Origin of the sequence: Pseudomonas sp. YH-1, from assembly GCF_051990045.1 — a bacterium.
Classification (GTDB): Bacteria; Pseudomonadota; Gammaproteobacteria; order Pseudomonadales; family Pseudomonadaceae; genus Pseudomonas; species Pseudomonas nicosulfuronedens.
On the sequence record NZ_CP178184.1, the window covers coordinates 4,882,907 to 4,938,671 of the forward strand.

The 55,765-nt window shown below is 66.5% G+C and carries 51 protein-coding genes (1 of these 51 only partly in view); 22 read left to right on the plus strand and 29 right to left on the minus strand.

The annotated features are described in order from the left end of the window. Nucleotides 1-111 precede the first annotated feature (111 nt). The 3 genes from ACKI1H_RS22265 to ACKI1H_RS22275 form a co-directional block, all read right to left on the minus strand. Nucleotides 112-2,511, minus strand: a complete 2,400-nt coding sequence (locus tag ACKI1H_RS22265; protein ID WP_440466351.1) for a TonB-dependent siderophore receptor — start codon at nucleotides 2,509-2,511, stop codon at nucleotides 112-114. Nucleotides 2,512-2,604: 93 nt separating this feature from the next. Then, a complete protein-coding gene (locus ACKI1H_RS22270; protein ID WP_440466352.1) occupies nucleotides 2,605-3,447 on the minus strand; it encodes a FecR family protein in 843 nt (280 codons plus the stop codon). Continuing rightward, nucleotides 3,444-3,977: a sigma-70 family RNA polymerase sigma factor gene (locus ACKI1H_RS22275; RefSeq protein WP_171049461.1), complete on the minus strand. Its 534-nt coding sequence runs from the start codon at nucleotides 3,975-3,977 to the stop codon at nucleotides 3,444-3,446. The genes ACKI1H_RS22270 and ACKI1H_RS22275 overlap by 4 nt, the downstream gene beginning before the upstream one ends. A gap of 209 nt (nucleotides 3,978-4,186) precedes the next feature. On the opposite strand from ACKI1H_RS22275, the gene ACKI1H_RS22280 reads away from it, so the two are divergent. From ACKI1H_RS22280 to arsH, 4 genes are read left to right on the plus strand one after another with little or no spacing between them, the layout of a single operon-like run. Continuing rightward, nucleotides 4,187-4,534, plus strand: coding sequence for a metalloregulator ArsR/SmtB family transcription factor (locus tag ACKI1H_RS22280; protein ID WP_440466353.1), 348 nt, complete (start codon nucleotides 4,187-4,189; stop codon nucleotides 4,532-4,534). Nucleotides 4,535-4,555: 21 nt separating this feature from the next. Continuing rightward, nucleotides 4,556-5,839: an arsenic transporter gene (locus tag ACKI1H_RS22285; protein ID WP_440466354.1), complete on the plus strand. Its 1,284-nt coding sequence runs from the start codon at nucleotides 4,556-4,558 to the stop codon at nucleotides 5,837-5,839. 27 nt (nucleotides 5,840-5,866) lie between these two features. Beyond that, nucleotides 5,867-6,337 (plus strand): arsenate reductase ArsC, encoded by a 471-nt coding sequence (locus tag ACKI1H_RS22290; RefSeq protein ID WP_138521012.1) that lies wholly within the window; start codon nucleotides 5,867-5,869, stop codon nucleotides 6,335-6,337. 12 nt (nucleotides 6,338-6,349) lie between these two features. Continuing rightward, a complete protein-coding gene (gene arsH, locus ACKI1H_RS22295) occupies nucleotides 6,350-7,051 on the plus strand; it encodes an arsenical resistance protein ArsH (protein WP_440466355.1) in 702 nt (233 codons plus the stop codon). A gap of 71 nt (nucleotides 7,052-7,122) precedes the next feature. Here arsH and ACKI1H_RS22300 read toward each other — a convergent pair whose 3' ends face one another. From ACKI1H_RS22300 to ACKI1H_RS22320, 5 genes are all read right to left on the minus strand, one after another. After that, nucleotides 7,123-7,896: an alpha/beta fold hydrolase gene (locus ACKI1H_RS22300; RefSeq protein ID WP_440466356.1), complete on the minus strand. Its 774-nt coding sequence runs from the start codon at nucleotides 7,894-7,896 to the stop codon at nucleotides 7,123-7,125. An 89-nt stretch (nucleotides 7,897-7,985) separates the two neighbouring features. Then, complete coding sequence (locus ACKI1H_RS22305) at nucleotides 7,986-8,822, minus strand: oxidoreductase (RefSeq protein ID WP_440466357.1); 837 nt, start codon at nucleotides 8,820-8,822, stop codon at nucleotides 7,986-7,988. Between the two features lie 45 nt (nucleotides 8,823-8,867). Next, nucleotides 8,868-9,368 (minus strand): cytochrome P460 family protein, encoded by a 501-nt coding sequence (locus tag ACKI1H_RS22310; protein ID WP_138521016.1) that lies wholly within the window; start codon nucleotides 9,366-9,368, stop codon nucleotides 8,868-8,870. Nucleotides 9,369-9,382: 14 nt separating this feature from the next. Next, nucleotides 9,383-10,390: an alpha/beta fold hydrolase gene (locus ACKI1H_RS22315; protein WP_440466358.1), complete on the minus strand. Its 1,008-nt coding sequence runs from the start codon at nucleotides 10,388-10,390 to the stop codon at nucleotides 9,383-9,385. Between the two features lie 79 nt (nucleotides 10,391-10,469). Next, nucleotides 10,470-11,819 carry an epoxide hydrolase family protein gene (locus ACKI1H_RS22320; RefSeq protein WP_440466359.1) on the minus strand — a complete coding sequence of 450 codons (1,350 nt, stop codon included), beginning with the start codon at nucleotides 11,817-11,819 and terminating at the stop codon, nucleotides 10,470-10,472. Nucleotides 11,820-12,040: 221 nt separating this feature from the next. On the opposite strand from ACKI1H_RS22320, the gene ACKI1H_RS22325 reads away from it, so the two are divergent. The 3 genes from ACKI1H_RS22325 to ACKI1H_RS22335 are packed head-to-tail and all read left to right on the plus strand — an operon-like array spanning nucleotide 12,041 to nucleotide 15,914. Further along, nucleotides 12,041-14,839: a PAS domain-containing protein gene (locus ACKI1H_RS22325; protein ID WP_440466360.1), complete on the plus strand. Its 2,799-nt coding sequence runs from the start codon at nucleotides 12,041-12,043 to the stop codon at nucleotides 14,837-14,839. Further along, complete coding sequence (locus tag ACKI1H_RS22330) at nucleotides 14,839-15,210, plus strand: response regulator transcription factor (RefSeq protein WP_138521019.1); 372 nt, start codon at nucleotides 14,839-14,841, stop codon at nucleotides 15,208-15,210. The genes ACKI1H_RS22325 and ACKI1H_RS22330 overlap by 1 nt, the downstream gene beginning before the upstream one ends. Before the next feature lie 32 nt (nucleotides 15,211-15,242). Then, nucleotides 15,243-15,914 carry a response regulator transcription factor gene (locus ACKI1H_RS22335; RefSeq protein ID WP_440466361.1) on the plus strand — a complete coding sequence of 224 codons (672 nt, stop codon included), beginning with the start codon at nucleotides 15,243-15,245 and terminating at the stop codon, nucleotides 15,912-15,914. A gap of 7 nt (nucleotides 15,915-15,921) precedes the next feature. On the opposite strand, the gene ACKI1H_RS22340 is transcribed toward ACKI1H_RS22335, so the two are convergent. From ACKI1H_RS22340 to ACKI1H_RS22360, 5 genes are all read right to left on the minus strand, one after another. Next, a complete protein-coding gene (locus tag ACKI1H_RS22340) occupies nucleotides 15,922-18,795 on the minus strand; it encodes an ATP-binding protein (RefSeq protein WP_440466362.1) in 2,874 nt (957 codons plus the stop codon). Nucleotides 18,796-18,936: 141 nt separating this feature from the next. Continuing rightward, nucleotides 18,937-19,353, minus strand: a complete 417-nt coding sequence (locus ACKI1H_RS22345) for an organic hydroperoxide resistance protein (RefSeq protein ID WP_440466363.1) — start codon at nucleotides 19,351-19,353, stop codon at nucleotides 18,937-18,939. Nucleotides 19,354-19,376: 23 nt separating this feature from the next. Beyond that, entirely contained in the window at nucleotides 19,377-19,766 is a 390-nt protein-coding gene (locus ACKI1H_RS22350; protein WP_138521022.1) for a hypothetical protein, read from the minus strand. 174 nt (nucleotides 19,767-19,940) lie between these two features. Continuing rightward, entirely contained in the window at nucleotides 19,941-20,690 is a 750-nt protein-coding gene (locus ACKI1H_RS22355; RefSeq protein WP_440466364.1) for a creatininase family protein, read from the minus strand. 421 nt (nucleotides 20,691-21,111) lie between these two features. Beyond that, nucleotides 21,112-21,999 carry a DMT family transporter gene (locus ACKI1H_RS22360; protein ID WP_440466365.1) on the minus strand — a complete coding sequence of 296 codons (888 nt, stop codon included), beginning with the start codon at nucleotides 21,997-21,999 and terminating at the stop codon, nucleotides 21,112-21,114. 191 nt (nucleotides 22,000-22,190) lie between these two features. Here ACKI1H_RS22360 and ACKI1H_RS22365 point away from each other — a divergent pair, with 191 nt between their 5' ends. From ACKI1H_RS22365 to ACKI1H_RS22385, 5 genes are all read left to right on the plus strand, one after another. Further along, on the plus strand, nucleotides 22,191-23,102 hold the full coding sequence (locus ACKI1H_RS22365) for a LysR family transcriptional regulator (protein WP_440466366.1): 912 nt from the start codon (nucleotides 22,191-22,193) through the stop codon (nucleotides 23,100-23,102). Continuing rightward, a complete protein-coding gene (locus ACKI1H_RS22370; protein ID WP_177421676.1) occupies nucleotides 23,099-24,001 on the plus strand; it encodes a LysR family transcriptional regulator in 903 nt (300 codons plus the stop codon). The genes ACKI1H_RS22365 and ACKI1H_RS22370 overlap by 4 nt, the downstream gene beginning before the upstream one ends. Before the next feature lie 319 nt (nucleotides 24,002-24,320). After that, complete coding sequence (locus ACKI1H_RS22375; protein ID WP_138521026.1) at nucleotides 24,321-24,935, plus strand: glutathione S-transferase family protein; 615 nt, start codon at nucleotides 24,321-24,323, stop codon at nucleotides 24,933-24,935. Between the two features lie 54 nt (nucleotides 24,936-24,989). Then, nucleotides 24,990-27,026, plus strand: a complete 2,037-nt coding sequence (locus ACKI1H_RS22380) for a pyridoxamine 5'-phosphate oxidase family protein (RefSeq protein ID WP_440466367.1) — start codon at nucleotides 24,990-24,992, stop codon at nucleotides 27,024-27,026. Between the two features lie 15 nt (nucleotides 27,027-27,041). Further along, nucleotides 27,042-27,257: a hypothetical protein gene (locus ACKI1H_RS22385; protein ID WP_440466368.1), complete on the plus strand. Its 216-nt coding sequence runs from the start codon at nucleotides 27,042-27,044 to the stop codon at nucleotides 27,255-27,257. 158 nt (nucleotides 27,258-27,415) lie between these two features. Here the strand turns inward: ACKI1H_RS22385 and ACKI1H_RS22390 are convergent, their stop codons facing one another. Continuing rightward, entirely contained in the window at nucleotides 27,416-28,999 is a 1,584-nt protein-coding gene (locus ACKI1H_RS22390) for an amidohydrolase (RefSeq protein WP_440466369.1), read from the minus strand. Nucleotides 29,000-29,129: 130 nt separating this feature from the next. Here ACKI1H_RS22390 and ACKI1H_RS22395 point away from each other — a divergent pair, with 130 nt between their 5' ends. After that, nucleotides 29,130-30,068 (plus strand): LysR substrate-binding domain-containing protein, encoded by a 939-nt coding sequence (locus tag ACKI1H_RS22395; RefSeq protein ID WP_440466370.1) that lies wholly within the window; start codon nucleotides 29,130-29,132, stop codon nucleotides 30,066-30,068. 3 nt (nucleotides 30,069-30,071) lie between these two features. Here the strand turns inward: ACKI1H_RS22395 and ACKI1H_RS22400 are convergent, their stop codons facing one another. From ACKI1H_RS22400 to ACKI1H_RS22435, 8 genes are all read right to left on the minus strand, one after another. Then, nucleotides 30,072-31,133, minus strand: a complete 1,062-nt coding sequence (locus ACKI1H_RS22400; RefSeq protein ID WP_440466371.1) for an ornithine cyclodeaminase — start codon at nucleotides 31,131-31,133, stop codon at nucleotides 30,072-30,074. Between the two features lie 309 nt (nucleotides 31,134-31,442). Then, entirely contained in the window at nucleotides 31,443-31,931 is a 489-nt protein-coding gene (locus ACKI1H_RS22405; protein ID WP_440466372.1) for an Lrp/AsnC family transcriptional regulator, read from the minus strand. Nucleotides 31,932-32,087: 156 nt separating this feature from the next. Beyond that, the gene (locus tag ACKI1H_RS22410; RefSeq protein WP_440466373.1) at nucleotides 32,088-33,431 is read right to left on the minus strand and encodes an APC family permease; all 1,344 of its coding nucleotides are present in this window, start codon (nucleotides 33,429-33,431) and stop codon (nucleotides 32,088-32,090) included. A gap of 113 nt (nucleotides 33,432-33,544) precedes the next feature. Beyond that, on the minus strand, nucleotides 33,545-34,288 hold the full coding sequence (locus tag ACKI1H_RS22415) for an N-formylglutamate amidohydrolase (protein ID WP_440466374.1): 744 nt from the start codon (nucleotides 34,286-34,288) through the stop codon (nucleotides 33,545-33,547). Beyond that, the gene (locus ACKI1H_RS22420; RefSeq protein ID WP_440466375.1) at nucleotides 34,272-35,612 is read right to left on the minus strand and encodes a glutamine synthetase family protein; all 1,341 of its coding nucleotides are present in this window, start codon (nucleotides 35,610-35,612) and stop codon (nucleotides 34,272-34,274) included. Before ACKI1H_RS22420 ends, ACKI1H_RS22415 begins: the two co-directional genes overlap by 17 nt. Before the next feature lie 15 nt (nucleotides 35,613-35,627). Next, nucleotides 35,628-36,269: an isochorismatase family cysteine hydrolase gene (locus ACKI1H_RS22425; RefSeq protein ID WP_440466376.1), complete on the minus strand. Its 642-nt coding sequence runs from the start codon at nucleotides 36,267-36,269 to the stop codon at nucleotides 35,628-35,630. A 2-nt stretch (nucleotides 36,270-36,271) separates the two neighbouring features. Then, complete coding sequence (locus ACKI1H_RS22430; protein WP_138521037.1) at nucleotides 36,272-37,129, minus strand: MurR/RpiR family transcriptional regulator; 858 nt, start codon at nucleotides 37,127-37,129, stop codon at nucleotides 36,272-36,274. 168 nt (nucleotides 37,130-37,297) lie between these two features. Further along, a complete protein-coding gene (locus ACKI1H_RS22435; RefSeq protein WP_440466377.1) occupies nucleotides 37,298-38,845 on the minus strand; it encodes an MFS transporter in 1,548 nt (515 codons plus the stop codon). Between the two features lie 141 nt (nucleotides 38,846-38,986). Between ACKI1H_RS22435 and ACKI1H_RS22440 the strand changes: the two genes are divergently transcribed. Continuing rightward, the gene (locus ACKI1H_RS22440; protein ID WP_440466378.1) at nucleotides 38,987-39,874 is read left to right on the plus strand and encodes a LysR family transcriptional regulator; all 888 of its coding nucleotides are present in this window, start codon (nucleotides 38,987-38,989) and stop codon (nucleotides 39,872-39,874) included. A 100-nt stretch (nucleotides 39,875-39,974) separates the two neighbouring features. Here the strand turns inward: ACKI1H_RS22440 and fabF are convergent, their stop codons facing one another. Continuing rightward, the gene (gene fabF / locus ACKI1H_RS22445) at nucleotides 39,975-41,249 is read right to left on the minus strand and encodes a beta-ketoacyl-ACP synthase II (protein ID WP_440466379.1); all 1,275 of its coding nucleotides are present in this window, start codon (nucleotides 41,247-41,249) and stop codon (nucleotides 39,975-39,977) included. 107 nt (nucleotides 41,250-41,356) lie between these two features. On the opposite strand from fabF, the gene ACKI1H_RS22450 reads away from it, so the two are divergent. Next, nucleotides 41,357-41,851 (plus strand): winged helix-turn-helix transcriptional regulator, encoded by a 495-nt coding sequence (locus tag ACKI1H_RS22450; RefSeq protein WP_045214378.1) that lies wholly within the window; start codon nucleotides 41,357-41,359, stop codon nucleotides 41,849-41,851. A 34-nt stretch (nucleotides 41,852-41,885) separates the two neighbouring features. On the opposite strand, the gene ACKI1H_RS22455 is transcribed toward ACKI1H_RS22450, so the two are convergent. Continuing rightward, nucleotides 41,886-42,239, minus strand: a complete 354-nt coding sequence (locus ACKI1H_RS22455; RefSeq protein ID WP_440466380.1) for a VOC family protein — start codon at nucleotides 42,237-42,239, stop codon at nucleotides 41,886-41,888. Between the two features lie 144 nt (nucleotides 42,240-42,383). Here ACKI1H_RS22455 and ACKI1H_RS22460 point away from each other — a divergent pair, with 144 nt between their 5' ends. After that, entirely contained in the window at nucleotides 42,384-43,160 is a 777-nt protein-coding gene (locus tag ACKI1H_RS22460) for an AraC family transcriptional regulator (protein WP_138521042.1), read from the plus strand. Between the two features lie 177 nt (nucleotides 43,161-43,337). After that, complete coding sequence (locus tag ACKI1H_RS22465; protein WP_440466381.1) at nucleotides 43,338-43,838, plus strand: ATP-dependent zinc protease family protein; 501 nt, start codon at nucleotides 43,338-43,340, stop codon at nucleotides 43,836-43,838. Here ACKI1H_RS22465 and ptrR read toward each other — a convergent pair. Beyond that, on the minus strand, nucleotides 43,835-44,734 hold the full coding sequence (gene ptrR, locus ACKI1H_RS22470; RefSeq protein WP_138521044.1) for a putrescine utilization regulator PtrR: 900 nt from the start codon (nucleotides 44,732-44,734) through the stop codon (nucleotides 43,835-43,837). The genes ACKI1H_RS22465 and ptrR overlap by 4 nt on opposite strands. A gap of 109 nt (nucleotides 44,735-44,843) precedes the next feature. On the opposite strand from ptrR, the gene ACKI1H_RS22475 reads away from it, so the two are divergent. Then, nucleotides 44,844-46,232 carry an aldehyde dehydrogenase family protein gene (locus ACKI1H_RS22475; protein WP_440466382.1) on the plus strand — a complete coding sequence of 463 codons (1,389 nt, stop codon included), beginning with the start codon at nucleotides 44,844-44,846 and terminating at the stop codon, nucleotides 46,230-46,232. 58 nt (nucleotides 46,233-46,290) lie between these two features. On the opposite strand, the gene hemN is transcribed toward ACKI1H_RS22475, so the two are convergent. After that, nucleotides 46,291-47,688: an oxygen-independent coproporphyrinogen III oxidase gene (gene hemN / locus ACKI1H_RS22480; RefSeq protein WP_440466383.1), complete on the minus strand. Its 1,398-nt coding sequence runs from the start codon at nucleotides 47,686-47,688 to the stop codon at nucleotides 46,291-46,293. A gap of 155 nt (nucleotides 47,689-47,843) precedes the next feature. Continuing rightward, the gene (locus tag ACKI1H_RS22485) at nucleotides 47,844-48,107 is read right to left on the minus strand and encodes a hypothetical protein (RefSeq protein ID WP_138521047.1); all 264 of its coding nucleotides are present in this window, start codon (nucleotides 48,105-48,107) and stop codon (nucleotides 47,844-47,846) included. 217 nt (nucleotides 48,108-48,324) lie between these two features. On the opposite strand from ACKI1H_RS22485, the gene ACKI1H_RS22490 reads away from it, so the two are divergent. Beyond that, on the plus strand, nucleotides 48,325-49,506 hold the full coding sequence (locus ACKI1H_RS22490) for a GGDEF domain-containing protein (RefSeq protein WP_440466384.1): 1,182 nt from the start codon (nucleotides 48,325-48,327) through the stop codon (nucleotides 49,504-49,506). Between the two features lie 51 nt (nucleotides 49,507-49,557). On the opposite strand, the gene aguA is transcribed toward ACKI1H_RS22490, so the two are convergent. Together aguA and ACKI1H_RS22500 are read right to left on the minus strand one after the other, a co-directional pair. Next, nucleotides 49,558-50,673, minus strand: a complete 1,116-nt coding sequence (gene aguA / locus ACKI1H_RS22495; RefSeq protein ID WP_440466385.1) for an agmatine deiminase — start codon at nucleotides 50,671-50,673, stop codon at nucleotides 49,558-49,560. A 223-nt stretch (nucleotides 50,674-50,896) separates the two neighbouring features. Beyond that, nucleotides 50,897-51,784 (minus strand): LysR substrate-binding domain-containing protein, encoded by an 888-nt coding sequence (locus ACKI1H_RS22500; protein ID WP_440466386.1) that lies wholly within the window; start codon nucleotides 51,782-51,784, stop codon nucleotides 50,897-50,899. 432 nt (nucleotides 51,785-52,216) lie between these two features. On the opposite strand from ACKI1H_RS22500, the gene ACKI1H_RS22505 reads away from it, so the two are divergent. The 3 genes from ACKI1H_RS22505 to ACKI1H_RS22515 all read left to right on the plus strand — a co-directional run. Beyond that, a complete protein-coding gene (locus ACKI1H_RS22505; RefSeq protein ID WP_440466387.1) occupies nucleotides 52,217-53,518 on the plus strand; it encodes an OmpP1/FadL family transporter in 1,302 nt (433 codons plus the stop codon). Between the two features lie 72 nt (nucleotides 53,519-53,590). Beyond that, nucleotides 53,591-54,262 carry a DUF3313 domain-containing protein gene (locus ACKI1H_RS22510; protein WP_138521052.1) on the plus strand — a complete coding sequence of 224 codons (672 nt, stop codon included), beginning with the start codon at nucleotides 53,591-53,593 and terminating at the stop codon, nucleotides 54,260-54,262. Between the two features lie 143 nt (nucleotides 54,263-54,405). Next, nucleotides 54,406-55,765, plus strand: the 5' portion of a protein-coding gene (locus ACKI1H_RS22515; protein WP_440466388.1) for an alkyl/aryl-sulfatase. It continues 662 nt past the right edge of the window; 1,360 of the gene's 2,022 nt are visible here — the first part of the coding sequence; the start codon lies at nucleotides 54,406-54,408; the stop codon falls past the right edge of the window.

Consider the following 55,765-nt stretch of genomic DNA (forward strand, 5'->3'; position numbering starts at 1 on the left):
CCTTCGACCGACCAGCCGGGCACGCCCCACAGCTCCCGAAACAAGACCTTGAGTAAAACCCGGCAGGGGCGCAAAGGCTCCGGCCGGGCACTTGTCACCGCGTCACCGCCTTCAGAAGCCCGGACTGTAGCGCACGGTCAACATCAGGTTGCGCGGGTCGCCAAAACTGTTGGCCCCCCAACTGTTGCTGATGTTCTCGTAGTAGCGCTTGTCGAAGACGTTGTTCAGATTGGCCTGCAGCTGCCACTCCGTGGCCGGCTGGTACGCCAGCATGAGGTCGCTGACACTGTAGCCACCCTGCTTCACGCCGAAACTGGTGTAGGCGCTGCTCTGGGTGCGGAAGCCGCCGCCGACCGTCCAGCGCTCCAGTTCGCCGGGCAGTCGATAAGTGGTGAAGACCTTGAACAGGTTGTAGGGCGTGTCGCTGTCAAAGCGCTCGCCCTTCTCTGCCGAGTCGCTGGACTTGGTGTACTCGGCTCCGACGTAGGTGTAGCCGGCGGACATCTGCCAGCCCGGCGCCAGTTCACCGCCCACTTCCAGCTCGACGCCCCGGGTACGTACTTCGCCGCTGGCCTCGTAGCAGGCGTTGACTCCCGGCGCGCATTGCGCGGACGGCAGCGACTTGGCGAGGTTCTCCTGCACCAGCTGGAACAGTGCTGCGCTGGCATTGAGCGCCCCGCCGAAATACTCGCCCTTGATACCGGTTTCATAGTTGGTGCCGGTCACCGGCTCCAGCAGGCTGCCGCTCGCGCTCTGGGCGGCCTGGGGTTTGAAGATGCGGGTCCAGCTGGCGTAGACCGAATAGGTGTCGTCCAGGTCGTAGATGACCCCGGCATAGGGGGTGTACTCGCGAGTCGCCTTGTAGTCATCACCGAAGCTGTATTCGCCCGAATGGGTGAGCTGTTCGTACTCGTACCAGTCCAGGCGCGAGCCGAGGATCAGGTGCAGGTCATCGCGCAGGTTGAAGCGAGCCGTGGCGTAGGTGCTCGACTGCTGCTCGTGGCCATCGCGCGACCAGTTGTTGTCGATGGCCGGCTTGGGATAGGCCTTGGGGTCGAAGTGCTGCGGATCGACGATCACGTCCGAGTCAATGCCCGGGCCACCAGGACCATCATCGGTCTCGTCACGTCGCCAACTGGCGCCGACCACCAGTTCGTGGGTCGCGCCGAACAGGCTGAAGGGACCGCTGGCGTAGGTATCGACACTCTTCTGGGTGTGCTGGTAGGTGTAGCGGCCGATGTTCAGGTGGTAGGCGTCGTTCTCGTCGGTGTAGAGGCTGCCGCCGAGCATGTCCATGTCGCCGCGCAGCCAGGTCGCGTTGAGGCGCAGCTTCCAGTCATTGTCGAAACGATGCTCGACTTCGGCGAAAGCACTGCGGTTTTCCTTGTCCCAGTAGGTCCAGTCCGGCGCCGTGCGCGCGGAGCGGGAGAAGTCGAAGAAGCTGCCATCGGGTCGCGTGGGCAGACCATTCCAGTCGGCACCGGGATTGTCCTCGCGGTTGTACCAGGCCCCCAGCGTGAGGGTCGTGGCCTCGTTCAGGTCGTATTCGCCAATCCCGTAGAACAACTGGCGCTGGTTGCCATAGGCGTCGACGAAGCTGTTGCGATCCTGGTAGGCGCCGACGAACCGACCGCGCAAGTCGCCGCTGTCACTCAGCTTGCCGCTGACATCGACCTCGCCCCGGTAATCGTCCCAGCGTCCGACGCTGCCGGTGAGGGTCAGTTGCGGCGCCAAGGTCGGGCGCTTGCGCACCAGGTTGAGGGTGCCCGACGGGTTGCCCGCACCGACCATCAGGCCGGATGCGCCGCGCACCACTTCCACGTGGTCATACATGGCCAGCGTCGAAGTGCCGAGGGTGTCGCTGTCATACGCCACCGGCAGGCCGTCGATCATGATGCTGTCGATGGCCGCGCCACGGGAATAGAACTCCGGACGCTCGCCCCCGGTCTTGCGCAGGGTCAGGCCCGGCGTATAGGTGGCGATGTCTTCCAGCTTCTGCAGGTTCTGGTCGTCCATGCGTTGGCGACTGACCACGGTGACCGACTGCGGTGTTTCCCGCAACGAAGTGGCCAGCTTGGTGCCCACGCTCATGTTTCCGGTGGTGTAGGAGCCGCTGTGCTCGGTGACTTCGCCCAACGCCCTCCCCAGCACCTGGGTCGAATCCATCTCCAGCACCGCATCCGACTGAGGCGCGGCCACCAGGAAGCTGCCATCGGCGGTCTGTTCCAGTCGCAGCCGGGTTCCCCGCAGCAATTGCCGCAGGGCCTGCTGCACACTCAGCTCGCCATCGAGCGCCGGTGCCTGCAGCCCGGCGGCGGCATCGGTGGCAAACAGGATGCGAGTGCCGGTCTGCCGCGCCAGCTCGTTGAGCGCCCTGTCCAGTGGTTGCGCCGGCAGCGAAAGCGCGTGGCGCACTTCCTGCGCGTGCAGGGTGGAGGCCAGCAACAGGCCGCCGGCCAGTAGCGAAAGGCGCGCGAAACCGCAGCGGCGCGAGGGTACTTTAGTGTCCATTCAACTCCCCAGTGACACGATCAAATGACGTTCACAGGGATAGGCGGATGGCGAACCTGAATAGGTGACGTCGCGTCGCAACTTTTTTTCCGATCAGCGCGCACTGACCTCGACGCTGCCGTCCGGCTGTCGACTCACCCTCACTGGCAGGATCGACGGCAGCAGATCGATCAGCGATTCCACCGCCCGGCTGTCGAACTCGCCCGACACACGCAGGCCGGCCACCCGTGGATCGCCCAGGCGGATCGGTGCCGCGCGGTAACGCTGGATATCCGCCAGCACATCCTGCAAGGGCGTGCCGTCGAAACTGAGCTTGCCGTGCTGCCAGGCGATGGCACGCGCCGCGTCTGCCGTCTGCACCTGCCCCAGGCTCGAACGGGTGGCATTGATCTGCTGCCCCACCTCCAGACGCTGCTCCGGTGAACTCGAGCTGGATACTGCGACGGTGCCTTCGAGTACCGTCACCGAGACACCGCGCCGGTCGCTGCGCACGTTGAAGGCCGTACCGATATCCCGGACGGAAACGCCCTGGCTGCGCACGGTGAATGGCTTCGGCCCATGTGCCACGGTGAAGGTCGCCTCCCCTTCCACCAGCTCGATCTGCCGGCTACGCAAGCGACTCTCGACGTGCAGGGTGGTGGCGCTGTTGAGCACGACCCGGCTGCCGTCTGCCAACCGCAGGCTCTCGCTCTGCCCGACCGACGTGCGCAACTCTTCGCTGCGCCAGGCCGGGTCGGCGAACCACAGCCCCACACCCAGCGCCAGCACGGAAAGACTCCCCGACACAGCCTGCTTGCGCCGACGCTGCTGCGCACTGAAGGCCTTGGCTTCGGCGAGTAGCTCACTGCGCGAAGGCACGCGCGCCTTGAGCGCCTGCTCGAAGGGCTCCAGCGGATCGCTGGCCTGGGGATTGTGCGGCGGCTCCTTGCGCATCATCGACCCGCCAGCGCTCGCCGCGCCGGCTCCCAATCGCGGGCGATCGCAGCCATGGCGCGGGAAAGATGCTTGCCGACCATGTTCAGGGTGATGCCCAGTTCGCGGGCAATGTCCTGGCGGGGCATGTCATGGATGCGATGCAGCAGGAAGATCTGGCGCGCTCGCGCGGGCAGCGCCTCGATGATCGCGACCAACGCTTCCAACTGCTGCTCGAAGTCCAGCGCGCAGGCGCCATCCACCTCATGCACGTGCCAATCGGGCACCTCGGCGGACAACTCGAAATACGCGTTGCGGGTATGGTCCGCCCGGCTGCGATCGATGGCCTTGTTGAAAGAGGCGCGGCGCAGGAACGCCAGCGGCAACTTGATGGGCTCCTTTGGCGGTTTCTCCATCACCTGGACGCAGACGTCATGCACCACGTCGCGCGCGAACTGGCTGCCCTGAAAACGGCGGCGAATGTACTCGACGAGATCGTCGTAGTGCAGCGCCAGCGCGCCAATCAGCTCCGCGCCTGGAGGTACCCGGGTCATTGCATCCATTGCCACTAAATGAGATTGCGTCGCATTATATACAGCTCATCTCAAATGGCTAGCAGTGGCTGGCTGGAGCGCATGGGGCCAAATCCCCACGCTCGGACGCGACCTCAAGAGACAGCGTTTAGCGGACGCTCCAGCCCAGTGAGCTTGTCAGAATATATGGAAATACGTATATTCGATTTTCCATATGCAATGGTCACCCCATGATTACTCCACCCGAAGTCTTCAAGAGCCTGGCCGACGAGACTCGCGCTCGCGCCACCCTGCTCATCGCAAGCCTCGGCGAGCTCTGTGTCTGCGAGCTGATGTGCGCCCTGGACGACAGCCAACCGAAGATCAGCCGCCACCTGGCACAACTGCGCGGTAGCGGCCTGCTGCTCGATCGCCGCCAGGGCCAGTGGGTGTATTACCGCCTCAATCCCGAACTGCCTGCCTGGGTACACGAGATGCTGCAGGTTACCCTGCTGGCCAACGCGCAATGGTTGGCCGACAACACCCTCCGCCTGCAGAACATGGACGGCCGCCCCGTCCGTGACGCCGCCTGCTGCTGATCCTTTCCTAGCGAGTATCCAATGCTGGTCGCCGTTGCTGTCTTCGTCTTCACCCTCGCTCTGGTCATCTGGCAACCCAAGGGCCTTGGCGTCGGCTGGAGCGCGGCCCTGGGGGCAATCATCGCCCTGGCTGCCGGGGCGGTTTTCCTGCACGACATCCCGACCGTGTGGGCCATCGTCTGGAATGCCACCGCCACCTTCATCGCCGTCATCATCATCAGCCTGCTGCTGGATGAGGCCGGCTTCTTCGAGTGGGCGGCGCTGCATGTGGCGCGCTGGGCAAACGGCAGCGGTTATCGCCTGTTCGCCTTCTGCGTGCTGCTCGGGGCGGCCGTCTCGGCGCTCTTCGCCAACGATGGGGCTGCACTGATCCTTACCCCCATCGTCATGTCGATGCTCCTCGCCCTGCGCTTTTCACCCGCGGCGACCCTGGCCTTCGTCATGGCCGCCGGCTTCATCGCCGACACCGCCAGCCTGCCACTGGTGGTCTCCAACCTGGTGAACATCGTCTCGGCCGACTACTTCGACCTGGGCTTCGCCGAATACGCCTCGGTGATGGTGCCAGTGAACCTCGCCAGCGTTGCCGCGACGCTGCTGGTTCTGTTCCTGTTCTTCCGCCGCGATATTCCGAAGCAGTACGCGCTCGATGCACTGAAGGAGCCGAAGGCCGCCATTCACGATCGCGCCACCTTCGTGGTCGGCTGGTGGACGCTGCTGGTGCTGTTGATCGGGCTGTTCGCCGTGGAGCCGCTGGGCGTACCGGTCAGCGCCGTGGCTGCTGCCTGCGCGGCGATCCTGTTTACCGTCGCCGCGCGCGGGCACCGCATCTCCACCCGCCGAGTGCTGCGCGAAGCACCCTGGCAGGTGGTGATCTTCTCCCTCGGCATGTACCTGGTGGTGTACGGACTGAAGAATGCCGGCCTCACGGACTTCCTCACCCACCTGCTCGACCGTCTTGCCGGGCAGGGCCTGTGGAGCGCCGCCATCGGCACCGGCCTGCTCTCGGCGCTGCTGTCCTCGGTGATGAACAACATGCCCAGCGTGCTGGTGGGCGCCCTGTCGATCCAGGCCAGCGGCGCGGAAGGTCTGGTGCGCGAGGCGATGATCTACGCCAACGTGATCGGCTGTGACCTCGGCCCGAAGATCACTCCCATCGGCAGCCTTGCCACCTTGCTCTGGCTCCATGTGCTGGAGCGCAAGGGCTTGCGCATCACCTGGGGTTACTACTTCAAGGTCGGCATCCTCCTGACCCTGCCCGTCCTGCTGATCACCCTTTCGGCCCTGGCCCTGCGCCTGAGCCTCTGACATCCGCCTTGAGCGGAGGAGCTCTCCATGCGAGTCCTGTTCATGTGCACGGCCAACAGTTGCCGCAGCATCCTGTCCGAAGCGCTGTTCAACCACCTGGCGCCGGAAGGCTTCGAGGCGATCAGCTCCGGGAGCTTCCCCAGGGGCCAGGTACTGCCCCGCAGCCTCACCACCCTGGAGCAAGCCGGTATCTCCACTGCGGGCCTGAGCAGCAAAGGCAACGACGCCTTCGAAGGCAGCCCGCCGGACATCGTCATCACCGTCTGCGACAAGGCCGCCGGCGAAGCCTGCCCGGTGTACTTCGGTCCCGCGCTGAAATCCCACTGGGGACTGGAAGACCCTTCCGAAGCGATGGGCGACGAGGCTGCCGTCAACGCCGCCTTCCGCGCCACGCTGGCCCGCATCGAGCAGCGCTGCAAAGCCTTCCTCGCCCTCTCCTTCGACACCCTCACCCGCGACGAGCTCAAGCGCGAGCTGGATCGCATCGGCTCGCTCTGAGCAGGAGGAAACATGTCCGATCAACTGCCCAACCTCGACCTTTCGCTGTTCGACCAGCCGCCAGCCGCAACTCGTACCAGCGACCACAAACCACGCATCCTGCTGATGTACGGATCGACCCGTGAGCGCTCCTTCAGCCGCCTGCTGGTGGAGGAAGCCGCGCGCCTGCTGGAACACTTCGGCGCCGAGACGCGCCTCTTCAATCCTTCGGGCCTGCCGCTACCTGACGACGTGCCGGTGGAGCATCCCAAGGTGCAGGAACTGCGCGATCTGGTGCTGTGGTCGGAAGGCCAGGTGTGGTGCTCGCCGGAACGCCACGGAGCACTATCGGCCGTGTTCAAGGCGCAGATCGACTGGATTCCCCTGGCACTCGGCGCTGTCCGCCCAACGCAGGGCAAGACGCTGGCAGTAATGCAGGTTTGCGGCGGCTCGCAGTCGTTCAACGTGGTCAACCAGCTGCGCGTGCTCGGACGCTGGATGCGCATGTTCACCATCCCCAACCAGTCCTCGGTCCCCAAGGCCTACCTGGAGTTCGACGACGCCGGTCGCATGAAGCCTTCGGCGTACTACGATCGTGTGGTCGACGTCATGGAGGAACTGGTGAAGTTCACCCGGCTACTGCGGGATCGCCAGGACTTCCTGGTGGACCGTTATTCCGAGCGCAAGGAAAGCGCCGAGCAGCTCTCCGCCCGCGTGAACCAGCGCTCGATCTGAAGGCTACCTGCTCGATACCCGTCTGCCGGCCAGCAGCGCGGGCACCGGCAGGTAGCAGACGCCCCCGGCGCTCAATACCCGGTAGCCGCCTTCTCGATGGAGCGCGCCACTACCTCCGGGTGCGAGACCATGACCACATGGGACGCCCCGCTGACCACCTCGACGCCTTTCGCATGGGCGCGCTCTGCCATGAAGGCCATCGCCTGTGGCGGGATGTTGCGGTCCTGGTCGCCATAGACGAACCACGACGGAATCGCCGTCCAGGCAGCCGCGCCGGCCTTCTCGTTCAGCGCCGCTTCGGTGACCGGCCGCTGCGCCGCTGCCATCAGCGCCGCTTCTCCGGCGGGGACATCGGCGGCGAACTGATCGTGAAACTTGTCCTGCTGGATGTACAGGTCCTTGCCACCATCGACCAACGGCACTGGGGCGGCCAGGGTCGGGCCGAGGGTGCTGCCAGGGAACTTGCCGGCCAGCTCGGCGGCGCTCTCCCCCTTCTGCGGGGCGAACGCGGCGACATAGATCAATGCCTTGACGTTGGGCCGGTCACTGGCAGCCGCGCTGATCACGTTGCCGCCGTAGGAATGGCCCACCAGCACCACCGGTCCCTTGACGCTGCCGACGATGTTGCCGATGTAGGCGCCATCGCTGGCCACCCCGCGCAAGGGGTTGGCGGCGGCGATCACGCTGTAGCCGTCTTTTTCCAGGATACGGGTCACGCCATTCCAGCTGGAGGCATCGGCAAAGGCGCCGTGCACCAGCACCACCGTCGGTTTCATCGGCGCAGCGAAAGCGCTGCCGGCCAGCAGGCCGCTGGCGAGCGCCAGGGCGGTGAGGGTCTTCTTCATCGTGGATCTCCTTGCTGAGGGATAAATGACTTGCGAATAAAAAGCCCCGCACGGTGGCTCGGGGGAATCTCAGACCGTGCAGGGAACGCTCATGCCGAGCGGGGAAAATCACTGGACTCGCTCAGCTCGCGCCACAGGCGCAGCTCGGCCAGTCGGGCCTTGTCAGCGTTTTCGATGGCCAGTACGGCGTCGCTGCCCAGGGCCAGGCGCAACGGCGGACGATCCATCCAGGCCACGGCGAGGATCGCCTGCGCGGCACGCTGTGGGTCGCCCGGCTGGTTGCCGTCGTAGGCCCGCTGCCGGCGCGCCACGGCGCCTACCACGGCGTCGTACTCGAGACGTCCTTCTGAAAGCCTCGTAGAGGCGCCGGCAAAGTCGGTACGCAGGCCGCCGGGTTCGATGATCGTCACCCGCACGCCGACCTGCGCCATCTCGCGCGCCAGCACTTCGGAAAATCCCTCGACGCCCCATTTCGCCGCCGAATAGGGCGCACGTCCCGGCGCACCGATGCGCCCGCCCACCGACGACAGCTGGATGATGTGGCCGCTGCGCTGCCGGCGCAGCACCGGAATTGCCGCCTTGGTGACGATGATGGTGCCGAACAGGTTGGTTTCGATCTCCCGGCGGAACTCCTCCAGCGAGGTGTCTTCCACCGAGTTGATGTTGCCGAAGCCGGCGTTGTTGACCAGCACGTCGAGTCCGCCGAACTGCTCGACCATCTGCGCCATGGCGTCCTGCGCGGCACTTGGGTCGGTAACGTCCAAGGGCGCCAGGCGCAATGTCTGCGGGTAGAGCCGGGCGAGGTCCGCCAGCGCGTCCGGGTCGCGGGCGGTAGCCAGCAGGCGGTGCCCGGCCTGCAGCACCGCCTCGGCCAGCGCCCGGCCCAGTCCGCGGGAACAACCGGTGATCAGCCATCGTTGGTTCATGGGAACCTCCCCTTCTCTCAAGGTGTAACGCTCAAGGTGCAGCTCTCAGGGTGCGTAGCGGGTAAAGACCAGGTCGTGGTCCTTCACCCGCGCCTGGTGGCAGGCCAAGCAGGTCTGGTGCTGCGCCTCGTCGGCGGGCTTGCCGTCGATGAAACGGGCGAAGCCCCACCCGCCGGTGGCCGCGTACTTCTTCGAGTCCTTGACCATGAACTGCACGGTAGTCGCGGCGCCGGGAATCGACGCCGGCTCGAATTCCGGCGACTGCACGTGCTTCCAGGCGAGCTTGGCCAGCACGCTGCCGTCGGGGAACGGCAAGGTGCCGGCTCGGTAGGCCTTCATCGCGATGTCGTTACCCAGCACGGCGCGCAACTCGTTCAGTGGCGCCGCCTCCTGGGCCGGCGCGATCAGTTGCCAGTTGCGGTAGCCCTCAGGCATGCGCACCCCGTAGATCGGCGACGCGTCGCCGTCGGCCCTGACGCCCGTCGTCACGAGGAGGACGAATCCGGCCAGGACGATGCGACGCAGCGTGGTTCCGTTGCTATTCATGGCGGATCTCCGGCTCACAGATGATCGGCGTCGACCACCGCCTTGACGAAGGCGTCCGGTGCCTCCTGCGGCAGGTTGTGGCCAACGCCTCCGGTGATAAGGCGGTACTCGTACTTGCCGCTGAAGCGCTTGGCGTAGGCCTCGGCCGGCGGATGCGGGGCGCCGTTGGCGTCCCCTTCGAGGGTGATGGTCGGCACCTTGATGGCCGGGAATGCCGCCAGCTTCTTCTCCAGCTCCGCGTAACGCGGCTCGCCCTGGGCGAGGTTCAGGCGCCAGCGGTAGTTGTGGATGGAGATCGCGCCGTGGTCGGGGTTGTCCAGGGCCTGGGCGCTGCGCTCGAAGGTGGCATCGTCGAACTTCCACTGCGGCGAAGCCAGTTGCCAGATCAGCCTGGCGAACTCGTGGCGGTACTTGTCGTAGCCGGCCTTGCCGCGCTCGGTGGAGAAATAGAACTGGTACCACCACTGCAGCTCGGCAGCCGGTGGCAGCGGCGCCTTGCCCGCTTCCTGGCTGCCGATCAGGTAGCCGCTGACCGACACCAGCGCCTTCACCCGCTCCGGCCAGAGCGCCGCGACGATGTCCGCCGAGCGTGCGCCCCAGTCGTAGCCGGCCAGCACGGCACTCTTGATCTTCAGCGCGTCCATGAAGTCGATGACGTCCACCGCCAGCGCGGCCGGCTCACCATTGCGCTGGGTCGAGGCGGAGAGGAAGCGCGTTTCGCCATAGCCACGGGCATAGGGAATCAGCACGTGGTAGCCCTTGGCGGCCAGTTGCGGCGCTACTTCGGTGTAGCTGTGGATGTCGTACGGCCAGCCGTGCAGCAGGATCACCACCGGGCCATCGGCCGGGCCGGCTTCGGCGTAGGCGACATTGAGCAGGCCGGCGTCGACATGCTTGAGCGGGCCGAAAGTCGGATCTGCCGACGGCGCGTTAGCGGCCTGCGCCACCGAGCAGGAAGTGAATTGCGCGAGAGCGATAGCCAGCGCCGAGGCGCCGAGGAGCGGTTGCTTGAAGGGGTTCATCACGGGTCTCCAGGGCAGGTGTCTGGCCTGCCCGGTGGTTGCCGGCAAGCGGCGGTCGGTTGGCGGGTGACTGGTGGGCCTAGTGGCTGGTCAGGCTGCTTCGCAGCGGGCGGAACGCCTCGCGCAGCTCCTCGCTGAACAGCTGTGGCTGCTCCCAGGCGGCGAAATGGCCGCCCTTGTCCACCGCGTGGAAGTAATCCAGCGAGGGATAGGCGCGCTGCGCCCAGCTTTTCGGCGCGCGGTAGATCTCGCCGGGGAACACGGTGATGGCCACCGGCACCTTGATCCGGTCGGTCTTCTGCGCGGCGGCGCTGAAGTTGTTGTTGTTGTTTTCCCAGTAGAAGCGCGAAGAGGAAGCGCCGGTGTTGGTCAGCCAGTAGAGCGAGATGTCGTCGAGCATCTCGTCGCGGCTCAGTACCCGCTCGGGCTCGCCGCCGCTGTCGGTCCAGGCGGCGAACTTCTCGTACATCCAGGCGGCCATGCCGGCGGGCGAGTCGGCCAGGGAGTAGCCGATGGTCTGCGGGCGAGTCACCATCATCGCGCCGTAGGCAGCATTGCGGCCGAAGAAGGTGCTCAGCGCGTCGAAGGCGCGGCGCTCGTCGGCGCCCAGCCCGGCCGGCGCCGGGGCGCCTGAGTTGATCAGCCCGACCAGCTCCGGCGGCACCGTCGCCGGCATGTTCAGGTGGATGCCCAGCAGGCCGGCTGGGGACAGGCGGCCAAGGGCATCGGAAATCACCGAGCCATGGTCGCCGCCCTGGGACACATAGTGGCTGTAGCCCAGGCGCTTCATCAGCACGTCCCAGGCGCGGGCCACCCGATCCGGGCCCCAGCCGGTGGCGGTCGGCTTGCCGGAAAAGCCATGGCCGGGGATCGCCGGGATCACCACGTCGAAGGCGTCTTCCGCGCGCCCGCCATAGGCCACCGGGTCGGTCAGCGGGCCGATGGTCTTGAGGAACTCCAGCGGCGAGCCGGGCCAGCCGTGGGTGAGGATCAGCGGCATGGCGTGCGGCTCTTTCGAGCGCACGTGGATGAACTGGATGTCCACACCATCGATGCTGGTGATGAACTGCGGCAGCGCATTGAGCCTGGCTTCGGCGCGGCGCCAGTCGTAGTCCTCGCCCCAGTAGTTCACCAGCGCGCGGACCTTCTCCAGCTGGATGCCCTGCGAGGCGTCGTTGACCGTCTCGCGGTCCGGCCAGCGCGTCGCGGCGATACGCCGGCGCAGGTCGTCCAGTTGCTCCTGGGGCACCTGGATGCGAAACGGCCGCACACGCTCATCGGCCGGCGCGGTACCGCTGGCAGTGGCAGCGTACGTTTGCTGCAGCAGATGGTGCTGACCGTCGCCGAGCAGGAACAGACCCACGGCGGTGGCCATGAGCGTGCGGCTGAAGCGACGGCGAAGTTGAGGCGATAACGGGGCGGCTGGCATGGTCGATCTCCCTGGTTCACTGGCCGACGGATCGGCGACCTGCAGCGATATCACCAAAGCCCACCAGGCGCCGCGATTGCACCATGGTGTCGGTCGATACCTTGGTATCGGGCCCGGCGCGTGACGCACTTGCGGTGCCGCGGCCGACACCTAGGTATCATTGGCAGCCCCGCCAACAAGGCGCATGCTCGCCCCACGGCTAGCGCCGGGAGAGGACCGGTATGCACAACGAAGTCGTCGACAAGCTGCCCGACATGGCGTGGACCGCCAGCGCCGAAGGCCGCCTGGACAGCGTCAACCAGGCCTGGCGCCTGTATGCCGGGCGCGGCCTCGATTCCCTCGGCGAGCATGCCTGGCAGGCGCTGGTGCACCCCGAAGACCTAGCGGCGCTGCAGCGCGGTTGGTACGCCATCCGCCAGACCGGCGTCCCGCGCGATCTGCAGGCACGCCTGCGCCGCCACGATGGGGTGTACCGCCGCTTCCTTCTGCGCGCCCGACCGCTCGCCGACGACCTTGGCCAGCCTGCCGGCTGGTGCGGCCAGAACATCGATATCGAGGACCTGCTGCCCGCAGCGCCCGTGACCGTGACGCGCGAGACGCAGGACCTGATCGACAGCATTCCTGCACTGATCTCGCTGATGACGCCCGCGGGCGAGCTGGAGTGCGTCAACCGGCACAACAGCGACTACCTGGGCGCCAGCTTCGAGGAGCTGCGCCACTGGACCAGCTCCGACACCATCCACCCCGACGACCTGCCCCACGCGCTGGCCGCCTGGAAGCACTCGGTGGCCAGCGGCGATCCATACAACTTCCAGCAGCGGGTGCGCGGCGCGGACGGCATCTACCGCTGGTTCCACGTGCGCGCCCTGCCCCACCGCGACACCGAGGGGAACATCCAGCGCTGGTTCGTGCTGAAGGTGGACATCGACGAGCAGCGGCGCGACCAGGCATTGATCGCTCAGGCGCAGAAGTCGCTGGCCAGCGCGCTGGAAGAAGTGAGCGCTTCCGAAGACCGCCTGCGCACCCTGATCGACGCCGTGCCGGGCTTCGTCTGGCGCACCGATCCCGACGGCAGCGTCGAGTTCCTCAACCAGCGCTGGTTCGACTACACCGGCATGACCCCGGAAAACGCCGCCGGCGTCGGCTGGATGACCGCCCTGCACCCCGAAGACGCGCCGGCACTGGGCGTCTACTGGCAAGGCCTGCTGGAAGCCGGCAGCGCCGGCGAGTTCGAAGCGCGCCTGCGGCGCTTCGATGGCAGCTACCGCTGGTTCCTCATCCGCGCAGTGCCCCAGTTGGACGCGGCTGGCCGCGTACTGAAATGGTACGGCGGCAACACCGACATCCACGTACGCAAACAGGCCGAACTACTGCTGGCCGGCGAGAAGCGCCTGCTCGGACTGATGGCCGGTGGCTGCGCCCTGCCGCAGGTGCTGGACACCCTTTGCGAACTGGTGGAAACCAACCTCGAGGGCAGCCGCTGCGCCATCACCCTGGTAGCGCCCCGCCATGGCCGCTTGCCGGAAGCGACGCCGCGCCTGCAGGCCGGCGCCGCACCGCATCTGCCGGCTTCGATGTACGGCGGGGCGGACGGCCAGCCCGTGGAGGCTCATGGCAGTCCGCAAGCGCAAGTCGCGCTCGACAACGCCAGCGTGCAGGTCGACGACCTGCACGGTGAAACCCGCTGGCCCGACTGGCGCCAACAGGCTCGGGCTTGCGGGCTGCGAGCGCTGGCGGCAGTACCGGTGGTGTCCAACCACGGCGAGGTGAGCGGCATCCTCTCGGTGTATTTCCTCCAACCGCAGAGGGTGAGCGAAAGCCAGTGCGCGCTGATCTCGCAGTTCACCCACCTCGCCAGCATCGCCATCGACCGCGCCCGCAGCGAAGCCGCCCTGCGCCAGAGCGAAGCCTTCCTGGCCAAGGCCCAGCGCATCAGCCTCACCGGTACCTTCTCCTGGCGCGTGGACAACGACGAGATCGCCTGGTCGGAAGAAATCTACCGGCTCCTCGACCTGGAGCCGGGCCTGACGCCGAGCTTCGAGCTGATCTTCTCGCGCATCCACCCGGACGATCGCGCCACCGTGGAAGAAATGCTCAAGTGTCAGCGCCTCGACGGCTGCGACTTCGAACACGAACACCGGCTGTTGCTTCCCAGCGGGGCCGTGCGCCACGTCCACCTGGTTGCCCAGGCCACCCGCGAGAGCGACGGCGCGCTGCTGTACATCGCTACGGCGCAGGACGTCACCCAGCGCCGCCTGGCCGAGGAAACCCTGCACCGGACCCGCGCCGAACTGGCGCACGTGGCTCGTGTGGCCAGCCTGGGCGCACTGACCGCGTCCATCGCCCACGAGGTCAACCAGCCGCTGTCGGGCATCATCACCAACGCCAGCACCTGCCTGCGCATGCTGGGTGCGCAGACTCCCAACCTGGAAGGCGCTCGGGAAACCGCGCGGCGCACCATCCGCGACGGTAACCGTGCGGCGGACGTGATCAAGCGCCTGCGCGGCCTGTTCGCCCGCCACGAAGCGGTGAGCGAGCAGGTGGATCTCAACGAAGCCGCACGGGAAGTGATCGCCATGTTGCACAACGAGCTGCAGCGCCACGGCGTGACCATACTGCCCACGCTGGCAGAGGAACTGCCCGCCGTGAGCGGCGACCGTGTGCAGCTGCAGCAGGTGATCCTCAACCTCATCCTCAATGCCATCGATGCGTTGGGCGAAGTGCATGACCGCCCCCGCCAGCTGCGCATCAGCACCGGCCATGATCTGGATACGAGCATCTTCCTGGCAGTACGCGACAACGGCGCGGGCTTCGCGCCGGAGGATGCCGGCCGCCTGTTCGATGCCTTCTTCAGCACCAAGCAGTCGGGCATGGGCATCGGCCTGTGGGTCAGCCGCTCCATCATCGAGCACCATGCCGGTCGGGTCTGGGCAACCACTCACGACGGGCCGGGCTCCACCTTCATCTTCGCGCTGCCCCCGGCACTACCCAGCCACGACCAACCGACGGAGATCCGCTGATGGCTACGCCCCTGCTCGTGTCGGTGGTCGATGACGACGAATCGGTGCGCGAATCCCTGCCGGACCTGCTGCGCGAGTTCGGTTTCGAGGTGAACGCCTTCTCCTCGGCGGAAGCGTTTCTCGCCTCGGAAGCCCTGCAGACCACCCGCTGCCTGATCCTCGACGTGTCGATGCCGGGCATGAGCGGGCCACAGTTGCAGAAGGAACTGGCCCTGCGCGCCATCCACGTGCCGATCATCTTCATCACCGCCTATAGCGACGCGACCACCTGCCCGCGCCTCATCGCCCAGGGCGCGGTGGCCTGCCTGCTCAAGCCGTTCAGCGAAGCGGAACTGCTCAAGGCGCTCAGCGCCGCCCTGCCGGTCGGCTGACAGCCCGGTCGACGCCCCTCGGAGGACATGGCATGTTCAACCCCATCCCAGCCCAGCGAACGGAAGCCCTGTCGATGATCGAAGCGACACCCATCGTCTACGTGGTCGACGACGACATCTCGGTGCGCGAGTCACTGGAGTTGCTGATCCGCTCGGCCGGCTGGCGACCCAGGCTGTTCGACGCCGCCAGCGCCTTCCTCGACGAGTCGCCGAGCCTCGCGCCCAGCTGCCTGGTGCTGGACGTGAACCTGCCGGACCTCAACGGGCTCGACCTGCAGCGCAGCGTCGCCGGCGAGCGCCCGGCGATGCCGATCATCTTCATCACCGGTTATGGCGACGTACCGCTCACCGTGCGCGCGATGAAAGCCGGTGCCGTGGAGTTCCTCACCAAGCCGTTCGACAGCGACACACTGCTGAACGCCATCGCCGACGCCCTGGAACACAGCCGCGCCGCGCTCGGCCAGCAATCACGCCTGGAGGCCCTGCGCCAAGCCTACGCCCTGCTCACCGGTCGCGAGCGGGAAGTGCTGGAGATGGTGGTGGCTGGCCGCCTGAACAAGCAGGTTGCCGCCGACCTGGGCATCAGCGAGATCACCGTGAAGGCGCACCGTGGCCGGGTCATGCGCAAGATGCGGGCGCGCACGCTGCCGGACCTGGTGAACATGGCGGCATTGCTCGCCATCACGCCGCCCGAGAGCCGCTGAGTTCGACTCAGGCGCTCTCGCTCAAGGCTCGGCGCAACGCTTTCAGCTGGCGGACATCCAGCGTATCGGAACCCTCATCCAGTTGGCAGGCCTCCAGCAGCGCCAGCGCCTCGCTCTGTTGCCCCTGCTTCGCCCGCAGCCGCGCCAGGTCCAGGCTCGAACGCAACACCCAGGCACGCGCACCCTGTTCACGCGCCATCGCCAGCGATTCCTGCAGAACGCGCTCCACCATCTGGTCCCCCTCCTCGCCCAGCGCACCGATGACCTGCGCTTCGATACGCATCAACTCCGGCAACGCATAGGCATCGCCACTGCTGCGGCAATGCGCGATGCAACGCTGTGCCACATGCAGCGCGCGGCGATAGTCGCCGGCGAGGACAAGGCCCTCGGCCAGGGCGATCTCGAACGACGTGGTCAGCAATTCGTAACGCATGCCGTGCAGGCGCGTGAGGCTTTCTTCCAGCTGCCGCACGGCATCGCCGGGCTGCTCGCGGCGAATCGCGATGGCCGCACGCAACCCTGGCGTCGCGGCCTGATAAGGCGCAAAGGCGTTGGCCTCGGCGATGCGGCTGAAGGTCGCCAGGCTGCGCTCGGCCTTGTCCAGTTCGCCGGTCCAGATATGGATGCACAGCGTCCACACCAGGGCGATGCAATGGGTAGCCGGATGATTGAGCTCCGCTGCCTCGGCCTCCACCTGGTCCGCCCAGCGCCGCGACTGGTCGGCGCAACCGAGCAGCCAGAGCGTGCGCGCCAGGGCCAGCCCGGTGCGGTTGTGGTGGTCGAAGCCGTAGTGCAGCGTGCGGCTGCGCTCCGAGGGCAGGCTGTTGCGCAGGGACTTCTCCAGCTCCTCGCGCGCCCGCTCCTGGTCGCCCAGCAGGTGATGGGAAATGCCGGCGAGCGAGGCAGCCACCGCCACCGCTTCCGGTTCGCCCAGGGTGTCGCCGACCAGCACCGCGCGTTCCGCCCAGGCCAATGACGAGGCGAAGTCGCCGATGCGTTCGTAGAAGATCTGCAGGCGCCCCAGCACCCGCAACTCGGCCCAGTGGTCGCCCAGCGCCACGGCTATTTCCAGCGCACGCAGCAGGGCCTTGCCAGCTGCCTCGCTGTTGCCGCGGGTGAACATCAGCACCAGCCCGAGGGCCGCTTGCAGTTCCATTTCCGTGGGCGTGCCGAAGTAGCCCAGCTCCAGCAGTTCGGTGGCCCGCGCGCACCAGGTGCGGCACTCCACCTGCAGCGAATAGTGAAGGAACAGCGGCGCACTGGCTGCCGCCAGCGGTAGCGCCAGACCGGGGTCGCCCTGCGGGCCGAAGCTCCACTCCAGTGCGCTGCGCACGTTGCCCAGCTGGCTGGCCAGCCGGGTGCAGCCCTCGTAGATCACTTCGGGCTGGCTACCCAGCTGCTCCAGCAGCCACAGGTAATAGGCGGCGTGACGGAAGGCCAGGGCATGCGCCTCCTCATGGCCGTGGGAAGCCGCTTTTTCGCGGGCAAAGGCGCGGGTCATCTCCAGCAAACGGTAGGCCGTGGCGGCCTCGCTGCGGTCCACCGCCACGAGCCCCTTGGCCGTCAGTTCATCGAGGATGGCGGCTGCTTCCAGCGCGTCGATCCGCGCGTCGGCAACAACCTGCGCGGCCGCCTCCTGGGAGAAGGGCCCGACGAAGACCGAAAGACGGTCGAACACCAGCCGCTCGTTCCCGGACAACAGCCCGTAGCTCCAGTCCAGCATCGCGCGCAATGTCTGGTGACGCGGCTGTGCCGTGCGCCGACCGGCCCAGCCCAGGGAAAACCGCTCCCCCAGCAGCGCATGGGTCGCCTTCACCCCATGGACCGCCACCCGTACCGCTGCCAGTTCGATGGGCAAGGCCATACCACCCAGGCGCCGGCACATGTCGGCAATCAGGCCCGGGTCGCCGTCCTGCAGGTGCAGCGAGGCATTGGCGGCTTCGGCGCGCTCGACGAACAGCCGTACGGCCGGGAACTCCAGCAAGATTTCGACCGGCAAGCCCTGCGGGTCTTCGGGAAAGTCCAGCGGGCCCAGCCAATGCGCCTCTTCGTCCCGCGCGCGCAGCGGCTCGCGGCTGGTCGCAAGCAGGCCGACGCCGGGAGCGGCGTCGCGAATGCGCTCGGCCAGTGCCGACACCACGTCCACCACGTGTTCGCAGTTGTCGACGATCAGCAGCAGCTCCTGCCCTTTGAGGTGCGCCAGCAGGACCGCCAGCGGATCTTCGGCCTGCACCGGCACGCCCACCGAAGCGGCCAGCGCCGAAGCCACCAGATGCCCATCCTCGACCTGCGCCAGGTCGATGAAGCGCACGACCTGCCGGCGTTCGGCGGCCAGGCGGTGCCCCACCTCGTTGGCCAGGCTGGTCTTGCCGACACCGCCGGTGCCGACAATGGTGAACAAGCGGGGCTCGCTCAGGCGTTGCAGGATCATCTGCACATCGGCCTCGCGGCCGATCAGCTTGACCCGCGGCGGCAAGCTGCCGACGCCTTCGCCCATGCTCGCCACCGGCAGCACTGCCGGCGAGGCTTCGCTTCCATGGCTTACCGGTGCGACGAAGGCATAGCCGACACCCACCTGGGTGGCGATGTAGCGCGCGCCGTCTTCGCCGTCGCCCAAGGCGCGGCGCAGGCCGGTCATGTGGAAGCGCAGGCTGCCCTCTTCCACCACCATATCGGGCCACACGCGCTTGAGCAGCTCACGCTTGGAGAGCACACGGCCGGGCTTTTCCAGCAAGGCAAGCAGCAGGTCGAAGGCACGCCCGCCGATGTCCATCGGCTGTGCATCTCGGGTAAGCAGGCGCTTGCCGGGCACGACCCGGAACGGACCGAATTCGACCGGCGTTTTCAATGAGGAGGACGGATCGTCCGCTGCGGACTCCACGGGGCGTCTCTTCCGGCAAGGGGAGTGGGCGCGAGACTGGCCCGCAAGTCCTAGCAGGATAGGAGTTTCGAGCACGCGATCAAGCCTTTGCGTGACCTTTTATGCGGGCTGTCACGCCCAGTGGCCAGCGGCACTGGCTGATCAGCACAGGCTCAGGGTGACGGCGACATTGCCGCGCAGCGCTTTCGAGTAGGGGCAGCTCTGCTGCGCGGCGTCCACCAGCCGCTGCGCCAGCTCGGGGTCCAGGCCCGGCAAGTGGATCGCCAGGTGCGCGCGCAGGAAGAAACCGTTTTCACCGTGCATCAGCTCCACCTCGGCGTCCACCGCCGTGTCCGCCGGGAACTCCTGCTTGCGCGCATTGGCGGCGTGGCGCAGCGCGCCGATGAAACAGGCCGACCAGCCGGCGGCGAACAACTGCTCGGGGTTGCTGCCCTCCCCCGGTGCGCCGGGTGGCGTCAGCCGAACCTGCAACCGACCATCATCACTGCATGCTTCACCGTCACGACCGCCACGGGTATGGACACGGGCGGTGTAGAGAACCTTCTCGATCGACTGCATCGGTACTTCCTGGAAAACTGGATTCAGTGGGCAGCGGCGGTACGCCTGCGCCGCGCCGGTTTCTGCGCTTCACGCATCACGGGTACTTCGGCCGGTGCCTCTCGGCGGCAGGCACTCAGCTCATGCCGCGCCAGCTCCAGCAACCAGGCGCGAAAGGGAAAGGCCGGGTCGTAGCTGCAGCGCTGTCGGTCCACCTGCCGCAGGGTGGCGCGAAGCAGCTCGCCCATGTCCTGCTGACCGATACGGCCGGCCTGCGCCTGGCCCTCGAAGAAGGCGATGAGCAGCGGCAACACGGCCATGTAGAGCTGACGCAATGCTGCCTCGTCGGGCTCGCCGGAGCCGAGGATCAACGCGCCGAATTCCGCATTGCTGCGCCGCCCCGCCAGATTCATGCAGCCATCATGCTGGGTCATGGAGGCCTCCCTGATTAGCCAATGACACCCGGTTGCCAGAGTGGCAAGGCCGGTGCAATCGGGCGAGTTATCTGCTGTTAGCTCTTGTTAGCTGCTCTTCCGGCGGGGCCCGCGAAAAGCAGAAACCCGAGCGAGGCTCGGGTTTCCGGTGAATCAGATGACGGCCGATGATGCTCAGTAAGGAGAGGGCTCGGCGCTGAAGGCCTCGGCCGCCTGCACCAGCCCCTGGGCGGCCAGCATCACCAGCTCGCGACCCTTCTCCGGCGTGGCGAGGCCAGGGTCGGAGCCCATGCGGCCATCCGGATGGCGCGCGCGGAAGTCCGCTGCCTCTCGGATCGGGCCCCAGTTGGCGATGGCCGGCGAGTACTCGGCCGACTTGACGTGCTGCGGATAGGCCCACTGGGTGACGGCGATCTCCGAAGGCGTCGCATGGATGCCATGGCCTTTCGGGAACTGCCGGTTGGCCAGCTCGCCGACGCCTTCCAGGTCCCACCAGTTGCACAGTTTCAGGGCGAACCCGGCCGGGCGTCGGGCGAAGCTGGCCTGGGCGTAGAGCTCGGAGAAGGCAGCCTCGATGGAAGCGACGTTGCCGCCGTGGCCATTGAGGAAGAGGATCTTTTCGAAACCGTGGGCGGCCAGGGAATTCACCCAGTCGCAGATAGCCGCGATAAAGGTCGAGGGTCGTAGCGTGATGGTGCCGGGGAAGCCCAGGTGATGCTGCGCCATGCCGATGTTGAAAGTCGGCGCGATGAGGATGTCCGCCGACTTCTGCGCTTCGTGGGCGATGATTTCCGGGCACATCCAGTCGGTCCCCAGCAGGCCGATGGGGCCGTGCTGCTCGTTCGAACCGATGGGAATGACGATCGTCCGGCTGCGGCCAAGGAACTGCTCGATTTCGGACCAGGTGCACAGGGGTAGGAGCATGGAGACCTCGCGATTCGACGGGTTCGCCTGGGTGGGATGAGCGTGCATCGCACGTTCGGGCTGCGGGGTTCCCGGAGCGATGGCCGGGCTACCCGTGGCAGGAATGACACCACGGGCGTCGCCAGGGCGGACATTGCACCATGGTGTCTATCGGCGGCTCGGCATGAGCGAACCGGCCGCTCCCGCAGCACAAGGCAAGCCCGCTTCTACGTAGTCTGTGAATCATCCACGAGGCTTACCCTCTCCCCAGCCCTCTCCCCAGCCCTCTCCCCAGCCCTCTCCCTGAAGGGCGAGGGAGCTGTCCGTACCGGCTGACGCTGTGGTTTTCTCCTGCTCCGCACCAGTCCCCTCTCCCTTCAGGGAGAGGGTTAGGGAGAGGGGATAACGCAGGCACGGACTGACCTGAAGAAGTCAGTTGCTCCTACAGAGCCTTCGGCCTGATCGAATACAGCCCCGCCAGCAGGATCAACAACGCACCGGTGAGGGTCCAGACGGTCGGCGTCTCGCCGAAGACGATAAGGCCGATCAGCGTGGCAAAGGCCAGCAGCGAGTAGTTGAATGGCTGCAGCGTCGAGGCCTGGGCGTACTTCAACGCCTGGATCAGCAGCAGCTGGGCGATCACCCCGGAGACCGCGACGATCGACATCAGCACCGCCTCATGGGGCGTCGGAGTGACCCAGGCAGGGAGCCCCGCGGAGGTGGCCGCCACAGCGCCGACCAGCGCCATGTAGAGCGTGGTGGTGGCGAAGGAGTCGGTCTGGCTGATGCGCCGCGAGAGAATGTTGAAGAAGGCGAAGGTCAGTGCCGCCGCCAGCGGGATCAGCGCCGCAGGTTCGAACACGCCCATGCCGGGACGCAGGATCAGCAGCGTGCCGCCGAAGCCCACCGCCGCCGCCAGCCATTGCCGGCCGACCATGCGCTCGCCGAGGAACACCCGCGCCAGGCCGAGCGTCATCAGCGGAAAGACCGCATAGAGCGCGTGGGTCTCGGCCAGCCCGAGGTAACGCAGGGCCAGGCCGAAGACGGCGATCTCGCCCACACCCAGCAACGAGCGGACCACCTGCCGCCAGGGGCTGGCGCTGCGACTGGCCGCGCGCACGCCGCCCTGGGAGCGACAGACTACGAGCGCGAACAGGACGAACACCCAGTAGCGCATCATCACCAGTTCGGCCACCGGCAGGTGGCGGACCAGCACCTTGGTGATGCCGTCCTGGCAGGCAAAGATGAGCATCGACAGCAGGCACAGGGCGATGCCCAGGCGCGGGTTGTTGGCAGCGGCCAACGCGGTGGCCGTGGTCTTGCTGGTCATGGAGAAATGCTCGCGGGCGGTGGCGGCCTCGCTGCGGGCGCCTGCAGCGCTTGTGCCGGAGTGGCCGGGGCGCGGTCAAGCCATGCGGCGCTGGCAAGCACGCCGATGTCGCCCGCAAGCCGCCGACACTTCAATCCTGCGCCGCTTCCCTCTACAGTCTGGCGATCCGCTCCAGGCGACAACGGTGATCCATGGACAGGTTTCAGGAAATGACAGTGCTGCTGGCCGTGGCCGAAGCCGGCAGCTTTGCCGCTGGCGCCAGGCGGCTGGGCCTGTCGCCACCCAGCGTGACCCGCGCCATCGCCGCCCTGGAACAACGTCTGGGCACCCTGCTGCTGGCGCGCAGCACCCGCAGCGTGCGCCTGACCGAAGCCGGCCAGCGCTACGTCGAAGATTGTCGGCGTATCCTCCAGGAGCTGGAAGATGCCGAGGAGCTGGCCTCAGGCAGTGCCCTGCGGCCGCGCGGCAACCTGACGGTGACCGCCCCGGTGCTGTTTGGCGAGCTGTACCTGATCCCGCTGATCACCAGCTACCTGGACACCCACGCCGAGGTGACGGTCAACGCGCTGCTGGTGGACCGCGTGGTGAACATGCTCGATGAGGGGATCGACGTCGCCGTGCGCATCGGTCAGTTGCCCGAGGGCAGCCTGACGGCGGTGGAGGTCGGCGAAATCCGCCCGGTGGTCTGCGCCGCCCCGGCCTTCCTCGATCGCCATGGCCGACCGAAGCACCCCAACGACCTGCTCGACGCGCCGGTGGTAATGGCTGCTACCAGCGTGCTGCTCACCGACTGGCGGTTCGTCACCCCCGATGGGCCGCTGACCTTGCGCCCACCGTCACGCTTCGTGGTCAGCTCGAACAATGCAGCGATACACGCCGCGCGGCTGGGCGGGGGCTACACCCGCGTGCTGTCGTACCAGGCGGCCGAAGCCGTGGCGCGTGGCGAGCTGGAAATCGTCCTTGACGAGTTCGCCACGGAGCCACTGCCGATCCACCTGCTTTACCAGGATGGCGCACGGCTGCCGGCGAAGGTGCGCAGCTTCGTCTCGCACTGCGCGGAACGCCTGCGCGCCGACCCGGCTCTGCAAGCCTTGCAGCCGTGAGCCGCTACCGGGAAATGCAGGCGTTCGACGCCGTGGCGCGCTCCGGCAGCCTCGCCGCAGGCGCTCGACGGCTGGAGCTGTCCACCGCGACGGTGATGCGCCTGGTGGCTGCGCTGGAGTCGCGCCTGCACTGTGAGCTGCTGCTGCGCAGCCCGCGCGGAGTCGAATTGAGCACCAGCGGCGAAGCCTTCGCCGCCAGCTGCCGGCAGATTCTCCAGGGTATCGACGAGGCCGAAGGTTCGCTGGGCGGCTTGCAGGCGCACCCGGCCGGGCAGCTGGAGCTGACGCTACCGTTGCTGATGTCCGACCGCATCTTCGCGCCCATCGCCCTGGATTACCTGACCGCCTTTCCCGACATGCGTCTGCTCAGCCGGCACCGGGAGGACCTGCCACGTCTGCTGGAAGACGGCATCGACGTGGCCCTGGTGATAGGTGCCCTGCCCGACTCTTCCGGCTTCGCCCTGCCAGTGGGTACGGTGCGGCCGGTCATCTGCGCATCGCCTGACTATCTTGCGCGCCATGGCGTGCCGCAGGCGCCGGAAGACCTAAAGGCGCACCGCATCATCGTTTCCGGCAGCCAGGGTGCGATCAGCGAATGGCGCTTCCGCCACCAGGGCGCGCCGCGCTCGGTGCGCCTGGCGCCGCGTCTGGCGTGCAGCACCGCCCGCGCGGCGATCCACGCCGCCAGCCTCGGACTCGGGCTGACCCGCTGCCTGAGTCACGAGGCCTATGCCGAGTTGAGCAGCGGGCAGCTGCAGGTCGTGTTGCAGGACTATGCCGCGCCCGGCCTGCCGGTGCAGCTGATCTACCGCGAAGGCCGCCGTGCGGCGGCGCGCGTGCGCACCTTCCTCGATTTCGTGGTGCCGCGTCTGCGGGCGCATCCGGCGTTGCGCGGCTGAAGCACGCGGCGCCCAACAGCGCCCTCTCCCTTTTCTGCGCTCTGGGCGGTTCGCGAGCAAGCTCGCTCCTACAGGTCAACTCCGGTGCGTCCTTGTAGGAGCGAGCTTGCTCGCGAACAGCGCCGCTGCGGGCCCGGAGTCACCGCTGCACCCGCTGGCAGCCCTGCGCCCCATTCTTCCGCATTCTGAAACGCTGGATTGCCCACCCTGGCGATTCTGCGCAACACGCATCGAGCGCAGCATTCACCCATCAGCTCGAGCAACCCGCCACGGCCCGACTCGCGCTGCCTACCCCACTCAAGCCAACGGAGTCACCGCCATGATCAAGCTCTACCGCCACCCGCTGTCCGGACACGCCCACCGCATCGAGCTGATGCTCTCGCTGCTGCAACTGCCCACCGAGCTGATCTCGGTGGACCTCGCCAAGGGCGCGCACAAGCACCCGGACTTCCTCGCCCTGAATCCCTTCGGCCAGGTGCCGGTGATCGATGACGAAGGCGTCATCGTCGCCGACTCCAACGCCATCCTGGTCTACCTGGCGAAAAAGTACGGCAACGGTCGCTGGCTGCCGGAAGACCCGCTGGGCGCCGCCCGTGTGCAGCGCTGGCTGTCGGTGGCCGCCGGGCAAGTCGCCTTCGGTCCTGCCGCCGCACGATTGATCACGGTGTTCGGCGCCAGGTTCAACGCCGAGGAAGTCGCCACCCGCGCCCATGCCCTGTTCCAGGTGATGGAAGGCGAGCTGGCCCGGACGCCCTTCCTGGCCGGCACCGAAGCGACCATCGCCGACGTGTCCAACTACGCCTACATTTCCCATGCACCGGAGGGCAACGTCTCCCTGCAGGACTACCCCAACCTGCGCGCCTGGCTGGCCCGCGTGGAGGCCCTGCCGCACTTCGTGCCGATGCAGCGCACCGCCATCGGCCTGCAAGCCTGATGCAACCCTCGCCGCCGGGGCTGACCCGGCGGCACCTTCTGCGAGGTGGTTGTCATGTTCCAGTTGCCCAAACACCGTACCTCCCCCTGGCACGCCGGCGAGAAGGCAATCCAGGAACGTGTCGGCGTCGCCGAGCGCATGGAAGTCCATGGCCAGCGAGTCATCCGCGACCACATGCCCGACCAGCACCGCGAGTTCTACCACCAGTTGCCCTTCATCATCGCCGGTGCCGTGGATGACCAGGGCCGGCCCTGGGCGACCCTGCTCGAAGGCGCAGAAGGCTTCGTCACCTCGCCCGACCCGAAAAGCCTGCTCCTCGACAGCGTACCGGACAGACAGGACCCCGCCGCCAGCGGACTTCAAGCCGGCCACGCGATCGGCCTGCTGGGCATCGAACTGCACACCCGCCGGCGCAACCGCATGAATGGCGTCCTCAGCGAGGTCGACGGCGGCCTGCTGACGGTGGCCGTCGAGCACTCCTTCGGCAACTGCCCGCAGTACATCCAGAAACGCGATTGGAGCCGCGACGAACAGCGCTACAGCCAGCGCGCCCCCCGTGAGGACTTCAGCGCGCTGAACGACGAGCTGGCCGCCATCATCCGCAACGCCGACACCTTCTTCGTCGCCAGTTACGTGCAGCATGAAGACGGTGATCGCTCGGTAGATGTCTCCCACCGTGGCGGCCGCCCTGGCTTCGTGCGGGTCGAAGGCAACCGCCTGACCATCCCCGACTACGCGGGCAACCTGCACTTCAACACCCTGGGCAACCTGCAGGCCAACCCGCAGGCCGGGCTGCTCTTCGTCGACTTCGCCAGCGGCGATGTGCTGCAGGTTCACGGCCGCACCGAGATCCTCTTCGACAGCCCGCTGCTGACCGCCTTCGAAGGCGCCGAGCGGCTTTGGACACTGGATGTGCAACACGTTGTTCTACGCCGTGGCGCCCTGGCGCTGCGCTGGAGCTTCCGCGAATACTCGCCCACCAGCCTGATGACCGGCACCTGGGCCGAGGCCGACGCCAGGCTGCGGGAACGCGAGCAGCGCCAACAGTGGCAGGACTGGCAGATACTGCGCGTGGAACCGGAAAGCGAGGACATCCGCTCGTTCTACCTGCAAGCGCCGGCCGGCGTCGCCGTGAACTTTGCGCCGGGGCAACACCTGCCCGTGCGCCTGGCGGTCGGCGAACAGACGCTGATCCGCACCTACAGCCTTTCCAGCGCGCCGTCGGACGGCGAACTGCGCATCAGTGTGAAGGCGCAGGGCCCGGCATCCCGGCATCTGCATGAACAGATGGGTGCCGGCGATCACCTGCAGGTCCGCGCGCCCATGGGCAGCTTCACCCTGAAAAGCGACAGCGCGCGCCCAGTGGTGTTGATCGGCGCGGGCGTGGGCATCACCCCGCTGCTGTCGATGCTGCGCGAACTGGTGGCGGGCCCTGCGCGGCGCGTTCACCTGTTCCAGTCCGCGCGGACGCTGGGCCAGTTGCCGTTCCAGCGCGAGATCGCCGAGCTGCGCCAGCGTGCACCGCAACTGCAGGTCCATCGCGCGCTCAGTCGCCCCGAGGCGGGGGCCAATCCGGGTCGGGACTTCGAGCTGGTCGGGCGCCTGGACATCGAAGCGATCAAGGCTCGGCTGCCGTTCGATGATTACGACTTCTACCTGTGCGGTCCCGGCGAATTTACCCAGGCGATCTATGACGGCCTGCGTGACCTGAACATTGCCGATACGCGCATCCACGCCGAAACCTTCGGTCCGTCGACGCTCAAGCGCCGGGGCGACGGTCAGACGCCGGTGCTGGTGCAGCCGCCCGCCGCCACCGAGCCGGTGCCGGTGTACTTCGCCGGCTCCGCCAAGGAGGCGCGCTGGAAACCCGACAGTGGCACGCTGCTGGAACTGGCCGAAGCCCGCGGGCTGACGCCCGACTTCAGCTGCCGGGGCGGTTCCTGCGGCACCTGCCGGACGAAGATCGTCAGCGGCCAGGTGCACTACCCCAACCCGCCGGCGGAAATGCCCGAAGCCGGCAGCGCACTGATCTGCTGCGCCATCCCGGCGCAGGACGATGGCGGCGTGCAACCGCTGGTGCTGGACCTCTAGGGAGGCGAACCGATCATGAACGCACTGCAATCCTTCGAAAGCAGAAACCAACGCTTCTCGCGCTGGGATGAGGAGTTCGTCGAATCGACCGCGACGGTTTTCTGCGGGCCGAACGAGGCGGAAGTGGGCTTCCTGCTGCCGCAACTGCTGTCGACACCGGGCTGCCCGTCGCGCTCGCGTACCGTGGAAATCGGCACGGCGCTGGTGCGCTGGCTCAAGCGCGGCTTGTAGGCGCCACGGCAAGGCACGAGGGAGCACGACCGTAGGATGGGTGGAGCCTGCGATACCCATGCTGTTTCGCAGGCCATGATCGATGGGTATCGCTGCGCTCCACCCATCCTACGTTCACAATTCCCACCGACGCCGTCACGCGCGCGAAAGAGCCTTGATCACTCGTCGTCCCGTGCCGGAATCCACCATTCCTCGCCGCGCACCGTACGGATGTACTCCGGCCAGCGGAAGCGGTGCGGCACCTTGAAGTCCTTCGGCAGCAGCGGTGCCTGCCACTGCTCACCACCTATGCCGCCGCCGGTACGCTCGTTGAACTCGCGGGTCGCCTCGGCCAGCAGGTCGGCATCGGTGAACAACTCGATCAGCGTGCTGCCGATGGTCTTCGACGCCACGTCGATCATCGGGTCGATGGTCTCGCGGATGCCGCCCAGGGCGTTGGACACCCAGTCCGGGTAGGTGAAGCCGGCCGGCGCGCTGAGCATCGGCCGGGCCACGTAGAGGCGCACGGTCGGGCAGTGCCAGGTGTACTCGGGGTAGTCGTCGGAGGTCAGGTACTTCTGCCAGGCCGGCATCTGCAGGCGCAGTTGACGCTCGCATTCCCGGGGTTCCATGAGCGCCTCGGTGGCCGGCAGGAAGGGTTCGTCCATGGGGTCGAGGCCGAGATTCGCCTGGATTTCCCGCGCCACGGCGATGGCCTGCTCGCCCCAGCTCGGCGCGCCGATGGCGGCGAGGTTGTCGTAGCAGGCCTGGGCCAGCGCGTGGTTGGCCAGCCCGCCACGGGACTTGCAGACCCAGGTCTTCTTCCACTGGCAGCCAGTGGCCATGGCCGCGGCGGCCGCGTTGTTGTCCATCACCGTGGAGATGGTCTCGGCCTGTTCGAGGGAGTCGCAGCGCAGCAGGTACTGGATCTGCGAGAGGTGCGGCGGCAGGTTGTCGGCGGTGGCCTGCCCGGCGGTGAGGATGGCCTCGTTGAAGCTCCACAGCCCGGTGAACGGCAGGGTCGAGCGGCGCAGGCTCTCGTTCAGCGTGTAGAAGTGCACCAGCGCATCGTTCGCGCCAGGAGCACGAGCGGCCAGGTGGTTCTGCGGGATCGGGCTGTAGCGGTCGGCGGCGATCCAGTTCTGCGGGTCTTCGCAGGTGAAGCTGTAGATGTACGAGTAGGCGATGCCGCAGTGGGTGTCCCAGGTGGTGGTGTTGTTCAGCGGCAGCATGTAGGTGGGGTGGAAGCTCACGGCGGCGTCAAGGTCGTCGTAGTAGCCCTTGGCGGCGTGCACGGGCTTGGAGGCGCGCAGCTTTTCCGCCGGCTCGCCGAAGAACCTGATCGTCCCCGCAATGCCGAACTCCAGCATCGCCGCCTTGGCCGCCAGCACGCCGCCCAGGGCGCTGATGCCCAGCGCCGAATGCGGGTCGGTGTGGCCCGGCGCGTACTTCGACAGGCCCTCGCGCGGCATCGGACGGGTCGCCGCCGCCTGGCAGTTGCCGGGCACCGCGTCGTATTCGGCGTAGGTGGCCAGGATCGGCCCGTCGCCGTTGCTGAAGGTGGCGACGAAGGCGGTGGGCATGCCGCCACTGCCCTCTTCCACCGTGAAGCCTTCGCGGCGCAGCAACTCCACGTACCAGGCGCAGGACTTGTACTCGCGGAATGCCGGCTCGGCGAAATGCCAGATCACCTGGTGCCAGTCGGACAATTGCTGGCGGTGCTCGTCGATCCACTGCTGGACGTAGGCCTTGAATTTCGACATGACGGCTTCCTCATCGTTGCCTGTTGTTGTTGTCGTGTGGCCTAGTATTGGTGAAGCGGAATTTGCAACAAGCGCAGTATTTCGCCACACCATGTCTGGATAGTTTCACCAATCGAGCGATGATCGCCCCATGCATTTTCCGTCGATGACCGCCCTGCGGGCACTGGATGCCGTGGCCCGGCTGGGCAGCGTGTCCGCCGCCGCGCAGGAGCTGAACCTCACCCGCAGCGCGGTCAGCCACCGTATCGCCACGCTGGAGGAGCGCCTGGGCTTTGCCCTGACCGAGCGCACCGGGCGCGGCATTCGCCTGACCTATCGAGGGGAAAGGTATGCCCGCGACGTGCGGCGCATCCTCGCGGAGGTGCAACTGGCCGGCAGCAGCTTCGACGAACAGCAGGTCAGCGGGCCGCTGTGCGTGAGCTGCAACCCCGGCTTCGCCACCTACTGGCTGTGCCAGCACCTGGGCGACTTCCTCGCGCAGTACCCGCAGGTGCAGTTGCACGTGGTGACGCCGCGTGTCCCGCAGGACACCAGCGCCAGTGACGCCGACCTGTTCATCGCCTACGGCAGCGGCGACTGGCCGAACCAGACGGTGGAGCAACTGGTGGCGCTGCACTTCTTCCCGGTCTGCAGCCCGCGCCTGATCCACTCGCGCGGTGGCCTGCAGCAACCGGCAGACCTGGCCCACTACACGCTGCTGCACATGAACGATTTCGCCGACTGGCGCCTGTGGCTCGGCGCGGTGGGCGCCAGCGCCATCGATCACCGCTCCGGCGTGCTGTTCGCCGACGCGCCCTGCACCATCGCCGCCTGCATCGCCGCCCAGGGCGTGGCCATCGGCGACAACCTGCTCAGCGGCGACGCTCTCGCCCGTGGCCTGCTGGTGCGCCCGTTCGACATCACCATCCAGTCCAGCCGTGGCTACTTCCTGGTGACCGACCCGGTGAAGGCCGAACGCGCGGTGGTGAAGGCCTTCAGCCAATGGCTCAAGGCCCGCGTCGCCGCCACCACGCAGAGCGCCAGCGACCTCAGCCGGCCGCCGCTGGCGATCCCCGACGAGGCGCGCTGAGCGTCAGGCGATGCGCCGCAGCCCTTTGCGTGCCTTGCCGGAGCGGGTATAGCGGAACAGGTCCTTGGGATCGTTATCCTCGTCTTCGCTCCAGGGCACCAGGTCGATGCGCTCGCCGAGCTCCAGGCGGCTGGCCTGCTGGTTCACGTAGCGCAGCGCGGAGTAGTCCTCGAGGGCGAAGCCGACCGAGTCGAAGATGGTCACCTGCTCGGCGCTGTCGCGCCCGGCGACCTGGCCGGCCAGCACGCGCCACAGGTCGGTCACCGGGAAGTCCGCCGGCATCTGCTGGATTTCGCCCTCGACGCGCGATTGCGGCTCGTACTCGACGAACACCTTGCCGCCGCGCAGCACGTCGGCGTGCAGCTCGGTCTTGCCCGGGCAGTCACCGCCCACGCCGTTGATGTGCATGCCCGGTTCGATCATCTCCGGGGTGAGGATGGTCGCGTAGGCTTTGTCCGCCGTCACCGTGGTGACGATGTCGGCACCGCGCACTGCCTCTGCCGTGGAACCGGCGCGAATGATCTTCAGGCTGGGGAAGTCCGAGAGGTTGCGGATCAGCTTGTCAGTGGCCTGCGGGTCGATGTCGTAGACGGCAATTTCCTCGATTCCCAGGTGGTGATGGAACGCCAGGGCCTGGAACTCGCTCTGCGCGCCGTTGCCGATCAGCGCCATGCGTCGCGAGTTCGGGCGGGCGAGTGCGCGGGCGGCCATCAGCGAAGTGGCACAGGTGCGCAGCGCGGTCGCCACGGTCAGCTCGGACAACAGCACCGGGTAGCCCGTCTCGACATCGGCCAGCACGCCGAAGGCCATGACGGTGAACAGCCCGCGCTGGGTGTTCTGCGGGTGGCCGTTGACGTACTTGAAGGCATAGCGGGCGGTGTCGGACACCGGCATCAGCTCGATGACGCCGATATCGGAGTGGTTGGCGACGCGGGCGGATTTGTCGAAGGACTCCCAGCGCACGAAGTCCTCGGCGATGGTGTCGGCGAGTTCGCCGATGAAGCGGGCGACACCGATCTGCTGGACCAGTTGGGACATCGTGGGGACGTCGACGAAGCGGGTCATGGTGGGACCTCCGATTGTTGTGATTGGACTTTTCTGTCGGTGTTTTCGAACGGCACTGCCCCGCTCCAGCATGCCTCGAACAGCGGGCACAACAACGTCGCAGAGGCCCTGGATCAGGTCTGCACTTCGGGAGAGGGGCGCTACGATTTTCCCACCGCCCCCGGAGAAAACCCGGCTGTTATGCGGGCCTGTGCCGGCCGATACGGCTGTATTGGGGAGCCCTGACAGCCGATTCGGCTGTGCACGGAGCGGCCGTCTGCGGGCCTGCGGCGGGGGCGGAAAAGGAAGGAAAACAGCGAAGCGGCAACGCTAGCTGGCCGACTCCTTGATGGTCGTCAGCTCGGGGTGGGCGACCAGCTTGTCGATGTGCAGGCTCTCGTCGTTCAGCCAGGTTTCGGTCAGCGTGCGGTAGTGTTCCATGTCCCGGCAACGCATGCGCACGCTGTAGTCGAAGGTCCCGCTGATCAACTGGCAGTGCAGCACTTCCGGACAGGCGATGACGCGGGCCTCGAAGGCCTTCTGCGCGCTGCGACCACTCTGGTTGGACAGCGCGACCAGCACCAGCAGCGAGAGCCCGGCGGAAATCTTCTGCTCGTCGATGACGGCGCCGTAGCCACGGATGATGCCGTGCCGCTCCAGCTTGCGGACGCGCTCCTGGCAGGGGCGCGGGGTGAGATGGACCAGGGCGGACAGCTTGCCGTAGGTGATGCGGCCCTGGTGACGGAGGATACGGATGATCTCCTCGTCGATGCGGTCCAGGGTGAAGGGCGTGGCGCTGTCCTGATCTTTCCTGCTCATGATGCTTCGCGATGGTTCGTGAGTCCTGCCGGCTTCCCTGCTCCGGCGAAAAGGGCCGGTGGAGGGACTGCCTCGCACCGACCCGGATCTTTATGGGGCACGTCCCGCCGTCTGTCAAAGCGCGCCGTGTCGTCTGCGACAGCACGGCGCACCCACTCAGATTTCCCTGGCCAGTTCGCTGCCCTTGCCACGGCGGCTCAGCACCGCCAGGTAAACCAGGCCGACGGCGATCCAGCCCGCGCCCAGTTCCTGTGCCTCACGGCTCATGCTGATCAGCACGTAGGCGATGATCAGCAGGCCGATGAGCGGGAACAGCAGATGGCGGAAAATCTGGCCGGTCTTCTGGCGGATGAAGTAGTGGTTGATCACCGCGAGATGCAGCAGGCAGAAACCGGTCAACGCGCCGAAGTTGACCAGCGAGGTGAGCACGTCGGGCGAGTCGAGGAAGTAGATACCGATGCCCAGCGACAGCACCCCTACCAGGTACAGGCTGATGTGCGGGGTCTGGTATTTCGGGTGCACCTTGGCCAGCACGCGCGGCAGCTTGCCGTCGCGGGCCATGGAGTACAGCAGGCGCGAAACGGCGGCTTGCGAGGTGATCGACACGGTCACGCCCCAGGCCAGCGCGGTGGCCACCGCCGTCAGCGTGGAGAGCCAGCTGCCGCCGGCGGCTTCGGCGATCTCGTAGAAGGCAGTGTCCGCCGACTTGAAGGTCATGCCGGCGGCCAGGTCGGTGGCCAGCCAGGTCTGCACGATGAAGATGCCGCCCATGACGAACAGCGCAATCAGCGAGGCGCGGCCGATCTGCTTGGCCGGGTCGCCCTTGACCTCTTCGGCGAGGGTGGAGATCGCATCGAAACCGAGGAACGACAGCACCGCGATGGACACCGCCTTCATCACCAGGCCGAGGTTGAAATGCTCCGGCTGCAGCAGCGGTTCCAGGGTCAGGCGGCCATTACCTAGCCCGCCTTCCAGCGCGTGGTAGCCCACCGCCAGGAAGATCGCCAGCACCACCAGTTCGGCGATCAGGAACAGCAGGTTGAAGCGCGCCGCCAGGGTGATGCCGCGCAGGTTGATGAGCGTGGCGGACACCAGGAAGATCAGCATGAACGCAAGCTTGGGGATGGCCGGGAACAGGTGGTTCAGCGCCAGCGCACTGAACACGTAGAGCAGCGGCGGGATCAGCAGGTAGTCCAGCAGCAGGACCCAGCCGGCGATGAAGCCGACGTTGGGGTGGATACCGCGCTGGGCGTAGGAGTACACCGAGCCTGCGATGGGAAAGGCACGGGACATCGCGCCATAGCTCAGCGCGGTGAAGAGCATCGCCACCATGCCCACCAGGTAGGCCATCGGCACCATGCCGTGGGCGTCGGCGTGGACCCAGCCGTACACGCCGAAGGGGGCGATCGGGATCATGAAGATCATCCCGTAGATCACCAGGTCGCCGAGCGTCAGGCTGCGGCGGAGTTGTTGCTTGTATCCGAACTGTTCGATAGCCACGGGGCACTTCCTCTGGGAACGGCAGCTTTTAGGGTTCGGCGCTCATGCGCTGAATTGTTGTTGTTTTCAGAACCTGCCCGGCCAGTCGAACGGGGCCAGCCGGGTTGGGGTCCTCAGAGCCAGGGAGCCAGGCGTGTCGCCCAGGCTTCCACCCCTTGCGGGGTCCGCAGTCCGTCATTGCGGATTTCGATCAGCACGGCATCCACGCCGCGCTCGTCGCCATGCACCGGGACAGTCATGTCATCCAGCGGGTCGATCACATAGGGTTGGTTGGCGCCGATCTCCTCCCCGCTCTCGCGCAACCCCGCCACCATGCGCTCGGCATAGGCTTCGGCCTTGGCGTAGAGCACCCCGGCGACCCAGGGGCGAGCTTCGCCGCGATAGCTCGGGGTGAAGCTGTGCACGCCGACCAGCCGGGTTGGCCGACCGACGCCCAGACGCTCGTCGAGCAGCGCGGCCAGTTGTCGGTGGAAGGGCTCGAACAGGCAAGCCACCCTCTCCTGCCGGTCAGTCGCGCCCAGATTGCGATTGCCGGGGATCGGGTAGATCTCGCTGTGCTCGGGAATCGCATCGGGAGCGGTCAGCGGGCGATTGAGGTCGATCAGCAGGCGCGAGTAGTTGGCTACCAGCAACGTGGCATCCAGGCGCGCCGACAACTCGCGGGCCAGGTCCAGCGCGCCGATGTCCCAGGCGATGTGCTCGGCGGCCGCCGCGTCGTCCAGGCCCAGCTGCGCCAGCTCCTCGGGGATGTAGCGGCTGGCGTGCTCGCAGACCAGCAGCACCGGGCTCCTGCCCTGGGGGTTGACGATCTCGTACGGCGGGCGCCGGTAGAGGCCGGATTCAGTAGAACTTTGCATAGGATTCACAGAGTTGTTCTTCGCTGAGTTCACGGGTCAGGGCCTGCTCCTGGCGCTTCATGGAGACATAGGTCTGCAGCAGGGCCGGCGGCAGCTGGGCGCACAGTTCGCTATCGGCGAGCAGCAGGCGCTGGGCCTCTTCCAGCGAACCGGGCAGAGACTGGATTCCCAGCTCGGCGCGCTGCGCATCGCTGAGGCTGTGCGGATCGACATCGGTGACCGCCGACAGCGGCAGTTCCTGCTGCATGCCCAGGCGCCCGGCGACCAGCACGGCGGCCATGGCCAGGTGCGGGCTGGCGGTGGCGTCCATCGGGCGGAACTCCAGGTTGAACTGGCGTGCCTTGGGCTTGCCGCCGATCTCCACCACCGGGCAGATGCGCAGCGCTGCTTCGCGGTTGCGCAGGCCCAGGCAGGCATAGGCGGCGCTCCAGTGGTGCGGCTTCAGCCGCAGGTAGGAAACCGCCGTCGGCGCGGTGAGCGCACACAGCGCCGGCAGGTGGCGCAGCACGCCAGCAGCCCAGTGCTCGGCGAGCTTCGACAGGTTGCTCGGCGCGGCCTCGTCGTAGAACACCGGGGTGCCATCCAGGCGTTGCAGGCTCAGGTGCAGGTGCACGCCGTTGGTCACGGCACCGGGCGCCAGCAGCGGCGTAAAGCTGCTGCGCCAGCCGAACTGGCGGGCGATCTCACGGGTGACTTCGCGAACGTTCACCGCGCGGTCGGCAGCGGCGACGCCCTGGGTCGGCCGGCAGGTGACTTCGTACTGGTTGCGACCGTACTCGGGCAGGAACATTTCCGGCTCGGCGCCGATCTGCTCCAGCGCGTTCATCAGCCAGCCACCGAAGTTGCCGGTCTGCCGCTGGGCCTGCAGGGAGAAGGCGGCGGCGTGCTCGTCCGGCAGGCCGAGCAGGTTGAATTCGTGTTCGAAGGCGGCGGTGACCTGCAGGTTCAGTTCGCGGTAGCGGGCGATCTCTTCGCGCAGCAGCGTGCGCGGGCACACCGGCCAGGGCGCGCCAGTGGTCGTCACCAGGTCGCCGTGCAGGTAATCCAGCGGCGCGGCCTGGGAGTCCGGGCCGTTTTCAAGACGCACCCGGCTGCTCGGGTCGGGCAGCAGGCGCAGATCGCCATGGCTGCCCCAGGGGTTGTCGTCGGCAATGATGTCCTGCGGCGTCAGCGCGCTGTTGGCGGGCACCCAGCCGCAGCCGGTGGCCAATTGTTCGGCGACATCCGATTCGGGAAGCGAACGGCCGCGGGTGATGCCGCAGAGGTCGGTGGTGACGAAGCTGGTCAGGCGCATCGGAGCAGGATTGTTATTGTTCTGACTCATGGCGTTCTCCCGGCCTCAGGCCAGCGCGGCGATGCGGGCCAGCACCGTGTCGGTGTCGGCGATCCAGCAGTAGCCCTTGATCGCTTCCAGGCAGGCCTGGTGGCGCTCGGCGGTGTGGGTGGCGCAGGCGTCTTCCACCAGGGTGACGAGATAGCCGCGGTCAGCGGCGTCGCGCACGGCCATGTCCACGCACTGGTCGGTGACCACGCCGCAGATGATCAGGTGGCGGGTGTTGAGGTTGCGCAGCACGTAGTCGATGGCGGTGGAGTTGAAGACGCCCGAGGACGTCTTCGGCAATACGATCTCGTTTTCTCGCGGCGCCAGGGCGTCGATCACCTGCGCGTCCAGGCTGCCCTTGGGCAGGTGCATGTCGGAGAACTTGTGGTCCATCGAGCGGTCGCGGCCATCGGCGGTGAGGCTCTCGATGATGGTGTGCAGCACCTCCCCGCCTACCTCGCGCATGGCCGCCAACAGGCGCTGCTGGTTGGGTATCACGCTCGCCTCGACGCGGTCGTAGAAGTAGCGGTGCGTCGTCGGATCGACATGAGCATCGCGGCCGGGAATGACCCAGGCGTTCTGCATGTCGACGAACAGGATGGCGGTCTCGCCGGGGGTGAACGGAAGGTCGCGGGGCGATGAGTGGGGCAAGCTGAACACGGTCATTCCTCGAGGATGTGGCTGCCGAAGGCAGCTCTCAGGTGGTCGATGCCTTCCAGGCGTTCGTCGAGCTGGCCGTCCATGCGCGCTACCAGACTGGCGATCAGCGCTTCGACCTGGGCCATGGTCGGCACCAGGGTGTCGAAGGGCGATGGGGACTCCACCGGGGCGCTGATGATCAGGTCGGCGAACTCGCGCAGCGGCGAGTCATAGATGTCGGTGAACAGCACCACGCGGGCGCCACGAGCCTTGGCTGCGCGGGTCACGCCCAGCGCCTGGGCCTGGTAGCGGCGGTAGTCGAACACCACCACCAACGTCTGACGATCGATGTCGCCCAGTTGGTCGGGCAGCGCGGCGCCGTCGTCCAGCAGCAGGCAACCGCCGCGCAGCATGCGCAGGTGCGCCACCAGGTAACCGGCGAGGAAGCGGCTGAAGCGGCCGCCGTGGCAGAGCACGCGCAGCTTGGGGTCGAGCAGCCAGTCGCCGAGCAGACGCACGTCATCGGCCTGGGTCAGCGCCAGGGTGCGCTGGATACCTTCGCTGGCGTCGCTCAGATAGTTGGACCAGACGTCGTCGCGGCTCATGCCTTCGCGGCGCCCGGCAAGCAGGGTGCGCGGCGAGCGCAGACGGTCGTCCACTTCGGCCATCAGCGCGTTCTGGAAGTCGCTGTAGCCGCTGAAACCGAGCTTCTTGACCAGGCGCAGGATGCTGGGATCGCTGACCCCGGCCTGGCGCGCGAGGCGCGACATCGGCCCGAGGCCGGCGCGCGGGTAGTCGTCGAGCAAGGCGCGCAGGACCTTGCGCTCGGCCTTGGTGAGTTCGACTTCCGGGGTATTCAGGCGATCTTTGAGTGTGAGCATGGGGGCGCCTCTTGTTATGGCGCCATTTGTATAATGTGCTTCAGAAAACTTCAATACGTATTTTTTGTAGCATTCACTACAGATCACTCACGCACTCTTCCCACCTGCCGGCGCAGAAGCCCGCGCCCCAGTTTCAGGCAGGCCACCTCCGCCGGGAGCTTGGCCGTCTCACGCCGGCAGCGGCTCATGCACCGGCATCGGCCTGCCGAGCAGGGTGCCCACCAACACGGCGAACACCAGGGCCGCGATGCCCGCCACCAGCAACACCCCTTCGAAACCACCGATGAAGGCCTGTCGTACCGCGGGAGCCAGCACATCGCGCACGCTCGGATCGACCAGCGACAGCGCCGCCGTGAAATCACCCGCCGCCGCCCGGGTCGCCATCTCGGCGGCCTTGTCCAGTTGCGCAGGAGCAAGCTCTGCCAGCGCATCACGCAGCAATCGGGCGCTGCGCGCAGCCAGCACGCCGCCGAGAATGCCGATGGCCAGCACGATGGCGGCAAAGCGCGTGGTGGTGCTCAGCCCCGAGGCCATGCCGGTGCGTTCGCGGGGCACGCAGGCCATGATGTTCTTCTGCGTGTCGCCGTTGAGCAGCCCGGCGCCGGCGCCCAGCACCAGGCTGGCTAAGGCAAAGGCCGGGTAACCGCCCTGCCCGGTCGCCAGCGCGCAAAGCAGGTTGCCCACACCAACCAGCACCAGACCGAAGGCGAAAATCTGCGCCGGACCGAAGCGCTCACTCAGGCGCATACCCACCCGTGGCGCCAGCAACATCGCCAGGGCAAACGGCAGCATCCCCGCGCCCGCCGCCACCGCCGACAGCTGCAGACCGTTCTGCAGGTACAGCGGCAGCAGGGTCATCATCACCTGGGCACAGGCGGCGTAGGCGAACATGCCGAGCAAGGCGCCGATGAAACGGCCACTGCGCATCAGCCGCAGGTCGATCATCGGCCGCGCCTGGCTGCGCTCCACCAGCACGAACAAGCCCAGCAGGCCAGCGCTGACCAGCAGCCGCGCGAGGGTCGGCGGGCTGTCCCAGCCAACGCGGTTGCCGTCGATCAGCGCCCAGATCAGGTAGCCAAGGCCGCCAGCAAACGTCAGGCTGCCCAGCGGATCGAGTCGTGCCGCAGCACTGTCGCGGGACTCCTCGATGCTGTGCATCGCCATCGCCCCCAGCAGCACCACCAGCGGCAGGTTGAGGTAGAAGATCCAGCGCCAACCCAGGGTGGCCGAAATCACCCCGCCCAGCAGCGGCGCGAAGGTGATGGTGGCGCCCATGCACGCGCCCCAGAATGCCCAGGCGCGCAGACGCTCATCAGGCTCATGGAAGCGATGGCCGATGGCGGCAAGCGCAGAAGTCAGCAACAGCGCAGCGCCGACGCCCTTGGCGGCACGGGCGATATCAAGGAACAGCAGGCTCGGCGCCGCGCCGCAGGCCAACGAGGCCACGCCGAACAGCACCAGCCCGAGGAGCAGCATGCGCCGCCGACCGAAACGGTCGGCCAGGCTTCCGGCGGGCAGCAGGCAGGCGGCGAAGGCCAGCAGGTAGGCGCTGACCACCCACTCGATATCGGCGAAGGAACCGGACAGGTCGCGAGCGATGCCCGGCAGCGAAACGGCGACGATGTTGGTGTCGAGGATGATCAGCGCGCAAACCGCCGAGGCGGTCAGCAGGGTGAAGCGGGCGGCGGGTCGTGCACAAACGGCGGGGTCGGACATGGCAAGGCTTCCAGCGCGGGCCGACGCGCCGGGTTTTGCCCTCGCCGCGCCAGCCTTGTAGTGTTGCCTCCACGGTAACGCCCACGTGCGCCGGGCTTGTTAGCCACGGCGGCCTTCGTCATTAGCCTGCGACTAACGAACATGGAAATCCGTCATTTCCGCTACTTCCTCAGCGTCGCCCGCCACGGTCACTTCACTCGCGCAGCCGAGCAACTGGGCATCGCCCCGCCGACCCTGAGCCGGCAGATCCAGGACATGGAAAAGCAACTGGGCGTGCTGCTGTTCCAGCGCAGCCAGCGCGAGGTGCGCCTGACCGCCGCCGGTGAGGCCTTGCTGACGGAAGCCGAACTCGCGGTCCGTCAGTTCGACGCCGCGCAACTGGGCGCACAACGCGCCGGGCGGGGTGAAACCGGACATCTGCGCCTGGGCTACGTAGCCTCGGCGGCCTATTCCGGCGTGCTGCAGCAACATGTCGAGCAGTTCACCCGCGCCCTGCCAGCCGTAGACCTCGACATCAGCGAAGCGCCCATGGCGCAACTGCCGGCGCAGGTGCGCGACGGCGCGCTAGACCTCGCCTATGTCCGCTCGCCCATGAGCCTGCCGGAGGAGCTGGAAGCCATCGCGCTGCAGGAAGAAGGCTTTGTCCTCGCCCTGCCCGCCGCCTCGCGCCTCAACGAGCTGCCGGAGATTCGCGCCGCCAGGCTGAGCGGGGAAACCTTCATCCTTCCGGAGCAGATCTCCGGCACCCTGGAAGTTGCCAGCGTCGGCGGCTTTTCCCCACGCCTGGGCCAGCAGCCAGGCAGCCTGGTGGCGGTGATCGCACTGGTCTCGCTGGGACGCGGCGTCGCCATCGTCCCGGAGTCAGTGGTGCGCCGGGTACAGCTGCCGCAGGTGAACTACCTTCCGCTCGCCGACTGCACGCCGCGCTCCTGGCTGTCGCTGCTGCATCGGCGCTTCGAGAAATCCCCGGTGGTGCGGCGCTACATCGAACAGATCAAGGCTCAGTCCGCCGACCACACCGCCAGCTAGTAGCCGTCCGGATTGATGAAGTAGATGCGCCGTCAGCCGAGGAACTCGAGGATAAGGCGGCCAACAGCAGTGATCTGCTTGCTGTTCGGCCGCCCAGGAATCACTCGTTCGACCAGCGTCGGAACAGCACACTGGCATTGACGCCGCCAAATCCAAAGCCATTGGAGAGTGCGTAGTCGGTATGCAGCGCTTGTGGGCTGGTGGTTGCCAGGCAAAGCCCTGCGGCCAATGGATCGGGGTTATGCAGGTTGAGCGTCGCCGGGGCCAATTGGTCCCGTAGCGCCAGCACGGTGAAGATCGCCTCGATCCCACCGGCCGCTCCCAGCAAATGCCCTGTGGAAGACTTGGTGGCGCTGATGATCGGCGATGCAGCCCCCTCGAACACCGCCTTGATAGCCGCCAGCTCGGCCTTGTCCCCAACCGGGGTCGAGGTTGCATGGGCATTCAGGTGGCCGATCTGGCCTGGTGCTACGCCGGCCTGTTGCAAGGCTTTTCTCATTGCCCGCTGAGCCCCATCGCCGTCCTCGGGGCCGGAGGTGATGTGGTAGGCGTCGGCACTCGTGCCATAACCCACTAGCTCGGCCAAGGGTTCTGCTCCCCGCGCCAAGGCATGCTCAAGCTCTTCGATGACCAGCAGGCCAGCTCCTTCACTCATCACGAAGCCGTCGCGCGCCTCGTCGAAGGGTCGCGAGGCCGTCTCCGGACTTCCATTGAATTCGCTGGCCAAGGTCCGTGCGGCCGCAAAGCCAGCCAGGCTGACGCGATGGATGGCAGCCTCCGCGCCGCCACACAGCGCCACATCCACCTCACCGGCCAGGATCATGCGGGCCGCATCGCCGATGGCTTGTACGCCTGCCGCGCAGGCAGTGACCGGCGCTCCCAACGGTCCCTTCAAACCATGGCGAATGGAAACCTGGCCGGCTGCCAGATTGCACAGGAACGAGGGAATGGTAAAAGGCGACAGGCGACGCGGCCCCTTGCGGTCCGTCGTCCGCACCGCCTCGGCGATCGCCGGGAAGCCGCCAATGCCCGAGGCAATGATGGTTGCGGTGCGCTCCTGATCCTGTGCTGTGGCGGGCTTCCAACCCGCTTGCGCCAGCGCCTCCTCCGCTGCCGCCAGCGCAAAGAGGATGAAGCGATCCACTTTCCGTTGATCCTTGGGGGACAGCACCCGGTCGGGGTCGAACCCGCCTTCCGAATCCTCCTCAAGAGCCGGCACCTGCCCGCCGATTCGCACCGAAAGGTCACCGATCAACGACTCCGGGAGCGGGCGAATGCCCGACTTGCCCGCCAGGAGGCGCTCCCATACCCGCTCCACGCCACAACCCAGCGGTGTAACGGCGCCCATTCCTGTCACAACGATACGTTTGCTCATCGAGGCCACTCCTTCGCGGCTGCTACTCTGTTGTACTGATGACGTTACTATCATAATGAAAGTAACATTCAATACGACAACCCCGACCACGAGCGCGAAGAATCGCTATGCAACGCAAGACAATGAAAGATGCGGAGTGCCCCGTGGCGCTGAGTCTCGAACACGTAGGCGAATGGTGGAGCCTGCTGATCATGCGCGATGCCCTGCACGGCCTGACACGCTTCGATGAGTTCTCCAGAAGCCTGGAGATCGCACCGAACATGCTCACCCGCCGGCTCAATGCGCTGGTGGAGGCAGGGCTGCTGGAGAAGCGCGCCTACAACGCAAAGCCTCTGCGCTACGAGTACATCCCGACCGAGCGCGGGCGTGACCTGAAAGCCGTTCTCTTCGCGCTCATCGCCTGGGGTAACAAGCACTTCGCCGGGGATGCGCCGAGCGTCCAGGTGGTGGAGCGGGCAACCGGCGAGGTGCTGCAGCCCATGATGGTCAATCCCGAATCAGGCCGGATCGTCCCGTGGGAAGACTGCGCGCTCAGCCATGGCTCAGGCGCCAGCCAAGGAATGCGGGAGCGACTCGGGAGCATCAGGAACGACTGGACATGAGCCAGGCTCCGACGCAGCCCGGGCAGGTGTGGAATCAGTCGGCGGACCACACCGCCAGCTCGTAGCCGTCCGGGTCGATGAAATGGAAGCGCCGGCCGCCGGGAAAGGCGAAGGTCGCGCGGCTGATGGTGGCGCCAGCCGCTTCGAGGCGGGCCTGGGTCTGTACCAGATCGTCGGCGTAGAGGATCACCAGCGGGCCGCCGGGGCGTACGGGCTCGCCCGTGGTGAAGCCACCGGTGAGGCGACCGTCGCTGAATTCGCAGTAGGTGGGGCCGTAGTCGGTGAACCTCCAGCCGAAGGCGCTGCCGTAGAAGGCCTTACTGCGCGCGATGTCACTGACGTTGAATTCGATGTTGTCGATCTGACGGTCGTGTCCACGGGTACCCATAGTCGCCTCCTGGCAAGTCATGTGGGCCTGATCCTACGGCAAATCCCACGCGGGCAACGTGCACCGCGCCAGTCGGCCGCAGGGTAGTTGGCCATTCTGCGTGGATTGACGAATAATCATCGCGCCTCAGCCAGATTCGCCGCCATGCTCAATGTCCCCCTCTCCAGCGTCGACCACCTCGACCGCAGCGTGCTCGCCATCGGCACCGACTACCCGCTGGGCACCCTGCTCAAGCCCCACTCCCACCGCCGCGCGCAATTCCTCTACGGTATGAGCGGGCTCATGGAGGTTGAGACCGAGGACGGTGCCTGGGTGATCCCGCCCTACAGCGGTGTGTGGATTCCCGCCGGCAAGCAGCATCGGGTGCTGATGCGCGGCGTCAGCACCCGCAGCCTGTATATCGACCCGCAGGTTCCGGTACGTGACACCCTGCTGTGCCAGGCGCTGACTGTCTCGCCGCTGCTGCATCACCTGCTGCTGGCCAGCGTCGAGGTGCCGGCACTGCATGACGAAGGCGGCCGCGACGGCGACCTGATCCGCCTGCTGCTTCACGAACTGCGCGAGGCGCCGAGCCTGCCGCTGTTCGCCCCGCTGCCGGCCCATCCGCGCTTGCTCGAGCTGTGCCGGGACTTCCTGCGCGCGCCGGCCATCGACGTCACGGCAGACCTCTGGGCCGCCGAACTGCACTGCAGCACGCGCACCTTCAGCCGGCTGTTCCGCCAGCAGACCGGCCTGTCCTTCGGTGCCTGGCGCCAGCAGGCCTGCCTGCTCGCGGCCGTCACCCGCCTTTCCGCCGGCACACCCGTCACCCGCGTCGCGCTGGAGCTGGGCTATGACAGCCCGAGCGCCTTCTCCAGCATGTTCCGCCGCTGTCTTGGAGTGGCGCCCAGCAGCTATCAGACGGTCACTCAAGGCAGCTAGCACAGCTATCGGGCGCAACGCCGGAAGCGGCGGCGAGCCGCTGCGAACGGCCGTTCGTCGGCAATGCTAGCCATGAGCCACCAATCGCACATTTCGAAGACCTGCCTTTAACACCGCCATAACCTTTCGGGCTCAAGCATGGAGTCGTCCGCCACGCGATTCCCTCGGAGAATGACCATGGAGTTGAATTCTCTCTCGCTCGCCATGCTGGTGCTGGCCTTCGCCGCCACGCTGAAGTCCCGCTCCGCGGACCTGCCGGTGAATGGCTGGGTGGAGGAAGTCCGCCTCTACCCCGGCGCCATCGCCCTGAAGGCCAAGCTCGATACCGGCGCCCTCACCTCGTCGCTGGATGCACGGGATATTCGCTATTTCCGCCGCGCTGGGAAGCAATGGGTGCGGTTTCGCGTGGTCGCAAGGAACCGCGAAACCGGCGAACCCTTCAGCCAGGAGTTCGAACGCCCACTGGTACGCCGGGTGAAGCTACGGGGCGCGGGCGGCGTCGATCATCGCCCGGTGGTGACGATGGAGGTGCGCATCGGCCAGCAGATGCTGGTCGAGGAATTCTCCCTGCGCGACCGCAAGGACATGCTCTACCCCCTGCTGCTGGGCCGTCGAACGCTGGCACGCATCGGGCCGGTGGATACCCGCCGGACCTTCACCCAGCAGACCCGCCACTAGAGCGAGGTTGCCGGGCCTCCGGCCATATCCAGCACCGCCGCCTGCTCGTCCACCAACTGGCGGAACAACTCCAGTGAGCGCGAGCGTGAGTCGCTACGCCAGATCAGCCAGGTGTTCAGCCGGGCGAAGTCGCCGCTCATGGGCCAGGCACTGACCGAGGCACTGCCGGGCATATTGCTCAGCATGCTGCGCGGCATCACCGCCAGGCCGCCGCCGGCACTCACGCAGGCGAGCATGCTGTGGTAGGACTCCAGCTCGCGGATGGCACCGGGCGCCGCGCCATCCGCGGCGAACCAGCGTTCGAAGTGGTGGCGGTAGGAGCAGTTGTCGCGGAACACGTAGATCATCTCGCCGTCGGCATCCTGACCACGCCGGATCGGTGCGTGGTGCGAAGGCGCGACCACCAGCATGTCCTCGTCGAACACCGGCACACCCTCCAGCGCCGGGTGCTTGATCGGGCCGTCGACGAAGGCGGCGATCAGCTCGCCGGCGATTACTCCATCAATCATGTCGCCCGAGGGGCCGGTAGACAGGTCCAGTTCCACCTTCGGGTATTGCTGGTGGTAGCGCGCCAGCAGACGCGGGATGCGCACCGCCGCCGTGCTCTCCAGCGAGCCGATGGGGAAACGCCCGGTGGGCTCCTTGCCCGAGACCACCACCCGCGCCTCTTCAACCAGCCCGAGGATACGCGTGGCGTAGACGAGGAAGTCGTGCCCGGCCAGGGACAGCCGCAGGCGGTTGTTCTCGCGGATGAACAGGTCGGCGCCCAGGTCCGCTTCCAGCTGCTTGATCCGTGTGGTCAGGTTGGACGGCACGCGGTGCATGGCCTGGGCAGCGGCGGCGATGCTCTTGTGGGCAGCCACGGCGCAGAAGATTTCCAGCTGGACCAGATCCATTTCATTCTCCAAACGAGAGCATAATCGTCATTATTATTCAGTTTTCATAAGCATCGATCAACGCGACACTGGCTCCACTCCCTGCCACCCCACCCTCCAGGAGCGAGCCATGAGCATCACCCCGCAGACCCACGCGATCTCCCGCAACCCCGCCAATGGCGAGGTGATCGACAGCTACGCCTTCGAGTCCGCCGAGGCGCTGGAGCAGGCACTGGCCCGCGCGGCCCAGGGCTACGCATCCTGGAAGCGCACCCCGCTAGAACAGCGTGCTGCCGCCCTGGTACGCCTTGGCCAGGCCTTGCGCGCCAACGCCGACGCCCTCGCCGCCACCATTACCGCCGAAATGGGCAAGCCGATCACCCAGGCCCGTGGCGAAGTGGAAAAGTGCGCCGCCCTGTGCGATTGGTACGCCGCCAACGGCCCGCAGATGCTCGCCCCGGAGCCGACCAGCGTGGAGCACGAGCGTGCCTGGATCGAATACCGCCCGCTGGGCCCGATCCTCGCGGTGATGCCGTGGAACTTCCCGATCTGGCAGGTGCTGCGCGGCGCGGTGCCGGCGCTGCTGGCCGGCAACACCTATGTGCTCAAGCACGCGCCGAACGTCATGGGCAGCGCCTACGGAATGCTGCAGGCGTTCCAGCAGGCGGCCTTCCCGGCGGGCGTTTTCGAAGTGATCAACGTCGGCAACGACCTGGTGTCCCAGGCCATCCGCGACGACCGTATCGCCGCCGTCACTGTCACCGGCAGCGTGCGCGCCGGCTCGGCCATCGGTGCCCAGGCGGGCGCCGCGCTGAAGAAGTGCGTGCTGGAACTGGGCGGATCGGATGCCTTCATCGTGCTCGCCGACGCCGACCTTGAGGTCGCGGTGAAGGCTGCGGTCGCCGGGCGCTTCCAGAACTCCGGACAGGTCTGCGCCGCAGCCAAGCGTTTCATCATCGAGCAGAGCATCGCCGACGCGTTCACCGAGCGCTTCGTCGCTGCGGCCCGTGAGATGGCGATGGGTGACCCGACCCTGGCACAAACCTACGTCGGCCCGATGGCCCGCTTCGACCTGCGCGACGAGCTGGACGACCAGGTGCAGCGCACCCTGGCCGAAGGCGCCACGCTGCTGCTGGGCGGCGGCAAGGTGGAAGGCGCGGGCAACTTCTACCAACCAACCGTGCTGGCCGATGTCACCCCGGCAATGACCTCGTTCCGCGAAGAACTGTTTGGCCCGGTGGCCTCGATCATCCGCGCGAAGGAGGCCCGCCACGCGCTGGAACTGGCCAACGACAGCGACTTCGGCCTGACCGCCACGGTTTTCACCGCCGACCTCGCCCGAGCCCGGCAGATGAGCGCCGAGCTGGACGTCGGTGGCGTGTTCATCAACGGCTACAGCGCCAGCGACGCGCGTGTCGGTTTCGGCGGCGTGAAGAAGAGCGGCTTCGGTCGCGAGCTGTCCCACTTCGGCGTGCGCGAGTTCTGCAACGCACAGACCGTCTGGGTCGATCGCCGCTGAGCATTGAAAACAGAACGGCCCGCCTTGATGGCGGGCCGTTCTGCATCCGGCAGCGGCATCAGATGGTCCGCGAGAAGCGCTCCTGCTGCCCGCCGCCCAGGTAGGCGTCGAAGGCCATCGCCACGCTGCGCATCATCAGCTGGCCCTGGGGCAGCAGCACCAGCGCGTCGTCATGCAGCTCGATCAGGCCGTCGCCGACCTGCTCCCGCAGCTGCTGCAGCGAACCCTCGAAGTACTCGCCGAAACGAATGCCGTGGCGCTCTTCCAGCGGGGCGTAGTCCACGCGGCCATGGCACATCAGCGCGCCGATCACTTCGCGGCGCAGGCGGTCGTCGTCGGTCAGGCGGTAGCCTTTGTGCACCGGCAGCAGCCCTGCGTCGAGCCGTGCGTAGTACTGCGACAGCTCCTTCACGTTCTGCCCGTAGGTATCGCCGACCTTGCTGATGGACGACACGCCCAAAGCGATCAGGTCGCAATCGGCGTGGGTCGAATAGCCCTGGAAGTTGCGCTGCAGGGTGCCGTTGTTGCGGGCCACCGTGAGCTCATCGTCCGGCAGGGCGAAATGGTCCATGCCGATATAGACATAGCCCGCTTCGGTCAGGCGCCGGATGGTCAGCTCCAGCAGTTCCAGCTTGCGCTCCGCTGGCGGCATGTCCTCGCGGCGGATCAGCCGTTGCGCGCGCACCCGCTCGGGCAGGTGGGCGTAGCTGTAGGCGGCGATGCGATCCGGACGCAGGGCGATGATCTTGCTCAGCGTTGTGTCGAAGCTCTCCACCGTCTGCAGCGGCAGGCCATAGATCAGGTCCACCGACACCGACTTGAACTTCGCCTCACGGGCAGCCTGCACCAGGTCGAAGACCTGCTGTTCGCTCTGCACACGGTTGACCGCCTGCTGCACCTGTTCGTCGAAATCCTGCACGCCGAAGCTCAGGCGGTTGAAGCCCTGGGCGCGCAGTTCGGCGATGCGTTCGCGGCTGATGGTGCGCGGGTCGACTTCGATGGAGAACTCGTGGGCGTCGCTTTCGTCGAGGTTGAAGTGCTGGCGCAGGCTGTCCATTACCTCACCCAGTTGCTCGCTGCTCAGATAGGTCGGCGTGCCACCGCCCAGGTGCAGCTGGGTGAGCTTGCGCGAGCCGTCGAACAGCTCCGCCTGCAGGGCGATCTCGCGCTTGAGGTAGTCCAGGTACTCCACGGCGCGGTGGGTCTTCTGGGTGATGATCTTGTTGCAGGCGCAGTAGTAGCAGAGGCTCTTGCAGAACGGGATATGGATGTACACCGAGAGCGGCTTGGCCACGCCCTCGCTGCCGGGATGATTGCTGCGCTGGGCGGCCGCGCGGTAGTCGTCGGCGGCAAAGGCACCATGGAACTGCGGCGCAGTGGGATAGGAGGTATAGCGCGGGCCGGGACGGTCGTACTTCTCCACCAGCGCGCGGTTGAAACTCATCGATTCGGGCATGACACGGGCTCCTGAGGCGCTGGCAGTCTGACGCTGCGAGTCGCGCGGCAACCTTACACCTGCCTGCCGCCCCACTCCCTGCGCGGGATCAAGACTTCCTTCCAGTCAGGCATATCCCAGCACCTTCGCGCCGATAGCCGACCGCTGGCGAGGCATCAGGAGCGGTCGCGGCGTACCGTGGAGAGGAAGCTGGTCGGGATCGACATCAGCAGGATATAGGCAGACACCGCCAGCATCAGGCCACCGCTGCCCAGCAGCAGGTAGCGGCGTTCCTTCACCACAGCCATGTCCAGCCCGCCGGAAAAGAGAATCCAGCCCAGCCCTGCCAGGGCCACGGTGAACAGGATGGCGATCAGGTAGCTGGCCGCGACGATCAGGAACCAAAGCGGGCTCCAGCGCCGGCGTGTCGGCTTCTCCATGGCTTCGGGCCTCCCAGCCCCACAGCGAATACTCACGAACCCGCACAGTCTGATGGCAAATGGCCGCTTCGGCAATGCGACGAAAGCGGAAGAAGTGCTTTCCAGACGCGACAGAACGGATGCAAACCCGACCGGAAGCGCCCGGTTGACATACCGGAATACCAGCAAGGGCGCTTACAATCACGGTTTTTGCCGACAGTGCAGTACGGTTTCGAAAATGGCGCTTGATCCACCCACCATGTTGACTATCTCGGTCGCCCTCGCGGCGGCCGCAGCGCTGTATCTGGCCATCGAATGGCGCAGCGTACGCGAACGCTCGCTGCTCTACTGGAGCGCCGGCTTCGCCACCATCACCCTCGGCTCCACCCTCGCCCTGCTGCGCATGGGCGGCTACCTGCTGGTGGGTATCTGGTTCGCCAACGGCCTGCTGGTGCTGGCCCACTGGTTCTTCCTCAGTGGGGTAGCGAAGTTCACCGAGGCAAGGTTGTCACGCGGCTGGCTGCTCGTCCCGCTCACCTGGATAGCGCTGCTGGCGCTGCCCGACGGTGGCCCGCTGTGGTCCAAGCTCATGCTGCTGGCCAACTCCTGGCTGGTCGCCCTGCTCTCCCTGCGCGCCAGTTACCTGCTGCGCTCCCATGGCAAGTCCCTGAGCGTGGGCGCGGTGCAGTTGCGCTACGTGATGCTGGTGCACGGCGCCTTCTACCTGGCCAAGGGTGCGACGGTGATCGTCCCCGGCACGCTGATCGACCTGGCCGCGTTCCGTGGCGAAATCATCCAGATTTCCCTGGTCGAGGGTGCCATGGCGATCATGCTGATCGCCCTGTCGATGACCGGCACCGAGCGCTATCGCCGCGAAAAGCGCATCGCCCGTCTTGCTGCGCGTGACCCGCTGACCGCCCTGTACAACCGCCGCGCACTGGAAGTCCGTGCGCCCCGCGTGTTCGAGGATATCTCTGCGGAACGTCCCGGCGCGCTGTTGCTGATCGATATCGACAATTTCAAGCAGGTCAACGACCTGTACGGACATACCGCCGGCGACCGCCTGCTGGTGGCGCTCAGCGAAATGATCCGGGCGGCGTTACCCGAGCGAGCAGTGGCCGCGCGGCTGGGTGGCGACGAGTTCGTCATCCTGCTGAGCAACATCAGCGGCGAACAGGTGATGGAACTGGCCGGCAAGCTGCGGGAGCAGTTCCAGAACACCGCCACACAGAACTTCGACACGCCCCAGGCGGTGACCCTGAGCATCGGCGCCAACCTGTTCGACCAGCCACCGGCCAGCCTCGCCGCGCTGATCGAGCAAGGCGATGCCGCACTCTACGAATCCAAGCGCGGCGGTCGCGACAGCATCCGCCTGATGGATCGCACGGTTACCGGTGGCGACCCGCTGCGGCTGGGCTGATTCGCGCTGATGTGAGCAACGCGCCCGCACTGGGCGGGCCCTGCGGAAACCTCAGCCGCGGCGCGCCGGCACCGCGTACTGGGGCATGGTGATGCAGCCGATGTTGCCACCGCCCAGGAGGATTTCCCGCGAGTTGTCGATGCCGATCACCCGCTTCTCCGGGAACAGCTCGGCCAGCACGCCCTGGGCGATGCGGTCATTGGGATCGTTGAAGAACGGCATCACGATGGCCGAGTTGCCGGTGTAGAAGTTGATGTAGGAGGCACAGATTTTCGTGCCTTCCTGGCGGTCGAAGCTGCCCTCGACCTGATCCAGGCCCTCGGCCTCGGCAGCAGTCCACTCCAGCACCTGCGGCTGCGGTAGCTTGTGCACCTCCAGAGAATTGCCACTGGCATCACGGGCACTGCGCAGCACGTCGTAGGCCTCCTGGTAGATTTCCCACTGCGGGTCGCTGCGGTCGTCCGTCCACTGCATCACCACCACTCCCGGTCGCACGAAGCAGGCCAGGTCGTCGACGTGGCCGTCGGTTTCGTCGAACTTGCAGCCGCGCGGCAACCAGATCACATGTTCGGCACCCAGGTAGTCACAGAGACGGCGGGTGACTTCCTGCTTGCCCAGGTGGGCATTGCGATTGCGGTTGAGCAGGCATTGTTCGGTGGTCAGCAGGGTGCCCTGGCCGTCACTGCGGATGCTGCCCATCTCGGCGATGATCGACGCGCGATAACGGTCGAAGTCTTCGATCTCGAGGATTTTCTGCGCGATCTGGTCGTCCTTGTCCCAGGGATAGTAGAGTCCGCCATCGAGCCCGCCGTAGGCGTTGAACTGGAAGTCCACACCGCGCATCTCGCCGGTTGCGTCATTGACCAGGAAGGCCGGGCCGCTGTCGCGGAACCAGGTGTCGTTGCAGGTCATCTCCACCACGCGCACGTTCTCGGGAAGCATGCGCCGGGCGTTGGCGTACTGCGCGGCAGAAGCGCAGACGGTTACCGGCTCGCTGCTGGCGATGGCACTCACCACCTCTACCCAGACTTTCTGTGCCGGCTTGCCGCCGTTGCGCCAGACGTCGCTGCGCTCGGGCCAGCCGAGCCAGCAGCGGGCCTTGGGTTCGAATTCGCCGGGCAGACGGAAGCCGTCGGCCTTGGGCATTGTCGAGTGGGTGCGGGACATCGGGACGCTCCGGATTCAGGGACGGGAATGGCCCCAAGATTGCCGGTCCGAAGCGGCAGAAACCAATGATGAATTTCGCGGAATAGCTGAATTCAATTCATCATTTCAAAGGCAAATGATGAGCCTCACCGAACATGGGCTGTGTCCAGCCCACTCCATAGGCCCCGCCCACAGCCGCCAACATGCCGAAGCCCGTCTTGAGCTGTAGGAGCCGGCGGCGTATTCACATGTCGTTGAGCTGATCGGTAAACCACTGGATGAAATCCGCCACGGCCGGCTTCTCCAGGCGCAGGCGCTCGCAGACCAGCGCGTACTGCCCCAGCGAGGTGATCTGCGCGGCGAACGGGCGCACCAGCCGGCCGCAGGCCAGGTCCTCGGCGCTGGTGAGGTTGTCGCCGATGGCCACGCCTTGCCCGCGCACCGCCGCTTCCATGGTCAGCCCGGCGTGACCGAGGTAGACATGGCGGCTGGGGCGGATATCGCTGGCATGGGTAGTCAGCCAGGCAGTCCAGGACTTGCCGTCCTGGTCATCATGCAGCAGGCAGTGGCGCGCCAGGTCGCGCGGGTGCTTGAGCGGCGACTGGTTGAACAGGCCGGGGCTGCACACCGGGAAGAACTGCAGGGTCGGCAGCGGTCGCACGAAGTAGGTGCTGGCGTCCGCCGGACCGGTACCGTAGGTGATGGCCAGGTCGATCTCGGCAGCCGGCCCCGGTGCCTCCAGCGGTTGCTCGTGCAGGTGCAGGACTATCTCCGGGTAGCGCTCGGCGAAGTCTGCCAGCCGGCCCACCAGCCATTTCTGCGCCAGCTCCACCGTCACCGCGATGTGCAACTGCGCCTGGGAGCCCGGGTCGCGCAACTCATCGCATGCCGTGGCGATTAGTTCGAAAGCCTGCTGCAGGCTGCGCAGCAGGCGCCGCGCCTGGGCGGTAGGCTGCACCTGGCGGCCCTGGCGCTCGAACAGCGTCGCCCCCAACTGCTCTTCCAGCTGGCGAATCTGGTGGCTGACCGCACTGTCGGTCACGCACAGCTCGGCGGCAGCTCGGCCGAAGTGCGCATGGCGTGCAGCGGATTCGAAGGTGCGCAGGGCGGTAAGCGAAGGTAGGCGTCGCATGATGAAAGCAGTCTTTATTGGCAAGGCGGCCGGCATGCTGACCGACGCAGCCTGCACGACGCAAGGCGGATACAGGCGCCCCAGCGCGAAACTCACCGCTGCGCGCAGCACTCTTTTCACGACAACCGCTGTTCGTCTGCCCCACCCCTTTCGCCCGCAGCGCTTGACGCTCAGTGGCAGGCAGCGAAGTCCCCCGGCGATTGGATACTCTTTATGTCCATCTTTGTGTCGTGAACTGAACATTGATCGCGTCTCGCACCAAAATCCCGGTTGCATATCCCGTATCGCTATCTAGGCTGATCTTCACGACCCAGCCGGTGGGAAAAGCACCACGGGACAAGGGATCGCCGTCTCCAGCACGCATTCGGAGCGAATGCCTTTCATCGGCTCGAACGCCATGAGAGCCAGTCAGGGATCAGCAGGGGATGCTCGATGACCAGAGTCCGCACAGGCGCCGCAAAGGCCATAGGCGCTTCCATTGCGACATCGCTTTGTATCCTGTTCGTCGGCCCCGCCGCTGCCGGTGGCATCCTCATCTACGAGGCCGGTCAGGAAGGCAATGGCCTGGCCAACGCCGGCTCGGCCGCGCTGGCCAGCGACCCCAGCGTGCTGATGAGCAATCCGGCCGGCATCGCCGAGCTCAAGGGCACGCAGATCAGCGCCAACGCCCAGGTCATCCTCGGCGACCTGAGCTTCTCGCGCGACAGCAACAACCAGTTCGATGGCAACGAAGGTGGCAACTCCCTGAAATGGCTGCCGGGTGCCAGCTTCTTCGTCAGCCAGCAGATCGACGAACGCTCGGCCATCGGCTTCGGCATGTATGGCAACTTCGGCCTGGCGCTGGACTATGACGACGACTGGGCCGGCCGCTACTTCAACCAGGAGGCAGCGGTCATCGGCGTGTCGTTCCAGCCGACCATCGCGCACAAGTTCACCGACCAGCTCACGCTCGGCATCGGCCCGCGCATCGTTTACGCCTACTACCGCAACGAAACGGCCATCAACAACAACCTGCTCGGCCTGCGCGATGCTCCCGACGGGCAACTGGAATACAAGGACACCGATGTCGGTACCGGGGTGAACATCGGCCTGCTCTATGACCTCAGCGATCGCACCAAGATCGGCTTCGCCTACACCAGCAAGGTGAAGCTGGAGTTCGAAGACAGCCCCGATGTGCGAAAGGTCAGCAACCCGATCATCAATGCCGCGCTGCGCCGTCTGGATGTCGACTCGCTGGAACTGGACATGAATATCCCGCAGACCGCGACCTTGAGCATCGCCCACCAGCTCGACCCGCAGTGGAAGCTGCTGGGCAGCCTGGGCTGGCAGGACTGGAGCGACTTCGGCGAGATCGGCGTGGAGGTGGACGCCAACGCCGGCGGCGTGGATCGCACCGTCGACCGCCAGTACAAGGACACCTGGCACGCCTCCATCGGCACCCAGTACCAGGCCACCCCGCAATGGCGCTGGAGCCTTGGCCTGGGCTACGACAGCTCGGCGGTGGACGACAAGGACCGCACCGTGGACAACCCCATGGGCGAGGCCTGGCGCCTGGCCACCGGGGTCAACTACCAGGTGGACGAGGGCCTGGACCTGCACCTGGCCTACACCCTCGTCTGGCTCGGCGACATGGACGACGAACAGACCAAGTCCCGCTCCGGCGAGACCCTTTCCGGCACTTACCGCAATGCCGCCCTGCACATCCTTGGCGGCGGCGCGACCTGGCGTTTCTGAGCACGAGCAACGCGCCGCCAAGAGCGCGCCCCCGACACCATCGATGCAGTACCGCCCACAAGGAGCAATACAATGAACTGGAAACTCCTGGCCATGCCGCTGTGCCTGGCCACCCTCACCCTCACCGGCTGTGCGAGCAAGTACGTGGAGCCGGAGAACTACTCCGGCTTCCTCAAGGACTACAAGGTCCTCAAGGAAGAGAAGTCCCCCTCCGGCGCACCGGTGATGCGCTGGATCAAGCCCGGCATCGACGTCAGCCAGTTCACCAGCGTGTATGTCGAGCCGAGCCAGCTCTACCCGCAACCGCAGCCCAGCGAGAAGATCCCGCAGAGCACGCTGGACGGCATTACCAAGTACTACGACCAGTCACTGCAGACGCAATTCGCCAAGGCCCTGCCCCTGGCTAGCGGTCCTGGCCCTGGCGTGCTCGTCGTGCGCCCGGCGATCACCGCCGTCAGTGCATCGACCAAGGGCCTGCAACCCTATGAGGTCATCCCCATCGCCCTGATCGCCGCCGGCGTCAGCACCGCCACCGGTATCCGTGACCAGGACACCAGCATCGCCACCGAAGCCGCTTTCCTCGACGGCAGTAACGGCACGGTGGTCGCCCAGGTGGTGCGCAAGGGTGCCGGCAGCGAGCTGGACAACTCCTCCCAGGTCATGACCGCCAACGACGCCAAGGCCCTGCTCGATGGCTGGGCGCGGGACATGGTCAAGTCCTACGAGCAACTCAAGAGCAAGTAACCCCCTGACCCGGCATGGCTCGCGCGAGAGCGGGCCATGCCGGAAAGGCGAAACCTCGTCTGCAATACCTCGAACAAGTCCAAGACCACACCGCTGGCAGTTGCCTCGAAGGGTACGGCGCATCAAGCAAGAAGGAGCTTGAGATGAAACTGATCGCGCAATCGTCGCACTCGATGGATGGCCAGGGCGCCGCCAGGCTGTGGAAATTCAGCTCGTCGTTCCTGCTGGCGGCAGCCATTTCCATGACGACCCAGGCCTGGGCTGCCGAAGCGCCCAAGCCGGCAACCGACGCCACCAAGGCCGCCAACGATGCCCTGCTGCAAGAGCTGCCGTTCAACGACAAGACCTCGTTCGAGCTGGCCCACAAAGGCTTCATCGCCCCGCTGCCCAGCGAGCCGATCAAGGGCGAGAAAGGCAACCTGATCTGGGACCCGGCCAAGTACAACTTCATCAAGGAAGGTGAAGCCGCGCCAGCCACCACCAACCCCAGCCTGTGGCGGCAATCCCAGCTGATCAACATTTCCGGCTTGTTCCAGGTCACCGACGGCATCTACCAGGTGCGCAACTACGACCTGTCGAACATGACCATCGTCGAGGGCAAGACCGGCATCACCATCTTCGACCCGCTGATCTCCGCCGAGACCGCCAAGGCGGCACTTGACCTGTACTTCGCACACCGACCGAAGAAACCGGTGGTCGCGGTGATCTACACCCACAGTCACGTCGACCACTACGGCGGTGTGCGCGGCGTGGTGGACGAGAAGGATGTGAAGGCCGGCAAGGTCAAGATCTACGCCCCGCTGGGCTTCCTCGAACACGCCGTGGCCGAGAACGTGATGGCCGGCACCGCGATGAGCCGTCGCGCCAGCTACATGTACGGCAACCTGCTGCCGCCGAGTGAAACCGGCCAACTGGGCGCCGGCCTGGGCACTACCACCTCGGCCGGTACCGTGACCCTGATCCCGCCCACCGACATCATTTCCAAGACCGGCGAGAAGCGGGTGATCGACGGCCTCACCTACGAGTTCCTCTACGCGCCGGGCAGCGAGGCGCCGGCCGAGATGATGTACTACATCAAGGAGAAGAAGGCCCTCAACACCGCCGAGGACTCCACCCACACCCTGCACAACACCTACTCGCTGCGCGGCGCGAAGATCCGCGAGCCGCTGCCCTGGTCCAAGTACCTCAACGAAGCCCTGAAGATGTGGGGCAACGACGTGCAGGTGATGTACGCCATGCACCACTGGCCGGTGTGGGGCAACAAGGAAGTGCGCGACCAGCTCTCCTCGCAGCGCGACATGTACCGCTACATCAACGACGAGACCCTGCGTCTGGCCAACAAGGGCCTGACCATGACCGAGATCGCCGAGCAGGTGAAACTGCCCAAGGGTATCGCCGACCGCTTCTCCAACCGTGGCTACTACGGCTCGCTGAACCACAACGTGAAGGCGACCTACGTGCTCTACCTCGGCTGGTTCATCGGCAACCCGGCGACCCTCTGGG

Excerpts from the sequence above, each read along its gene's own strand:
- ACKI1H_RS22265 (WP_440466351.1), bottom strand. The coding sequence starts at position 2,511 with ATGGACACTAAAGTACCCTCGCGCCGCTGCGGTTTCGCGCGCCTTTCG.
- ACKI1H_RS22270 (WP_440466352.1), bottom strand. The coding sequence starts at position 3,447 with ATGATGCGCAAGGAGCCGCCGCACAATCCCCAGGCCAGCGATCCGCTG.
- ACKI1H_RS22275 (WP_171049461.1), bottom strand. The coding sequence starts at position 3,977 with ATGACCCGGGTACCTCCAGGCGCGGAGCTGATTGGCGCGCTGGCGCTG.
- ACKI1H_RS22280 (WP_440466353.1), top strand. The coding sequence starts at position 4,187 with ATGATTACTCCACCCGAAGTCTTCAAGAGCCTGGCCGACGAGACTCGC.
- ACKI1H_RS22285 (WP_440466354.1), top strand. The coding sequence starts at position 4,556 with ATGCTGGTCGCCGTTGCTGTCTTCGTCTTCACCCTCGCTCTGGTCATC.
- ACKI1H_RS22290 (WP_138521012.1), top strand. The coding sequence starts at position 5,867 with ATGCGAGTCCTGTTCATGTGCACGGCCAACAGTTGCCGCAGCATCCTG.
- arsH (WP_440466355.1), top strand. The coding sequence starts at position 6,350 with ATGTCCGATCAACTGCCCAACCTCGACCTTTCGCTGTTCGACCAGCCG.
- ACKI1H_RS22300 (WP_440466356.1), bottom strand. The coding sequence starts at position 7,896 with ATGAAGAAGACCCTCACCGCCCTGGCGCTCGCCAGCGGCCTGCTGGCC.
- ACKI1H_RS22305 (WP_440466357.1), bottom strand. The coding sequence starts at position 8,822 with ATGAACCAACGATGGCTGATCACCGGTTGTTCCCGCGGACTGGGCCGG.
- ACKI1H_RS22310 (WP_138521016.1), bottom strand. The coding sequence starts at position 9,368 with ATGAATAGCAACGGAACCACGCTGCGTCGCATCGTCCTGGCCGGATTC.
- ACKI1H_RS22315 (WP_440466358.1), bottom strand. The coding sequence starts at position 10,390 with ATGAACCCCTTCAAGCAACCGCTCCTCGGCGCCTCGGCGCTGGCTATC.
- ACKI1H_RS22320 (WP_440466359.1), bottom strand. The coding sequence starts at position 11,819 with ATGCCAGCCGCCCCGTTATCGCCTCAACTTCGCCGTCGCTTCAGCCGC.
- ACKI1H_RS22325 (WP_440466360.1), top strand. The coding sequence starts at position 12,041 with ATGCACAACGAAGTCGTCGACAAGCTGCCCGACATGGCGTGGACCGCC.
- ACKI1H_RS22330 (WP_138521019.1), top strand. The coding sequence starts at position 14,839 with ATGGCTACGCCCCTGCTCGTGTCGGTGGTCGATGACGACGAATCGGTG.
- ACKI1H_RS22335 (WP_440466361.1), top strand. The coding sequence starts at position 15,243 with ATGTTCAACCCCATCCCAGCCCAGCGAACGGAAGCCCTGTCGATGATC.
- ACKI1H_RS22345 (WP_440466363.1), bottom strand. The coding sequence starts at position 19,353 with ATGCAGTCGATCGAGAAGGTTCTCTACACCGCCCGTGTCCATACCCGT.
- ACKI1H_RS22350 (WP_138521022.1), bottom strand. The coding sequence starts at position 19,766 with ATGACCCAGCATGATGGCTGCATGAATCTGGCGGGGCGGCGCAGCAAT.
- ACKI1H_RS22355 (WP_440466364.1), bottom strand. The coding sequence starts at position 20,690 with ATGCTCCTACCCCTGTGCACCTGGTCCGAAATCGAGCAGTTCCTTGGC.
- ACKI1H_RS22360 (WP_440466365.1), bottom strand. The coding sequence starts at position 21,999 with ATGACCAGCAAGACCACGGCCACCGCGTTGGCCGCTGCCAACAACCCG.
- ACKI1H_RS22365 (WP_440466366.1), top strand. The coding sequence starts at position 22,191 with ATGGACAGGTTTCAGGAAATGACAGTGCTGCTGGCCGTGGCCGAAGCC.
- ACKI1H_RS22375 (WP_138521026.1), top strand. The coding sequence starts at position 24,321 with ATGATCAAGCTCTACCGCCACCCGCTGTCCGGACACGCCCACCGCATC.
- ACKI1H_RS22380 (WP_440466367.1), top strand. The coding sequence starts at position 24,990 with ATGTTCCAGTTGCCCAAACACCGTACCTCCCCCTGGCACGCCGGCGAG.
- ACKI1H_RS22385 (WP_440466368.1), top strand. The coding sequence starts at position 27,042 with ATGAACGCACTGCAATCCTTCGAAAGCAGAAACCAACGCTTCTCGCGC.
- ACKI1H_RS22390 (WP_440466369.1), bottom strand. The coding sequence starts at position 28,999 with ATGTCGAAATTCAAGGCCTACGTCCAGCAGTGGATCGACGAGCACCGC.
- ACKI1H_RS22395 (WP_440466370.1), top strand. The coding sequence starts at position 29,130 with ATGCATTTTCCGTCGATGACCGCCCTGCGGGCACTGGATGCCGTGGCC.
- ACKI1H_RS22400 (WP_440466371.1), bottom strand. The coding sequence starts at position 31,133 with ATGACCCGCTTCGTCGACGTCCCCACGATGTCCCAACTGGTCCAGCAG.
- ACKI1H_RS22405 (WP_440466372.1), bottom strand. The coding sequence starts at position 31,931 with ATGAGCAGGAAAGATCAGGACAGCGCCACGCCCTTCACCCTGGACCGC.
- ACKI1H_RS22415 (WP_440466374.1), bottom strand. The coding sequence starts at position 34,288 with ATGCAAAGTTCTACTGAATCCGGCCTCTACCGGCGCCCGCCGTACGAG.
- ACKI1H_RS22420 (WP_440466375.1), bottom strand. The coding sequence starts at position 35,612 with ATGAGTCAGAACAATAACAATCCTGCTCCGATGCGCCTGACCAGCTTC.
- ACKI1H_RS22430 (WP_138521037.1), bottom strand. The coding sequence starts at position 37,129 with ATGCTCACACTCAAAGATCGCCTGAATACCCCGGAAGTCGAACTCACC.
- ACKI1H_RS22435 (WP_440466377.1), bottom strand. The coding sequence starts at position 38,845 with ATGTCCGACCCCGCCGTTTGTGCACGACCCGCCGCCCGCTTCACCCTG.
- ACKI1H_RS22440 (WP_440466378.1), top strand. The coding sequence starts at position 38,987 with ATGGAAATCCGTCATTTCCGCTACTTCCTCAGCGTCGCCCGCCACGGT.
- fabF (WP_440466379.1), bottom strand. The coding sequence starts at position 41,249 with ATGAGCAAACGTATCGTTGTGACAGGAATGGGCGCCGTTACACCGCTG.
- ACKI1H_RS22450 (WP_045214378.1), top strand. The coding sequence starts at position 41,357 with ATGCAACGCAAGACAATGAAAGATGCGGAGTGCCCCGTGGCGCTGAGT.
- ACKI1H_RS22455 (WP_440466380.1), bottom strand. The coding sequence starts at position 42,239 with ATGGGTACCCGTGGACACGACCGTCAGATCGACAACATCGAATTCAAC.
- ACKI1H_RS22460 (WP_138521042.1), top strand. The coding sequence starts at position 42,384 with ATGCTCAATGTCCCCCTCTCCAGCGTCGACCACCTCGACCGCAGCGTG.
- ACKI1H_RS22465 (WP_440466381.1), top strand. The coding sequence starts at position 43,338 with ATGGAGTTGAATTCTCTCTCGCTCGCCATGCTGGTGCTGGCCTTCGCC.
- ptrR (WP_138521044.1), bottom strand. The coding sequence starts at position 44,734 with ATGGATCTGGTCCAGCTGGAAATCTTCTGCGCCGTGGCTGCCCACAAG.
- ACKI1H_RS22475 (WP_440466382.1), top strand. The coding sequence starts at position 44,844 with ATGAGCATCACCCCGCAGACCCACGCGATCTCCCGCAACCCCGCCAAT.
- hemN (WP_440466383.1), bottom strand. The coding sequence starts at position 47,688 with ATGCCCGAATCGATGAGTTTCAACCGCGCGCTGGTGGAGAAGTACGAC.
- ACKI1H_RS22485 (WP_138521047.1), bottom strand. The coding sequence starts at position 48,107 with ATGGAGAAGCCGACACGCCGGCGCTGGAGCCCGCTTTGGTTCCTGATC.
- ACKI1H_RS22490 (WP_440466384.1), top strand. The coding sequence starts at position 48,325 with ATGGCGCTTGATCCACCCACCATGTTGACTATCTCGGTCGCCCTCGCG.
- aguA (WP_440466385.1), bottom strand. The coding sequence starts at position 50,673 with ATGTCCCGCACCCACTCGACAATGCCCAAGGCCGACGGCTTCCGTCTG.
- ACKI1H_RS22500 (WP_440466386.1), bottom strand. The coding sequence starts at position 51,784 with ATGCGACGCCTACCTTCGCTTACCGCCCTGCGCACCTTCGAATCCGCT.
- ACKI1H_RS22505 (WP_440466387.1), top strand. The coding sequence starts at position 52,217 with ATGACCAGAGTCCGCACAGGCGCCGCAAAGGCCATAGGCGCTTCCATT.
- ACKI1H_RS22510 (WP_138521052.1), top strand. The coding sequence starts at position 53,591 with ATGAACTGGAAACTCCTGGCCATGCCGCTGTGCCTGGCCACCCTCACC.